General features: G+C 67.6%; 54 protein-coding genes (2 of these 54 only partly in view). 34 read left to right on the plus strand and 20 right to left on the minus strand.

Annotated features, from left to right (window positions below):
* The 5 genes from CKW34_RS12080 to CKW34_RS12100 form a co-directional block, all read right to left on the minus strand.
* Nucleotides 1-1,224, minus strand: the 5' portion of a protein-coding gene (locus CKW34_RS12080; protein ID WP_059383477.1) for an urease subunit alpha. The gene continues 477 nt to the left of window position 1, outside the view; only the first 1,224 of its 1,701 coding nucleotides appear in the window; it begins with the start codon at nt 1,222-1,224; its stop codon lies off the left edge, out of view.
* Between the two features lie 4 nt (nt 1,225-1,228).
* Entirely contained in the window at nt 1,229-1,558 is a 330-nt protein-coding gene (ureB, locus tag CKW34_RS12085) for an urease subunit beta (RefSeq protein WP_059383476.1), read from the minus strand.
* 13 nt (nt 1,559-1,571) lie between these two features.
* Nucleotides 1,572-1,874: an urease subunit gamma gene (locus CKW34_RS12090; RefSeq protein WP_016692255.1), complete on the minus strand. Its 303-nt coding sequence runs from the start codon at nt 1,872-1,874 to the stop codon at nt 1,572-1,574.
* 252 nt (nt 1,875-2,126) lie between these two features.
* Nucleotides 2,127-3,302, minus strand: a complete 1,176-nt coding sequence (locus tag CKW34_RS12095) for a CaiB/BaiF CoA transferase family protein (RefSeq protein WP_059383475.1) — start codon at nt 3,300-3,302, stop codon at nt 2,127-2,129.
* Complete coding sequence (locus CKW34_RS12100) at nt 3,299-5,029, minus strand: acyl-CoA dehydrogenase family protein (RefSeq protein WP_059383474.1); 1,731 nt, start codon at nt 5,027-5,029, stop codon at nt 3,299-3,301. The genes CKW34_RS12095 and CKW34_RS12100 overlap by 4 nt, the downstream gene beginning before the upstream one ends.
* A 283-nt stretch (nt 5,030-5,312) precedes the next feature.
* Between CKW34_RS12100 and CKW34_RS12105 the strand changes: the two genes are divergently transcribed.
* The 12 genes from CKW34_RS12105 (at nt 5,313) to CKW34_RS12160 (ending at nt 17,206) form a co-directional block, all read left to right on the plus strand.
* On the plus strand, nt 5,313-6,191 hold the full coding sequence (locus CKW34_RS12105; protein ID WP_059383473.1) for a LysR family transcriptional regulator: 879 nt from the start codon (nt 5,313-5,315) through the stop codon (nt 6,189-6,191).
* A gap of 231 nt (nt 6,192-6,422) precedes the next feature.
* Nucleotides 6,423-7,799: an MFS transporter gene (locus CKW34_RS12110; RefSeq protein WP_059383472.1), complete on the plus strand. Its 1,377-nt coding sequence runs from the start codon at nt 6,423-6,425 to the stop codon at nt 7,797-7,799.
* Between the two features lie 62 nt (nt 7,800-7,861).
* Nucleotides 7,862-9,313 carry an aldehyde dehydrogenase gene (locus CKW34_RS12115; protein ID WP_059383579.1) on the plus strand — a complete coding sequence of 484 codons (1,452 nt, stop codon included), beginning with the start codon at nt 7,862-7,864 and terminating at the stop codon, nt 9,311-9,313.
* A gap of 87 nt (nt 9,314-9,400) precedes the next feature.
* The gene (locus tag CKW34_RS12120) at nt 9,401-10,330 is read left to right on the plus strand and encodes a VOC family protein (RefSeq protein ID WP_059383471.1); all 930 of its coding nucleotides are present in this window, start codon (nt 9,401-9,403) and stop codon (nt 10,328-10,330) included.
* On the plus strand, nt 10,327-11,121 hold the full coding sequence (locus tag CKW34_RS12125; protein WP_059383470.1) for an alpha/beta fold hydrolase: 795 nt from the start codon (nt 10,327-10,329) through the stop codon (nt 11,119-11,121). The genes CKW34_RS12120 and CKW34_RS12125 overlap by 4 nt, the downstream gene beginning before the upstream one ends.
* Nucleotides 11,122-11,155: 34 nt before the next feature.
* Entirely contained in the window at nt 11,156-11,662 is a 507-nt protein-coding gene (locus tag CKW34_RS12130) for a cupin domain-containing protein (protein ID WP_059383469.1), read from the plus strand.
* A gap of 2 nt (nt 11,663-11,664) precedes the next feature.
* A complete protein-coding gene (locus tag CKW34_RS12135) occupies nt 11,665-12,426 on the plus strand; it encodes a 3-oxoacyl-ACP reductase family protein (RefSeq protein WP_059383468.1) in 762 nt (253 codons plus the stop codon).
* Nucleotides 12,427-12,466: 40 nt separating this feature from the next.
* Nucleotides 12,467-13,249 (plus strand): SDR family oxidoreductase, encoded by a 783-nt coding sequence (locus CKW34_RS12140; RefSeq protein ID WP_059383467.1) that lies wholly within the window; start codon nt 12,467-12,469, stop codon nt 13,247-13,249.
* Entirely contained in the window at nt 13,242-14,903 is a 1,662-nt protein-coding gene (locus tag CKW34_RS12145; protein ID WP_059383466.1) for a thiamine pyrophosphate-binding protein, read from the plus strand. Before CKW34_RS12140 ends, CKW34_RS12145 begins: the two co-directional genes overlap by 8 nt.
* A gap of 95 nt (nt 14,904-14,998) precedes the next feature.
* A complete protein-coding gene (locus CKW34_RS12150; RefSeq protein ID WP_059383578.1) occupies nt 14,999-15,949 on the plus strand; it encodes a PDR/VanB family oxidoreductase in 951 nt (316 codons plus the stop codon).
* Nucleotides 15,950-15,962: 13 nt separating this feature from the next.
* On the plus strand, nt 15,963-16,178 hold the full coding sequence (locus CKW34_RS12155; RefSeq protein ID WP_059383465.1) for a recombinase-like helix-turn-helix domain-containing protein: 216 nt from the start codon (nt 15,963-15,965) through the stop codon (nt 16,176-16,178).
* Nucleotides 16,179-16,180: 2 nt separating this feature from the next.
* Nucleotides 16,181-17,206 carry an aromatic ring-hydroxylating oxygenase subunit alpha gene (locus CKW34_RS12160; protein WP_059383464.1) on the plus strand — a complete coding sequence of 342 codons (1,026 nt, stop codon included), beginning with the start codon at nt 16,181-16,183 and terminating at the stop codon, nt 17,204-17,206.
* A 94-nt stretch (nt 17,207-17,300) separates the two neighbouring features.
* Here the strand turns inward: CKW34_RS12160 and CKW34_RS12165 are convergent, their stop codons facing one another.
* The 3 genes from CKW34_RS12165 to CKW34_RS12175 all read right to left on the minus strand — a co-directional run bounded on the left by CKW34_RS12165 (nt 17,301) and on the right by CKW34_RS12175 (nt 18,865).
* Nucleotides 17,301-17,822 (minus strand): MarR family winged helix-turn-helix transcriptional regulator, encoded by a 522-nt coding sequence (locus CKW34_RS12165; protein WP_059383463.1) that lies wholly within the window; start codon nt 17,820-17,822, stop codon nt 17,301-17,303.
* A gap of 100 nt (nt 17,823-17,922) precedes the next feature.
* Nucleotides 17,923-18,285, minus strand: a complete 363-nt coding sequence (locus CKW34_RS12170; protein WP_059383577.1) for a RidA family protein — start codon at nt 18,283-18,285, stop codon at nt 17,923-17,925.
* A gap of 181 nt (nt 18,286-18,466) precedes the next feature.
* Nucleotides 18,467-18,865, minus strand: a complete 399-nt coding sequence (locus CKW34_RS12175; protein ID WP_080968338.1) for a hypothetical protein — start codon at nt 18,863-18,865, stop codon at nt 18,467-18,469.
* A 285-nt stretch (nt 18,866-19,150) separates the two neighbouring features.
* On the opposite strand from CKW34_RS12175, the gene CKW34_RS12180 reads away from it, so the two are divergent.
* Nucleotides 19,151-19,996 carry an alpha/beta fold hydrolase gene (locus tag CKW34_RS12180; protein WP_059383462.1) on the plus strand — a complete coding sequence of 282 codons (846 nt, stop codon included), beginning with the start codon at nt 19,151-19,153 and terminating at the stop codon, nt 19,994-19,996.
* 4 nt (nt 19,997-20,000) lie between these two features.
* Here the strand turns inward: CKW34_RS12180 and CKW34_RS12185 are convergent, their stop codons facing one another.
* Nucleotides 20,001-20,402, minus strand: coding sequence for a TIGR03668 family PPOX class F420-dependent oxidoreductase (locus CKW34_RS12185; RefSeq protein WP_059383461.1), 402 nt, complete (start codon nt 20,400-20,402; stop codon nt 20,001-20,003).
* 22 nt (nt 20,403-20,424) lie between these two features.
* On the minus strand, nt 20,425-21,393 hold the full coding sequence (gene ligD / locus CKW34_RS12190) for a non-homologous end-joining DNA ligase (RefSeq protein ID WP_059383460.1): 969 nt from the start codon (nt 21,391-21,393) through the stop codon (nt 20,425-20,427).
* A 104-nt stretch (nt 21,394-21,497) separates the two neighbouring features.
* Here ligD and CKW34_RS12195 point away from each other — a divergent pair, with 104 nt between their 5' ends.
* Nucleotides 21,498-22,433: a formylglycine-generating enzyme family protein gene (locus CKW34_RS12195; protein ID WP_059383459.1), complete on the plus strand. Its 936-nt coding sequence runs from the start codon at nt 21,498-21,500 to the stop codon at nt 22,431-22,433.
* Between the two features lie 88 nt (nt 22,434-22,521).
* Entirely contained in the window at nt 22,522-24,849 is a 2,328-nt protein-coding gene (locus CKW34_RS12200; RefSeq protein ID WP_059383458.1) for an arylsulfatase, read from the plus strand.
* Nucleotides 24,850-24,912: 63 nt separating this feature from the next.
* On the opposite strand, the gene CKW34_RS12205 is transcribed toward CKW34_RS12200, so the two are convergent.
* A complete protein-coding gene (locus tag CKW34_RS12205) occupies nt 24,913-25,743 on the minus strand; it encodes an aldo/keto reductase (protein WP_006552054.1) in 831 nt (276 codons plus the stop codon).
* A gap of 675 nt (nt 25,744-26,418) precedes the next feature.
* On the opposite strand from CKW34_RS12205, the gene CKW34_RS12220 reads away from it, so the two are divergent.
* The 3 genes from CKW34_RS12220 to CKW34_RS12230 all read left to right on the plus strand — a co-directional run bounded on the left by CKW34_RS12220 (nt 26,419) and on the right by CKW34_RS12230 (nt 30,043).
* Nucleotides 26,419-27,123, plus strand: coding sequence for a universal stress protein (locus CKW34_RS12220; RefSeq protein ID WP_059383455.1), 705 nt, complete (start codon nt 26,419-26,421; stop codon nt 27,121-27,123).
* A 365-nt stretch (nt 27,124-27,488) separates the two neighbouring features.
* A complete protein-coding gene (nhaA, locus tag CKW34_RS12225) occupies nt 27,489-28,778 on the plus strand; it encodes a Na+/H+ antiporter NhaA (protein WP_174479653.1) in 1,290 nt (429 codons plus the stop codon).
* Nucleotides 28,775-30,043: a glycosyltransferase family 87 protein gene (locus CKW34_RS12230; protein WP_059383454.1), complete on the plus strand. Its 1,269-nt coding sequence runs from the start codon at nt 28,775-28,777 to the stop codon at nt 30,041-30,043. The genes nhaA and CKW34_RS12230 overlap by 4 nt, the downstream gene beginning before the upstream one ends.
* Here CKW34_RS12230 and CKW34_RS12235 read toward each other — a convergent pair.
* Nucleotides 30,016-30,726, minus strand: coding sequence for a FadR/GntR family transcriptional regulator (locus tag CKW34_RS12235; RefSeq protein WP_059383453.1), 711 nt, complete (start codon nt 30,724-30,726; stop codon nt 30,016-30,018). The genes CKW34_RS12230 and CKW34_RS12235 overlap by 28 nt on opposite strands.
* A gap of 26 nt (nt 30,727-30,752) precedes the next feature.
* Complete coding sequence (locus CKW34_RS12240; RefSeq protein ID WP_370670864.1) at nt 30,753-32,471, minus strand: L-lactate permease; 1,719 nt, start codon at nt 32,469-32,471, stop codon at nt 30,753-30,755.
* Nucleotides 32,472-32,691: 220 nt separating this feature from the next.
* On the opposite strand from CKW34_RS12240, the gene CKW34_RS12245 reads away from it, so the two are divergent.
* From CKW34_RS12245 to CKW34_RS12275, 7 genes are all read left to right on the plus strand, one after another.
* Entirely contained in the window at nt 32,692-33,456 is a 765-nt protein-coding gene (locus tag CKW34_RS12245) for a (Fe-S)-binding protein (protein WP_059383574.1), read from the plus strand.
* Nucleotides 33,453-34,955: a LutB/LldF family L-lactate oxidation iron-sulfur protein gene (locus tag CKW34_RS12250; protein ID WP_059383451.1), complete on the plus strand. Its 1,503-nt coding sequence runs from the start codon at nt 33,453-33,455 to the stop codon at nt 34,953-34,955. The genes CKW34_RS12245 and CKW34_RS12250 overlap by 4 nt, the downstream gene beginning before the upstream one ends.
* On the plus strand, nt 34,952-35,575 hold the full coding sequence (locus CKW34_RS12255; RefSeq protein ID WP_059383450.1) for a LutC/YkgG family protein: 624 nt from the start codon (nt 34,952-34,954) through the stop codon (nt 35,573-35,575). Before CKW34_RS12250 ends, CKW34_RS12255 begins: the two co-directional genes overlap by 4 nt.
* Nucleotides 35,572-35,835 carry a WhiB family transcriptional regulator gene (locus tag CKW34_RS12260; RefSeq protein ID WP_059383449.1) on the plus strand — a complete coding sequence of 88 codons (264 nt, stop codon included), beginning with the start codon at nt 35,572-35,574 and terminating at the stop codon, nt 35,833-35,835. Before CKW34_RS12255 ends, CKW34_RS12260 begins: the two co-directional genes overlap by 4 nt.
* 203 nt (nt 35,836-36,038) lie before the next feature.
* Nucleotides 36,039-37,238: a S8 family peptidase gene (locus CKW34_RS12265; protein WP_059383448.1), complete on the plus strand. Its 1,200-nt coding sequence runs from the start codon at nt 36,039-36,041 to the stop codon at nt 37,236-37,238.
* 11 nt (nt 37,239-37,249) lie between these two features.
* Entirely contained in the window at nt 37,250-37,711 is a 462-nt protein-coding gene (locus CKW34_RS12270; protein WP_155418959.1) for a hypothetical protein, read from the plus strand.
* A gap of 47 nt (nt 37,712-37,758) precedes the next feature.
* Complete coding sequence (locus CKW34_RS12275) at nt 37,759-39,765, plus strand: FG-GAP repeat domain-containing protein (RefSeq protein WP_059383446.1); 2,007 nt, start codon at nt 37,759-37,761, stop codon at nt 39,763-39,765.
* Nucleotides 39,766-40,064: 299 nt separating this feature from the next.
* On the opposite strand, the gene CKW34_RS12280 is transcribed toward CKW34_RS12275, so the two are convergent.
* Complete coding sequence (locus tag CKW34_RS12280; RefSeq protein WP_059383445.1) at nt 40,065-41,165, minus strand: VanZ family protein; 1,101 nt, start codon at nt 41,163-41,165, stop codon at nt 40,065-40,067.
* Nucleotides 41,166-41,342: 177 nt separating this feature from the next.
* Here CKW34_RS12280 and CKW34_RS12285 point away from each other — a divergent pair, with 177 nt between their 5' ends.
* Together CKW34_RS12285 and CKW34_RS12290 are read left to right on the plus strand one after the other, a co-directional pair.
* Nucleotides 41,343-42,053, plus strand: a complete 711-nt coding sequence (locus CKW34_RS12285; RefSeq protein WP_064059863.1) for a PadR family transcriptional regulator — start codon at nt 41,343-41,345, stop codon at nt 42,051-42,053.
* A 77-nt stretch (nt 42,054-42,130) separates the two neighbouring features.
* Nucleotides 42,131-43,618 (plus strand): DHA2 family efflux MFS transporter permease subunit, encoded by a 1,488-nt coding sequence (locus CKW34_RS12290; RefSeq protein ID WP_059383443.1) that lies wholly within the window; start codon nt 42,131-42,133, stop codon nt 43,616-43,618.
* Nucleotides 43,619-43,714: 96 nt separating this feature from the next.
* Here CKW34_RS12290 and ppnP read toward each other — a convergent pair whose 3' ends face one another.
* Both ppnP and CKW34_RS12300 read right to left on the minus strand, forming a co-directional pair.
* Nucleotides 43,715-44,038, minus strand: a complete 324-nt coding sequence (gene ppnP / locus CKW34_RS12295; RefSeq protein ID WP_059383442.1) for a pyrimidine/purine nucleoside phosphorylase — start codon at nt 44,036-44,038, stop codon at nt 43,715-43,717.
* A 77-nt stretch (nt 44,039-44,115) separates the two neighbouring features.
* Nucleotides 44,116-44,535, minus strand: a complete 420-nt coding sequence (locus CKW34_RS12300) for a VOC family protein (protein ID WP_059383441.1) — start codon at nt 44,533-44,535, stop codon at nt 44,116-44,118.
* A gap of 89 nt (nt 44,536-44,624) precedes the next feature.
* On the opposite strand from CKW34_RS12300, the gene CKW34_RS12305 reads away from it, so the two are divergent.
* Nucleotides 44,625-45,569: a helix-turn-helix transcriptional regulator gene (locus CKW34_RS12305; protein ID WP_059383440.1), complete on the plus strand. Its 945-nt coding sequence runs from the start codon at nt 44,625-44,627 to the stop codon at nt 45,567-45,569.
* 385 nt (nt 45,570-45,954) lie between these two features.
* Here the strand turns inward: CKW34_RS12305 and CKW34_RS12310 are convergent, their stop codons facing one another.
* Together CKW34_RS12310 and CKW34_RS12315 are read right to left on the minus strand one after the other, a co-directional pair.
* On the minus strand, nt 45,955-46,386 hold the full coding sequence (locus tag CKW34_RS12310; RefSeq protein WP_059383439.1) for an amphi-Trp domain-containing protein: 432 nt from the start codon (nt 46,384-46,386) through the stop codon (nt 45,955-45,957).
* 278 nt (nt 46,387-46,664) lie between these two features.
* On the minus strand, nt 46,665-46,931 hold the full coding sequence (locus CKW34_RS12315; protein WP_143533334.1) for a hypothetical protein: 267 nt from the start codon (nt 46,929-46,931) through the stop codon (nt 46,665-46,667).
* A gap of 214 nt (nt 46,932-47,145) precedes the next feature.
* Here CKW34_RS12315 and CKW34_RS12320 point away from each other — a divergent pair, with 214 nt between their 5' ends.
* The 5 genes from CKW34_RS12320 (at nt 47,146) to CKW34_RS12340 (ending at nt 54,263) form a co-directional block, all read left to right on the plus strand.
* Complete coding sequence (locus tag CKW34_RS12320; RefSeq protein ID WP_229582156.1) at nt 47,146-48,801, plus strand: acyclic terpene utilization AtuA family protein; 1,656 nt, start codon at nt 47,146-47,148, stop codon at nt 48,799-48,801.
* A complete protein-coding gene (locus CKW34_RS12325) occupies nt 48,798-50,396 on the plus strand; it encodes an acyl-CoA carboxylase subunit beta (RefSeq protein WP_059383437.1) in 1,599 nt (532 codons plus the stop codon). The genes CKW34_RS12320 and CKW34_RS12325 overlap by 4 nt, the downstream gene beginning before the upstream one ends.
* Before the next feature lie 7 nt (nt 50,397-50,403).
* Nucleotides 50,404-52,440, plus strand: a complete 2,037-nt coding sequence (locus CKW34_RS12330) for an acetyl/propionyl/methylcrotonyl-CoA carboxylase subunit alpha (protein WP_059383436.1) — start codon at nt 50,404-50,406, stop codon at nt 52,438-52,440.
* Entirely contained in the window at nt 52,437-53,216 is a 780-nt protein-coding gene (locus tag CKW34_RS12335) for an enoyl-CoA hydratase family protein (RefSeq protein ID WP_059383435.1), read from the plus strand. Before CKW34_RS12330 ends, CKW34_RS12335 begins: the two co-directional genes overlap by 4 nt.
* A gap of 69 nt (nt 53,217-53,285) precedes the next feature.
* Complete coding sequence (locus tag CKW34_RS12340; protein WP_059383434.1) at nt 53,286-54,263, plus strand: threonine/serine dehydratase; 978 nt, start codon at nt 53,286-53,288, stop codon at nt 54,261-54,263.
* A 45-nt stretch (nt 54,264-54,308) separates the two neighbouring features.
* Here the strand turns inward: CKW34_RS12340 and CKW34_RS12345 are convergent, their stop codons facing one another.
* Both CKW34_RS12345 and CKW34_RS12350 read right to left on the minus strand, forming a co-directional pair.
* Entirely contained in the window at nt 54,309-54,962 is a 654-nt protein-coding gene (locus CKW34_RS12345) for a response regulator (protein WP_059383433.1), read from the minus strand.
* Nucleotides 54,959-56,101, minus strand: coding sequence for a sensor histidine kinase (locus tag CKW34_RS12350; protein ID WP_059383432.1), 1,143 nt, complete (start codon nt 56,099-56,101; stop codon nt 54,959-54,961). Before CKW34_RS12350 ends, CKW34_RS12345 begins: the two co-directional genes overlap by 4 nt.
* A 121-nt stretch (nt 56,102-56,222) precedes the next feature.
* On the opposite strand from CKW34_RS12350, the gene CKW34_RS12355 reads away from it, so the two are divergent.
* A protein-coding gene (locus tag CKW34_RS12355; RefSeq protein WP_059383431.1) for an ABC transporter ATP-binding protein crosses the window boundary here: on the plus strand, nt 56,223-57,061 show its 5' portion. It continues 139 nt past the right edge of the window; 839 of the gene's 978 nt are visible here — the first part of the coding sequence; its start codon is at nt 56,223-56,225; the stop codon falls past the right edge of the window.

Consider the following 57,061-nt stretch of genomic DNA (forward strand, 5'->3'; position numbering starts at 1 on the left):
GTACTTCGCGACGTAGCGGCGGGCCCGTTCGTTGTCGGCGGGCATGCCGCCGTCGAGCTCCCCGCGCCGGTTCTTCATCACGTGCGCGACCTGCCACGTGCGGGTGATGACCTCACCGATGCGGCCCATCGCCTGGGCGTCGGACGAGGTGATCGACAGGGCACCCATGTCGTGCAGGATGTCCTCGGCCGCGATGGTGGTGGCCCGGATCCGGGACTCGGCGAACGCGAGGTCCTCCGGGACGGCGGGGTTCAGGTGATGGCAGACCATCAGCATGTCGAGGTGCTCGTCGACGGTGTTGATCGTGTGCGGCAACGTCGGGTTGGTCGAGCCCGGGATGATGTGCGGCAATCCGGCGATGCTCAGGATGTCCGGGGCGTGCCCGCCGCCGGCGCCTTCGACGTGGAAGGCGTGGATCGAGCGTCCGTCGATCGCGGCGAGCGTGCTCTCCACGAAGCCCGCCTCGTTGAGCGAGTCCGAGTGCAGCGCGACCTGCAGTCCGTGCTCGTCGGCCGCGCGCAATGCCGCATCGATCGCGGCCGGTGTGGAGCCCCAGTCCTCGTGCACCTTGTATCCGGCGGCCCCGGCGAGGGCCTGTTCGCGCAGTCCTTCGGCGGAGACGGTGTTGCCCTTGCCGAGCAACAGCACGTTCACCGGCAGCGCGTCGAGCGCGCGGTGCATCTGCATCAGATGCCACGGGCCCGGCGTGACGGTGGTGGCCTTCGATCCTTCGGACGGACCGGTTCCACCGCCGGCGATCGTGGTGATGCCGGTGGCGAGTGCCTCGACGATCTGCGACGGCGACAGCAGGTGCACGTGCGAGTCGAAGGCACCCGCGGTGAGGATGCGCCCCTCACCGGAGATGACGTCGGTGGACGGGCCGATCTGCAGCCTCGGGTGCACGCCGTCGGCGATGTCCGGGTTACCGGCGCGGCCGAGGGCGACGATGCGACCGTCGCGGATACCGACGTCGGCACGCACGATGCCCCACCAGTCCAGAACGATCACGTTCGTGATGACGGTGTCGGGAGCACCTTCGGCCCGGGTCGTCACGCCCTGGGCCATCGATTCGCGGATGGACTTGCCGCCACCGAAGACGGCTTCCTCGCCGCCGAAGGTGCGGTCCTCCTCGATCTGGATCCACAGGTCGGTGTCACCCAGGCGTACCTGGTCGCCGACTGTCGGTCCGTACAGTGCCGCGTACTCGGCGCGTGTGATCTCCACGTTCTCAGTCCTCCTGCTTCCGCACCTGGATGCCGGGTACGACGCGTCGTCCGCGCAGGGCGACGGCGCCCAGTTCGCGGCTGCTGCCGGGTTCGAAGCGCTGCGAGGTCCCCGACGGGATGTCCAGGCGGAAGCCCTGCGCGCGTTCGCGGTCGAATTCGAGGGCCGCGTTCGCGTCCGGCAGGTGGATGTGCGAGCCGATCTGGATGGGACGATCACCGGTGTTGAGGAAGACGAGGGTGATGCGCTCGTCGTCGGAGCGGTCCGCGTTGAGGGTGAGGGAGCCCTCGGCGACGCGAATCGCTCCGGGTCCCGAAGTCGGTCCGGATGCCATGTCGGGGCTCCTTTCAGGAAATCGGGTGGTGGATCGTGACGAGCTTGCGTCCGTCCGGGAAAGTGGCCTCGACCTGCACGTCGGTCAGCATCTCGGCGACGCCGTCCATGACCTCGTCGCGGGCGAGGACCTCGCGTCCCTTCACCATGAGGTCGGCGACGTCGGCGCCTTCGCGTGCCCGTTCGATCACCCAGGTGGACAACAGGGCAACGGCTTCGGGATAGTTCAGTCGGACGCCGCGGTCCCGCCGGTCGCGCGCCACCATGCCGGCGACGGCCAGAAGGAGTTTCTCGGTGTCGGCGGGAGTCAGCTGCATATGTCGTTCTTTCGTGCGAGTCGGCGGTCGTGCAATCGATGCCGATCATGCGCGGCTCTTGTTTCGCGGACGTTACCCCCGCGTATCGCGGAGAAATCCGGACGCGTCGACCTCAGAAGTGCTGCCGCACTGCGTGACCCCGGCAACACCGCAGTGGGATGCCGCCATCGCCGTCCCTGGGCGAACAGGCCTACGGCCGTTCCCGATCGATCGGAAACGGCCGTAGGTCAGCGATATTCGAGACGTTCGTCGCTAGGACGGAAGGGGGACCTCCTGATATCCCGCGAGGATCTCGTCGGTGTGTTCCCCGTGCAGCGGCGGCGCCGACCGCAGCGGCGGTCGTACTCCTCCGAAATTGACCGGGAACGCGATCTGTTCGAGAGGTCCGGACGCATGGTCGACGGTGCCGACCATGCCGATCGCGGCGGTGTGCGGGTCGTTGTAGATCTCGTCGAGGTGCCGGATGGGGGAGACCGGCACGCCGTGCTCTTCCAGGACGCGGCACCAGTGCTGCACGGTCCCGGTGGCGAACGCCGCGGTGAGCACCTCGTCGAGTTCGCTGCGATGTGCGATGCGATCACGGTTGCGGAGGAACCGCGGATCGGTCGCGAGTTCCGGCCTTTCCAGTGCCACACACAGCTTCTCCCACAATCCGTCGTTCCCGACCGCGACGACGAAGTAGCCATCACTCGCCGGATATGCCTGGTAGGGAGCGAGATTCGGGTGTGCAGAGCCCAGAGCGTGCGGTCGCTCCTGGGTGGCGAAATAGTTCGTGGCCCAGTTGACGTGCATCGCCAGCTGGCATTCGAACAGCGACGTGGTGACGTACTGGCCGCGACCGGTGCGAGCGCGTTCGACCAGCGCGGCGAGCACCCCGATCACCCCGAACAGTGCCGCACCGAGATCCCCCATCGCGTAGCCGGCCTTCATCGGCGCGCCACCGGGTTCCCCGGTCAGCGACATCAGACCGCCTGCGGCCTGGGCGACCATGTCGTAACCGGCCTGGTCGGCGAGCGGGCCCTCGTCACCGAAGGCCGAGATGTGCAGCACGATCAGGTGCGGGTGCTGTTCGGACAGGGCGCGGTGGTCGAAGATCTTCTGCAGGCCGCTGCCGGGCTTGAAGTTCTCGACCACGACGTCGGTGTCGGCGAGCATCCGGTGCACGATCCGCTGCCCTTCCTCCGACTTCAGGTCGATCGTCACCGACTTCTTGCCGCGGTTGACCGCGAGGTAGTAGGTGGCGTCGTCGCCGACGAAGGGTGGCCCCCACACTCGGGTGGGGTCACCGCCGTCGGGGTGCTCGACTTTGGTGACATCGGCGCCGAGATCGGCGAACGACATGGTCGCGTACGGTCCGGCGAGGATCTTCGACAGGTCGAGGACCTTGATGCCGGCGAGCGGGGCCGGGCCGGTGGGATGCGTGCTCATGAGGGGGCTCCTGTCAGTGCAGTCGGTACCGCATCGGCGGCGGTGCTCGGCGCCGCCGCGGCCGCGACGGAGGGGTCGACGTCGGTGCCGTCGGCGATCGCGGCGAGGTGGTCGAGAGCGACGGCATTCGGCTCACCGGCCAGCCCGTCGAGGTAGGCATGGGCGACGAGCAGCGACCGGTGGCCGAGACCGTGCTCGATGCGGTGCGACGCCAGGTCCACGAGCAGGGTCGCCATCACCGTCCGTGCGAGATCATCGGTGTAGATCGCGCTGCGGGTCTGCGCGTGCGTGTCGTCGCCGGCGAGCAGGTCTTCGCCGCGCGCCTCGAGCGCATCCCATCGATCCCGCAGTGCCGCGGTGATCGGGGCGCACTCCGGATGCGCCGCGTCGAGCAGTGTGCGCTGCGCGTCGGCCAGGACCCGGTGCGCGCCGTTCTTGCGCATCGACCGCAGCACGTCGAGCGCGATGACATTGCTCGAACCCTCCCAGATCGATCCGAGGTGTGAGTCGCGGACGAGGCGGGCGAAAGCCCGGTCCTCGATGTAGCCGCTGCCACCCCGGATCTCCATCGCCTCACCGGTGACGGTACGAGCGCGCTTGCAGATGTAGTGCTTGGCGACGGGCGTGAGGATCCGGACGACACTGCGTGCCTGCTCGTCGCCGTGGTCGGCGCGATCGAGGGTCGCACCGCTGTAGGCGACGAGCGCGAGAGCGGCCTCGGCGTCGAGCAGCAGCGGCAGCAGGGTGGCGCGCATGAGCGGCTGATCGAACAGGGACTTTCCGAAGACCACCCTATCCCTCGTGTGAGCGACGGCGTCGCGCACAGCGCGCCGGATCAGGGCACTCGAGCGCATCGCGTTCGACAGGCGGGAGGTGTTCAGCATCTCCGTCATCTGCCGGAATCCACGGTCGAGGTCGCCGACCTGCAGCGCGTACGCCCCGTGCAGGGTGACCTCGCCGCTGGGCATCGATCGTGTGCCGAGCTTGTCCTTGAGGCGGTCGATCGTGTACGAGTTCCGGCTCCCGTCGGGAAGCCGCTTGGGCAGCATGAACATTCCGACGCCGCGGGTCGAGTTCTCGTCCCCGCCGGGGAACCGGGCGAGGGTGATCACGACGTCGGCGTCCGGGTTGGAGGCGAACCACTTGCGGCCGGTCAATCGCCATGCGGTGCCGTCGAATTCGGCGCGGGTCCCGGTCTTCGCGATATCGGTGCCCGCCTGGGTCTCGGTCATGAACATCGCCCCTGTCAGGGCGGTGGCCGGATCGGTGGAGGTCAGGCCGTCGATCCACGGACCGAACACCTCGGGGTCGCCGAACATCCGCAGGGTGCGTGCGGCGGCATCGGTCATCGACACCGGGCAGGCGAGGCCGAACTCGGCCTGTACGAACAGATACGACGTGAGGTACTTGACGAGATGCGGGGGTGTGTTCGTCCAACCGTGGATCGGACGGTGGGACAGTGCCGAGAGGCCGTATTCGCTGTAGGCGGCACGGCACAGTTCGAGATAGGCGGGGTGGTATTCGATGCGGTCGATCCGTTCGCCGTCGGGGTCGTACTGGTGCAGCACCGGCGGATGGGCGTTCGCGGTGGCCGCGAGCGCGTCGAGACGGCCGGCGGCATCGGCACCCAGATGATCGAGGAGGCGGTCGGTCAGCGGCCGGTCGGAGTCGGAGATCCATCGGTCGAGTACCGCATGCAGGGCCGGGTCGGTGTGGGCGTAGTTCATGGTCGTCCGTTCGTGTCAGGAGGCGTCGGCCGTCGTCCGGGCGGGTGCGGAGCGTGGTTCGTCGGGTTCGGTAATGGCCGGTGAGCGTTTGAGCAGGGCGGTCATGCAGACGAGGGAGAGCAGCACTTACCCGATCCCGAGACCGACGACCGGCCGGATCGAGTCGGTGCGCTCGAGGAGGAACTGGCTCGCCATCGGGATCACTATCACCGGCGCAACCGTGTAAAGTCCAAGACCTAATCGAGCACGATTGTGTAGATCAACCGACAAAATCAAGGTCGGCATGGAACTTCGGCAACTGCAGGCCTTCCTGGCGGTGGCCGAGGAGTTGCATTTCGGACGCGCGGCGGAGCGACTGCACATCGCCCAGTCGCCGCTCAGCCAGACGATCCGCGCCCTCGAACGCGACCTCGGCGCCGAGCTGTTCGCCCGCACCACCCGTTCGGTGCAGCTCACCGCGGCCGGTGAATCGCTGCTCGGGCCCGCACGCGTGATCGCCGCCCAGATCGAGATCGCCCGGACGGTCGTGCGGTCGACGGCCTCGGGTGTCACCGGCGTGGTGAGCGTCGGATTCGGCGGCGCGAGCGGCTACACGGTGATCTCACAGCTGACCCGGCGCCTCGAGGAACGCTGCCCGGGGATCGAGCTGGATCTGCGTCCGCAGACCTACACAGGAGAGGTGCTCGATCTCGTCTCGCAGGGACTGCTCGACATGGGGATCGTCGGCCTTCCGGTGCCCCGGGACGTCGCCACCGTGACGGTGCGCCACGAAGCGCTCATGGTCGCGCTGCCGGCCGATCATCGATTGGCGACGCGGGAGGAACTCGACGCCGCCGACCTGACCGGCGAGCGGTTCGTCGTCTATCCCGCCGCCCACGGGTCGAGCGTGCGGGAGATGACCTTCACGGTGTGCCACTCCGCCGGATTCACCCCCGTGATCGCCCGGGAAGCACCGGACCCCTACAGTCTGCTGGCTCTCGTGGGCGCCGGGGTGGGGGTTGCGGTCGTCGTCGCGTCGACCACCGACATCACCGTGACGGGCGTGCGGTACGTCCCGCTGCGGAACAGTCCGGTGCTGCCGATCGCGCTCGCGTGGCGCCGCGACAACCCGGCCCCGGCGGTCCGGCGGGTGGTGGATGTGCTGCGCGCACACGTGAACTGACCGCTGTCGCAACCTGGTATGTGCCCTCCGGGTCGGTCGGGCGTGTCAAGGTGGGAGGCATCCTCGAAGGGTCCGATGCTCGAACGGAGGAGGTGACCCGACGGTGTCTGCGCCCGCATAGGTCATGCGGGCCGGAAAGTCAACGGTTGACGGATGTCGAGTGCTGCAGGTTACATCTTAGCGGTAAGCCATTGAGGGCTTAAGTAACTGGAACACGAAACCGAGGACCCTATGACACCGGTATCGACCACCATGTCCAGTAGTGCGGAAATGATCAGTGCACGCCTCGAACGACTGCCGATGAGCCGGTGGCACATCAAGGCGCGGGTCGCCGTCGGCGCCGTGACCTTCTTCGACGGCTTCGACCAGCTGATGATCGCGTACTCGCTCCCCGTCCTGATCCCCAAATGGAATCTCACCCCCGCCTCGGTCGCGTGGGTGATCGCCATCGGTGGCATCGGCATGCTCGTCGGCGCCCTCGGCGGCGGTTGGCTCGCCGACCGCATGGGCCGCCTCAACGTCATCATCGTCTCACTCGCGCTCTATGCCGTGATGAGCCTGGGCATGGCATTCACCGACTCGCTGATGCTCTTCCTGGTCTTCCGCTTCGTCCAGGGCATCGGACTCGGAGCCGAGGTCCCCGTCGCCGCGACCTATATCGGCGAGATCACCAAGGCCCACAAACGCGGACGCTTCGTGTTGCTCTACGAGGTGATCTTCCCCATCGGACTCGTCGCCTCCGCGATCGTCTCTGCCTGGGTGGTCCCGCGCTTCGGCTACCAGATCCTGTTCGCCCTCGGCGCCATCCCGATCCTGCTGCTGCCGGCCCTGTTCCGGCTGCCCGAGTCACCCCGCTGGCTCGCAGCCCGCGGCCGCCTCGACGACGCGGACGCCGCGATGCGACGGATCGAGACCGAGATCTCCGGTCGCCACGGTGAACTGCCCGAACCCCGCCCGATCGTCTCCGCCGTCGCCGTCGACACCTCCCGCGGCCGCTTCATCGAGGCGTTCCAAGGTGTGTACCTGCGCCGCACCCTCATGCTCGCCGCGATCTGGGGCAGCGCCTACTTCGTCAACTACGGCATCGCCTCCTGGCTGCCCACCCTCTACCGCACCGTCTTCGAGGTCAGCGTCGACACCGCGCTGCACTACTCGATCTTCACGACCGTCGCCGGTCTCGTCGGCTGCCTGGCCGTCGCGTTCCTCATCGACAATCTCGGCCGTCGCATCTGCATCACGTCGTCGATGGTTCTGTGCGCGGCGCTGCTGTTCCTGCTCGCCGGTACCGGCACCGGTTCGGCCGTGACGGTGCTGCTGTGGTCGGCCGGCGCGGCACTGTTCGTCTTCGCCGTGAACATGGCCCTGTACGTCTACACCGCCGAGCTGTACCCGACCCGGATGCGCGCCATCGGTTGCGCGATCGGCGGCGCCGCTGGCCGCCTCGGCATCATCGTCGGCCCGCTCGTCCTGGGCGGCATCCTCGACGCCGGCGGCACCCTGACCCTGGTCTTCGGGCTGTTCGGACTCGTCGCCCTCATCGGCGCGATCGTCGTGGGCCTGTTCGCGACCGAAACCCGTGAGAAGACCCTCGAGGAGATCTCCCAGTGACCACCGCACTCCACCCCGCCCTCACGGACACCGATCTCGACTTCGTGCCCGTCCCCGACGAGATGCTCGTCGCCGGTACCTGGCGCCGTGCTACCGGCCCGGCCTTCGAGGTCACCGACCCCGCCACCGGCCGCGTCCTGCAGACCGTGCACCAGGCCGTCGCCGCCGACGTCGACGACGCCGTCGCGGCCGGGAAGGCCGCCTCCGAGGGTCCGGCCTGGCGCGGACTGCTTCCGCACCAGCGCGCCCGCTACCTGCACCGCATCGCCGACGGCATCGAGGAGAACTCCGCGCGACTGGCACTGTTGCAGAGCTACAACACCGGCAAGACGCTCGCCGAGACCACCGCCCTCGTCGGCAGTGCGGCGGGAACCTTCCGGTACTTCGCGGCGGTCCTCGAATCCGGCGATGACGACCTGACCGTGCCGCGCGGCAATTACCTGTCGATGAGCGTGCACGAACCGATCGGCGTGATCGGCGCGATCGCGCCCTGGAACTCACCGGTCGCGAGCGACGCGCAGAAGATCGCACCCGCTCTCGCCGCAGGTAACGCCGTCGTCCTCAAACCGGCCGAGTGGACGCCGCTCGTGTCGCTTGCGCTGGGACGGATCATCGACGACAGCGGTCTGCCCGCCGGATTGTTGTCGGTGCTGCCCGGCAAGGGCTCGATCGTCGGCGATGCGATCGTGCAGCATCCGGGCATCGGCAAGGTCACCTTCACCGGTGGCACGCGCACCGGTCGCACGATCGCCCATGCCGCGGCCGAGAAGCTCATGCCCGTATCGCTCGAACTCGGGGGCAAGTCGCCGACGATCGTGCTGGACGACGCCGACATCGAGCAGGCCGTCGCGGGTGTGATGTACGGGATCTTCTCGTCGAGCGGGCAGAGTTGCATCGCCGGTTCGCGCCTGTTCGTCGACCGGTCGCTGTACGAACCGTTCGTCGCGCGGCTCGTCGAACGAACCCGCGCCCTGCGCATCGGCAACGGCCGCGATCCGCGCACTCAGGTCGGCCCGCTCGTGCACCACGCCCATCGCGACTCGGTCGCCTCGTACGTCGACCTGGCCCGCCGCGAAGGCGGACGCGTCCTGTGCGGGGGAGCAGCACCCGACGATCCCACCCTGGCGGACGGTGCCTACTACCTCCCGACGATCGTGGACGGGTTGAGCAACGACGCCCGCGTGTGCCGCGAGGAGATCTTCGGCCCGGTGCTCGTGGTCCTGCCGTTCGACGGGGTGGACGATCTCGTCGCGCAGGCCAACGATTCGGTGTTCGGTCTGGCCGCCGGGATCTGGACCCGCGACTACCGCCGTGCGTGGCGGCTCGCGCGGCGCCTCGACACCGGCACGGTCTGGATCAACACCTACAAGCGGTTCAGCATCTCCACCCCCTTCGGTGGGGTGAAGGAGAGCGGTCTCGGTGTCGAGAAGGGCCGCGACGGCATCGCCGCTTATTCGCGGTGCAAGAGCGTGTATTTCGGTCTCGACGACGGCCCCGACGCCTGGGCGGACTGATCCCCGGCCACCCGGCCGGAATCGCCTCTGTACACCCAAATATCTTAGCGCTAAGATAGTGACTTGTAAGACATTGGAGGGATCGTCATGAACGAACCGATCGCCCGACTGCGGCGTCTACGCTCCGTCGAGCTCCGCACTCACGCCGCCGCCGAATCCACCGACTTCTACTCCCAGGTCTGGGGTTTGCGCGTCGTCGAACAGGGCCGCGAAGGAGCCTGGTTGCGCGGTACCGGCGACCAGCACCACGCCCTGCAGCTCACCCAGGCCGAACGGAACGGGCTGGGCCGCATCAGCTTCGCCGTCTCCACTCCCGCCGAGGTCGATGAGGCCGCACGACGCGTCGCCGCCCGCGGAATCCCCGTCGTCTTCGGCCCCGGACCTCTGGACGACGTCGGTGGGGGATACGGACTGCGGATCGTCGACCCCGAGGGCCGCGTCCTCGAGCTCGTCGCCGACACCCTCGCCGTCCCCGCCCTCGGCCGCGAGGATGCCGTTCCGGTCGGGGTCACCCACGTCGTGCTCAACACCGTCGGCATCGACGCTGCCGTCCGCTTCTACTGCGACGTGCTCGGTATGCGGGTCTCCGACTGGTCCGAACACCAGATGGCGTTCCTGCGCTGCAACTCCGATCACCACAGCATCGCCTTCAACCAGGCGCAGTGGACCTCGGTCAACCACGTCGCCTACGAGATGCCGACCGTGGATCACTTCATGCGCGGCATCGGCCGGCTGCGCCACCACGGCCAGCTGCCCCTGTGGGGGCCGGGCAAGCACGGTCCCGGTGACAACACCTTCTCCTATTTCGCCGATCCCGCCGGCCTGGTGTGCGAGTACACTTCCGGCATCGCGCAGGTCGACGAGGATCGCTGGCTGTGCCGGGTGTGGCGCCGGGTCCCGGAACTGTCCGACCTCTGGGGCACCGCCGGACCGCCGTCCCGTCAGGTGCGTGAGCACATGGCCGGCATTCCCGACCCCGGAGCCTTCGAACGCTACGACCTCGAGCGGGCGTCATGATCCACGTCGCCGACTACGGCACCGGACCGGCCGTGCTGATGCTGCACGGCATCGGCGGCAGCTCCGACAGCTTCGCCCCGCAGTTCTCCGGACTCGGTGACTCCCTGCGCATCCTGGCCTGGGACGCGCCCGGTTACGCCCGCAGCGACGATCCCGACCGCCCGTTCGACCTCGACGACTACGCCGACGCCGCGGCCGACGTCATCCGCGCACACTGCGGCGACGACGGCGCCCACGTCCTCGGCATGTCGTGGGGAGGCGTCGTCGCGACCCGCCTGGCCCTGCGCCACCCGGGCCTCGTGCGCAGCCTGATCCTCGGAGACTCCACCGTAGGCTCGGGTACCGACGCCGACACCGCCTCGGCGATGCGGTCACGGGCCGCCGACCTCGCAGCGAACGGCCCCGCCGACTTCGCTGCCCGGCGCGCACCGCGACTGCTCTCACGCGAGGCACCCGCCGACCTCGTCGACCGCACGACGGACATCATGGCCGGCTCGATCCGGCTACCCGGCTACGGCCACGCCGCCGAGTCGATGGCCGCGACAGACCACACCGGCGCCCTCGCCAACATCGACGTCCCCACTCTCGTGTTGTGTGGGGACGCCGACACCGTCACGGGTGTCCCCGCGAGTCAGGTACTCGCCGGCGGCATCCCCGGCGCGGTCTTCGTGACCCTCCGCGGCGCCGGGCACCTCGCCAACCAGGAACGTCCCGACGCCTTCAACGCGTGGACCGAATCCTTCGTCCACATCACCGAACGCCTGCGCGAACACACTCCCGCGCACGTCTGACCCACTCGCATCTACTCCGGAACGGAGCATCACCATGGCACTCGACTACACCACCTCGGACCTGAAGGAATTCACCGACTCGCTCATCCTCACCCGCGGCACCCGCCACGAGGACTGGGACACCCTCGGATTCCAGGCCAAGGCCGGCGACCGGTTCCGCCGCGCCCAGATCCGCTACGTCGGTTCCGGCGCCACCGGCAACCACGAGAACGACAACCGCACCATCCCGTCGCGCGGCTTCACCTTCTCCAACATGCTGCTGCCCGCCGGTGCCGAAGGCCCCGAGCACACCCACCACGACGCCGAGGAAGCGTTCTTCGTCCTCGAAGGCGAGGTCGAGGTCGGCATCCACCGCGACGGCGCCGTCGAGAAGCGCACACTCGGGTACCGCGACATGATCGTCGTTCCTGCCGGTGTGCCGCGCAGCCTCAAGAACACCGGCACCACCGACGCCCTGTTCTGCGTCATCATCGGCACGCAGAAGCCGCAGGTCCCGACCTACCCGGAGACCTCCGCCGTCTTCGGCATCTCCCGGGACTGAGCGTGGGCACCCTCGACGACCGCACGATCGTCGTCACCGGAGCGGCGCGCGGCCTCGGACTGGCCATCGCGCGCCGCCTCGGCGACGCCGGCGCCGCGGTCTGGATTGCCGACATCAACCCGCACGGTGAGGACGCCGCCGCGAAACTGCGCGCCGACGGCATCGCCGCGCGGTTCGTACACGTCGACCTCGCCGACGCCGACTCCGTCGATGCCTTCGCCGCGCAGGTCACCGCCGACGGACCGATCTACGGACTGGTCAACAACGCCGCGCTCGCCGACGGCGTCGGCGGCAAGGCCGTGCACGAGCTGGCTGTCGAGGACTGGGACCGGGTGCTCAACGTGAACCTGCGGGGCACCTTCCTCGTCAGCCGCGCCCTCGTCCCGTCGATCCTCGATTACGCCGAGCAGCACGGCACCGGCCGGGTCGTCGCCATCGGTTCCGACGCCGCGCTGTACGGATCGCCGCGCCTGACGCACTACATCGCCTCCAAGGGCGGAGTGTCGGCGCTGACCCGCACGATGGCCCGCGACCTCGGCCCGTATGGGGTCACCGTCAACACCGTCTCGCCCGGCCTGACGGAAAGTGAATCGGCACAGTTCGTTCCGCAACACCGGCACGATCTGTACCGGCTGAACCGGGCGTTGACCCGGCCGCAGCAACCCGCCGATCTCGTCGGCGCCGTCGCCTTCCTCATGGGTGACGAGGCGTCGTACATCACCGGGCAGGAACTGGTCGTCGACGGCGGCTTCGTCCTGCACTGACTCTTCGAGTCCTGCACTGATCTCACGGAAGGACCGGGTCGTGGACCTGCTTCTGAACAACCGCACCTGTCTCGTCACCGGCGGCAGCTCCGGCATCGGCCTTGCGACCGTCGCCATGTTGCTCGCGGAAGGTGCCAACGTCGTCACCTGCGCCCGCGACCTCGATCGACTGAACACTGCGCTGGACGCGTTGCCCGGCCGCGACCGGGCGCACGCCGCAGCCTGCGACGTCCGCGACCCCGCCGCGGTGGCTGCTCTCGTCCAGGGCGGATACGAGCGGTTCGGCGGACTCGACGGCCTGGTCAACAACGCCGGCAACTCGCGGATGAAGGCCCGCGCCGAGACCACCCTCGACGACTGGCGCGACGAGTTCGACCTGAAGTTCTCGAGCGTGCTCAACACCGTCGACGCAGCGCTCCCGCTGCTGCGGAAATCGGATGCGGCGTCGATCGTCAACATCTCCGCGGTGCTCGCGCGTCAGCCCGAGACCAAGCTGGTCACTACCAGCGCCGCACGGGCCGGACTGCTCAATCTGAGCAAGTCGCTGTCGCTGGAACTGGCCCGCGACGGGATCCGCGTCAACTCGGTCGCCCTCGGTCTCGTCGACACCGGCCAGTGGCGTCACCGCTACGAGAACTCCGGCTACACCGGAGGTTTCGACGAGTGGGAGGCCGAGATCGCCGCCGACCGCGGTATCGGGCTCGGACGCTTCGGCACCGCCGACGAGGTGGCCTTCCACATCGTCGGCCTGCTCTCACCCCGCTCGTCGTACGTGACGGGCACCAGCATCGACGTGTGCGGCGGTGTCGCGCGCTATGTCTGAAAGGAATGTCATGACCGCACGCTCGGGTAACGGTGGGGATCTGCTGGTCCAGGTGCTGCGCGAGGCCGGTGTCGACACCGTCTTCGGCATCGTCAGCGTGCACAACCAGCCGCTGGTGGAAGCGGTGAGCCGGCAACTGCGGTTCGTGCCCGTGCGACACGAGGCGACCGCCGTCAACGCCGCCGACGGATACGCCCGTGCCACCGGAGGACTCGGCTGTGCCCTCACGAGCACCGGCACGGGGGCCGGCAACGCCGCCGGATCCCTCATCGAATCCCTCAGTGCCGGAACGCCGGTGCTCCATGTGACGGGACAGATCGAGTCGCGCTTCCTCGGCTCGGGACGCGGGTTCATCCACGAGACGAAGGACCAGCTCGGCATGCTCGAGGCGGTCTCGGCGCACGCCGCGACGATCCTCGACACCGGCAGCGCCGGAAAAGTACTGCGCGAAGCCGTCGCCCACGCGTTGTCGACACCGGGCGGACCGGCCAGCATCGAATGGCCGATCGACCTGCAGTACGCCGACGACTACACCCTCGAACCGGCACCGGTCACGCTCGGGACGCCGCGCAACGCGGACCGCACCCAGGTGGAGGCGGCGCTCGCTGCGATCGCGCAGGCCCGGCGACCGGTGATCTGGGCGGGTGGCGGGTCAGCGCGGGCAGGGGACGCGCTGACCGCCCTCGTCGACCGCTGGGGTGTGCCGCTGCTGACCAGTAACTCCGGTCGCGGCGCCGTGCCGGAGAGCCACCCGCTGTGCATCGGCAATTACGGCTCGTCGCCGCTCGGCCGGGCGCTGCTCGCCGACGCCGACCTCGTGGTCTCGCTGGGCACCCACTTCCGTTCCAACGAGACCGGCGACTATTCGATCCCGATGCCCCCGCGGCACGTGCAGGTGGACCTGGATCCGGCCGCGCCCGGCCGTGTGTTCGCCGCGGATCTGCCGGTCGTCGGCGAGGTCGGTGAATTCCTCTCGGCGGTACTGGGACTCGATGGACTCGGCGATGCCGTCGAGGCAGCGTGGACGGAACGCGCCTGCGAGACCCGGCAGCGTGTACGGGAGAACCAGCGCCACGGACTCGGTGACCACGCGGTCTTGTGCGATGCGGTGCGCGCCGTGCTGCCCGACGATGCCGTCATCGCCCGGGACGTGACGATCGCGTCGAGTTCGTGGGGCAACCGACTCCTGCCCGTCTACGACCCGCGCAGCAACATCTTCCCGCGCGGCGGCGGCATCGGGCAGGGCCTCGGCATGGCGATCGGCGCGGCCCTGGCCGACGAGACCCGGCCGACCCTGGCGCTCGTCGGGGACGGGGGACTGGCGGTGCACCTCGGTGAGGTCCTGACGATGGCGCAGGAGAAGCCGTGGCTGGTGCTCCTCGTGTGCAATGACGGCGGTTACGGCGTACTGCGCAACATGCAGACCGGCTCGGGGCAACGGCCCTACGCCGTCGACCTGACCACCCCGGACTTCGCGCTGCTCGCGCGGGCGATCGGGGTCGAGTACCGGCGCATCGGATCGGCGGGGGAGGCGCACCCGGTGCTCGAGGGTGCGGTGTCGCTGCAGGCCCCGGCGATCGTCGAGGTCGACCTGGCCTCGTACGGGGAGATGCCGGCGCCGTTCACGCCACCGGTGACGGTCCCGGGCACGTAGACGAGCTGAAAAAAAGAAATCTCGCTCGACTGTGGCGCGCGTAACATATTAGCGCTAAGATACTAAGCACTGAATCAATTACTCGGAGGGTGATCATGGCTGCTGAGACCGTCGACCTCATGGTCCGTCAGATGCGGGTCGAATCCACCGGAGTCCTCTCGCTCCGACTGGAGCGACCCGACGGAGCGGCCGTGGACCACTGGACCCCCGGCGCCCACCTCGACCTGCACCTCGGCGGTGGTCACATCCGGCAGTACTCCCTGTGCGGCGACCCCGACGACAAGACCGGCTACCGCGTCGCCGTACTGCACGAGAAGGCCGGCCGCGGCGGATCCCGTCGTGTCCACGAAATCATCCGCCCGGGCGACGTCGTCACCGTCAGCGCCCCGCGCAACAACTTCGAGCTGCTGCCCTCGCCGCGCTACGTCTTCCTCGCCGGCGGCATCGGCATCACCCCCATCCTCGCGATGGTCCGCGAAGCCGACCGCGCCGGTGTCGACTGGGAGCTGCACTACGGCGGCCGCTCGAAGGAGACGATGGCCTTCCTCGACGAACTCGCGCCCTACGGCGACCGGGTGCACCTCGTCGCCGAGGACGCCGACGGAATGCTCGACCTGCCATCGATCCTCGGCGATTCCCGGCCCGACACCCTCGTCTACGCCTGCGGGCCCGAAGGGTTGCTCACCGCCGTCGAGTCTTTCGCCGACCGCTGGCCGGCCGAGGCCATCCGGCTCGAACGGTTCAAGGCCAGGGAACGCGAGGCCGACGCTGCTGCCGACGCGTCGTTCACGGTGGTGTGCGAACGCTCCGGAATCTCCGCCACCGTCGCACCCGAGAAGACCGTCCTCGACACCCTCGAGGAAGCCGGTGTGGACGTACCGAACTCGTGCCGCGAAGGAATCTGCGGCACGTGCGAGACCCGCGTCCTGTGTGGGACTCCCGACCACCGCGACTCCCTGCTCTCGGCCGCCGAACAGGAGTCCGGCGCCACCATGATGATCTGTGTCTCCCGCGCCCGCTCCACCGAGCTGGTGCTGGATCTGTAGAAAGGACCTCCCGATGGATCGGTACCTGGTGATCAATCAGGCCCGCACGGCCGACCCCACCCCCTACGAGATCAAACTCGCCAAGGCCATCGAAGCCGTCTTCGGATCCGGCGTCCACGACCTCGACGGACTCGTCCGCGGACTCAACGCCTCCGGTATCCACGCGCCCGACGCGCAGGAATGGACCGCCCAATCGTTCACCGCCGAGATGCGCCGGATCGGAGCCTGACCATGGTCAATCGACTGCACCGCAACCTGACCGCCGACGAGATCTTCGCGACCGGCATGCGCAACCAGTGGCACGCCGTGTGCCCTTCGGACTTCGTGGAACGCGGCAGCATCCGCAAGCTGCGCCGGCTGGGGGAGGACTGGGTCCTCTACCGTGGCTCCGACGACACCGTCCGCATGCTCGCAGACCGCTGCCCGCACCGCGGCGCACCGCTCTCGCAGGGTGTGCACCTCGGCGACCGCATCGCCTGCAAATACCACGGCGTCGAGGTCGACGGCACCGGCACCGTCGCGAAGGTTCCGGGTATGCCCGGCTGCAACCTCGAAGGCAAGAAGCTGGTGACTTCCCTGCCCGTGCGCGAGGTGGGCGGCGCGATCCTCGCGTGGTTCGGCACCGACCCCGACGTCGAACCCGCACCGCTGGATCTTCCGGACCCGCTTGTGGACGAGGATGTCTCGGCCTTCCTCTGCTACGCCGAATGGGAAGCACCGTGGCGGTTCGCCCTCGAGAACCTCCTCGACCCCATGCACGGTGCGTTCCTGCACCACGAATCGCACTCGATGTTCGGCGGCGAGACCTCCGCGCGGTTCCGTATCCGCGAGACCGATCGCGGATTCTTCTTCGAGAAGACCGATCAGCGCGGCGTCAACTTCGACTGGGTCGAGTACTGCCGCACCGGCGTCGACTGGGTGGACCTCGAGATCCCGTATCCGCCCACGGCCGGCCCGGGCGGACCGTTCGGGATCGTCGGCATGGGCACCCCCATCGACGCCGAGACCACAGCGGTGTTCTTCTGGCGTTACCGCCGGGTGCAGGGCTGGGAACGCGACGTGTGGCGGTTCCTGTACCGCACGGTGCTCGAGGAACGTCACTGGGAGGTCCTCGAACAGGACCGCATCATGCTCGAGGGCATGGCCCCCGACGCAGATCAGGCCGAGAACCTCTACCAGCACGACCTCGGGGTGATGCGCCTGCGTCGCCTGTACCGTTCCCGCGCCGACGAACTCGCCAAGGAGATGGCCGGCTGACGAACGGAAGAGCGGCGGAGACTTCGGTCTCCGCCGCTCTCGCGTATGTGGGGTGTGTGATCCGTCGGCATGCAACGGTATCGACGATCAGTGGTCAGCCACCCTGGTGCCGGACGAGCGAGTGCTCGAGCTTGCGCAGCAACTGCACGAGTTCGGCCTGATCGTTCTTCGGCAGCTCGGCGAGCATGCGCGTCTCGTTCTCGAAGTGTGCGACGGCGATCTCGTCGATGAGTTTCTTTCCGGCAGGTGTGAGTTCGGCGTAGACGATGCGCCGATCCTCTGCGTCGCGTTCACGCCGCACCAGTCCGGCCTTCTCGAGGCGGTCGATGCGCAGTGTGATCCCACCTGTGGTGACCAGTGAACTCTCCGCGAGCTGACCCGAGGTCATGCGGTACGGCTTTCCGGCGCGGCGCAGTGCGGCCAGGACGTCGAACGAGGCCATGTTGATGCCGTACTCGTCGAAGACTCGGCCGATCGCACTCTGATACCGCAGATACGTGCGGTGAAGGCGTCCCAGCACCTCGAGGGGAGTGACGTCCAGTCCGGGCCACTCGCGGGCCCACTGGTCGACGATGTCGTCGACGGCGTCACGGTCGGGAACCCTGTCGCGCCCCACGTGCCCCTCCTCGTGCTGTCGGAAATATCCGGGCTCAGTGGTTGAGTGCCAAGACATCCTTCACGATACGGGCAACGCGGGGGCGTGGGGAGTTCGGGTCTCAGCGCGTCGCCGTGGCGATCGCGTCGATCTCGACGGTCGCACCGTAGGGCAGGGCGCTGACCTCGACGAAGGTGCGGGCCGGTCGCGGCTCGGCGAACAGTCGCTCGAACTGGCGGTTCGCCTCCTCGCGCAGCGACAGGTCGGTGACGTAGTAGGTGAGCTTGGCGACGTCCTCCAGTTTGCCGCCGACCACGGCGAGCCGGTCGGTCATGCGGTCGATCGCGGCGTCGAGGGCTTCGTCGCGTCCGTCGACCGCCACGCCTTCGGAGTCGACGGACAGGGCGCCGGAGACGAAGACGAGATCGCCGGCGACGAAGGCGGGGCTGTAGGGATGGTGGGCGCTGACGGTGGTCAAGGACATCGTGATCACTCCTGGTTTCGGGACACGGTGCCACTTATCTTAGCGCTAAGGTAAGTGTGGTGCCAGGGTCGAATCATCCCTCGAAGGATGCGGTATCGGAATCCGTCGCGGACGTCAGCCCAGTGCGCGGACACCCTTACCGATCAGCATCACGCGACCGCCAGTACAGATGCACCGGCAACTACCGAGTCGCGAGGACCGATCGGGCGCGGTCGAGCACGGTGTTCAGTGCGCGTTCGGCGGCGGCGCGATCGGACGGGTCGACGGCATCCCAGATACCGGACGTCAGCTCCTCGATGCGATGTTCGATCCGCGCCACGGCATCTCGTCCGGATGCGCTGAGCCGGTCGTCGCGGACCAGACCGCGAGCGATCAGGGAATCGACGACCTCCGCAGTGTCCGGTGCGTAGGTGGTGTCGTGGAGCAGCGCGGCGAGAGCCCGCGAACCGTCGGATCGTTCGGCGAGGCGCAGTGCGACCCACTGTGTCTCGACCAGGTCCTCGTCGGCAAGGGCTACGGCCAGCAGAGCGTTGAGGGCCTTCTCGGTGCGGCCGATGAGCTGTGGCCCGAAAGCGATCACGGTTCCTCCAGGAGTGTCGGTGTGCGGACAGCACAGCACCTCGAGTCGACTCGAGGTCAACAGTCGGGACCGATGAGATCGGGGAACTGCTCCGGTCTGTCCGAGTAACGCCCGATCCGCGCCCCCGACGCGGACGGGACCGAATCGCGATCGCGAAGGAGCCGATCATGGGACAGGCACACTACATCACAAGGACCACCGAGGACGTGATCGACCGGTTCGACCGGGCGTTCCGCTGTTCGAAGACCGCACCGACCGTCGCCGCACTGGAAGGTTGAGCGGGCCATGACCACCGTCAGTGCCAACGGGGTCGATCTGGGCGTCGAGTCCTTCGGTGACGCGAACGCACCACTCGTCCTGCTCGTCGGGGGGACGACGATGCTCTCGTGGCCCGACGAACTGTGCGAGCGGCTCGCGGCGGGTGGGCGTCGTGTCGTGCGGTACGACCTGCGGGATTGCGGGGAGTCGACGACGAAGGACCCGGACGTGCCCGGCTACACCCTGCGCGACCTCGCCGACGATGCGGCAGCCCTCGTCGACGCGCTCGGCGGCAGGCCGGCGCATCTCGCGGGCATCGGTGTCGGCGGGATGGTCGCCCAGGTCGCTGCGCTCGACCATCCAGCCGCGTTCCGAGCCCTGACCCTGGTGGGGACGCGTTCGGTCGCACCGGGCCCGTGCGACCGCGACCTTCCCGATCACGACGCAGCGACGATGAAGCGCATGTTCGCACTTCCGATGCCCGAGTGGGCCGATCGCACGGCCGTGGCAGAGTTCGCCGCTGCCCGCGCAGCAGTCCTCGGCGACGATCCGGACGCCGCGCGCGCGGTCGCCGAGCGCATCTGGGACCGCACACCGAACGATCAACCGTCGGCCCACTCCGCTGATCAACTCGGAATGGTCTTCTCCAGGCTCGATTGCACGCCCCGCTGGCGGGAACGCTTGCCCGAGGTCGGCATCCCGGCCCTCGTCGTGCACGGTCGCCGGGATCCGTTCTTCCCCGTCGGCAACGGAGAAGCCATCGCACGCGAGATCCCGGGAGCGCGGTTGCTCGTCCTGGACGATGCCGGCACCGCGGTCCCTGTTGCGGCAGTCGACGTGATCGCCGAGGCGATGCTCGCGCTGGATCGTTAGCTGCTCACGCGGACCAGGACCGCCAGCGCAGCCTGTCGATGGTGATCACCGGTCCCGGTGGTCGTTTCGCCTGGTACTGCGGGTATTTGCGGACGAGTGCGTCGATGCCCGCAATTCCCTCGGCAGTGTCCGCGTCGTGGACCGTGGCGATGCCGTCGATGCGGACCCACCACAGCTGCGACCAGTCGTCGCTGTAGTGGTCGACGAGCACGCACACCCGCGGGTTCTCTGCGATGTCGGCGAGGCGACGTAGGCGCCGGGTGGATTTCGGCTTGTCGTCGACGCAGGTGTGGATCACGTCGCCGTCGAGGGCGAACATGATCGGGACGAGATGCGGCTCGCCGGACCCGTCGGCGGTGGCGAGGCGGGCCACTCGGGCATCGGCGACACTGCGACGGACATCCATGTGCCTCACGGTAACCGGACGGTCAGTGGCGGCCGGGCAGATCGACCTCCGGCACCGTCTTGTCGGTGCGTAGTCCTCGCCAGCTCGGATGCCGGAGGCTTCCGCCTGCGTACTCCCGGTACTCGACCTCTCCGACGAGGATGGGTTCCACCCAGTGGGCTCCGTGGGTCTCCCGAGCCGGCGGCGCAACTGCCAACGGGGTCGTCGGTCGCTCCAAGGGACGCAGCTGCGATCGCAACTCACGTCTGGTCGCAGCGGTGAACCCCGTCCCGACCCGGCCGATGAACACCAACCGTTCCTCGTCGTCGTGGGCGCCGAGCAGCAGTGAACCGATGCCGCCGGCAGCCTTGCCGGATCCGGGGAGCCACCCGACGACGACCACCTCGGTGTTCCGACGCAGCGGCGTCTTGATCCAGCCGTCGCTGCGGGTCCCGGGTAGATACGGTGCGTCCGGGTCCTTGGCGACGATCCCTTCGAGGCCGTGTTCGCGCGCGACCGTGAGCATGGTCGGTGCGTCGACATCGGTCCAGTAGGGCGACAGCTGAACCCGCGGTCCGGGGACGACCAGATCGTCGAGGACGGCCCGGCGCTCCAGATAGGACAACTCCGTCGTGGACTGTCCGTCGAGAGCGAGGACGTCGAACAGGTAGATCAGGACCGGTAGCTCGGCACGTAGCTCCTCGGTGGGGCGGTGGACGTGCATGCGGCGCTGCAACCGGGCGAAGGACGGCCGCCCCTCGGCGTCGAGCGTGACGATCTCGCCGTCGACGATGCAGTCCCGGCCGTCCGTCGCAGTGGTGAGCGGGTGGGGGAGTTCGGGGAAGCTCCGGGTGATGTCGTTGCCGGTGCGGCTGGTCAGCCGGCACTGTCCGTCGGTCACCGTGGCGAGGGTGCGCTGGCCGTCCCATTTCATCTCGAACGCCCAGTTCCCGGTCGGCGGCGGACCGAGGGTCGCCAGCATCGGGGACAGTTCCGTCGTTGTGGAGGGCATGTCCCGAGTCTGCGGTACGGGGCCGGGACGGGACCGGAGAATGCGCGGTCTCGTCCGTCGGTGCGTCCCTCGCGTCCCGACCCGGGCCGTGCGAGGCTGACGTCATGACGCGTGCCGCGACGCAGAACATGACCCTCGTCCCCGGAGGCACGTTCTGGATGGGGTCCGAGGACTTCTATCCGGAGGAGCGACCGGTCCACCAGGTGACGGTCGACGGGTTCTGGATGGACACGCACCCGGTGACCGTCGCCGAGTTCCGGCGCTTCGTGAAGGACACCGGATACGTCACCACCGCGGAAGTCGCGCCGGACCCCGCCGATTATCCGGGCGCCGATCCGTCCCTGCTCGTGCCCGGATCGCTCGTGTTCACGCCTCCGCCAGGGCCGGTACCGCTCGACGATTACACGCGCTGGTGGTCGTTCGTCCCGGGTGCCGACTGGCGCCATCCCGAGGGGCCGGGCAGCACCGTCGGCGGGCGGGAACGGCATCCCGTCACCCACGTCTCGTGGTTCGATGCCCGCGCCTACGCCGAGTGGGCCGGCAAGGAGCTGCCGACGGAGGCGGAATGGGAGTTCGCCGCCCGCGGCGGACTCGACCGCACGGCCTTCACATGGGGGGACGAACACGAACCGAAAGGCCGACCCGGCGGGAACGTCTGGCAGGGCGAGTTCCCGTGGCAGAACCTCGAAACGGACGGATTCGCCGGAACCTCACCTGTCGGACACTTCCGGCCGAACGGATACGGGCTCCACGACATGGCGGGCAACGTGTGGGAGTGGACCGCCGACTACTTCACCGCGAACCATGCTTCGAGCGGTAAGAACGTCGCGCCGGCGTCGTCGTGCTGCATCCCGACGAATCCCCGTGTCGACAAGGCCGAACACGATCCGCGCGAAGCGTATCCGCGCCGCGTCATCAAGGGCGGATCGCACCTGTGCGCCCCGAACTACTGTCTGCGTTACCGACCCGCCGCCCGCCAGGGCGACACCGAGGAGACCGCGACGTGCCATATCGGATTCCGCTGCATCATTCGCCCGTGAGAGGGCAGGTTTCACCCTGGTCAGGGGTGTATGCGGCCCGATACCGGTGGTGTACTGGGAACGGATGGGGTGAAAAGAGGCTTCCACCATGAGCCAGGATCTGCGTCCGAATCCGATCCCGGGCGGAGAAACTCTGCCGTTCCCACCGGTGCCGTCAGGAAGCATCGCAGGACGGACCATGCAGGAATCGGTCTACAGCCCACGCGCACAACACCGTCGCCTTCCCGACGACGCCCCGAACATCCTGGTCGTCCTCATCGACGACGCGGGCCCCGGTCTGCCGAGCGCATTCGGCGGCGAGGTGAGCACACCCACGCTCGACCGCCTGCTCGACGAAGGCATCAGCTACAACCGCTTCCACACCACGGCGATGTGCTCGCCCACCCGCGCATCGTTGTTGACCGGACGCAATCATCACCGCGTCGGAAACGGGCAGATCGCCGAACTCGCCAACGACTGGGACGGATATTCCGGGCACATCCCGAAATCGAGCGCCACCGGGGCCGAGGTGCTGCGCCACTACGGTTACACCACAGCGGCTTTCGGCAAGTGGCACAACACTCCTGCGGAGGAGACCACCGCAGCGGGTCCCTTCGACAACTGGCCCACCGGAGTCGGTTTCGACTACTTCTACGGTTTCCTCGCCGGCGAGGCGTCGCAGTACGAGCCGAATCTCGTCCGCAACACCACCGTCGTCCTGCCCCCGAAGACTCCCGAAGAGGGCTACCACCTCAGTGAGGACCTCGCCGACGACGCGATCGGCTGGTTGCGCCGCCACAAGGCGCTCGATCCGTCCCGGCCGTTCTTCATGTACTGGGCCAGCGGATGCCTGCACGGGCCACACCACATCATGAAGCCGTGGGCCGACCGGTATGCGGGCAAGTTCGACGACGGATGGGACGCCTACCGCGAGCGCGTGTTCGAGCGGGCCAAGGAGAAGGGCTGGATCCCACCGGAGGCCGAACTCACCGAGCGGCACCCCACCATGACGGCCTGGGACGACATCCCCGACGACGAGAAGCCCTTCCAACGACGCCTCATGGAGGTCGCGGCAGGATACGCCGAACACTGCGACGTCCAGGTGGGGCGGCTGTTCGACGAACTCGACCGGCTGGGCTACCGCGACAACACCCTGGTCTTCTACATCTGGGGCGACAACGGGTCGTCCGGTGAAGGCCAGAACGGCACCATCAGCGAACTGCTCGCGCAGAACGGGATCCCCACGACCACCGCCCAACACATCGCGGCCCTCGACGAACTGGGCGGACTCGATGTTCTCGGCTCCCCGAAGACCGACAACATGTACCACGCGGGTTGGGCCTGGGCGGGCAGCACGCCCTACAAGGGCATGAAGCTCCTCGCCTCCCATCTCGGGGGAACCCGCAATCCCATGGTGGTGCGCTGGCCCGTGCGCGTCACGCCCGATCTCACCCCACGGACGCAGTTCCTGCACTGCAACGACCTGGTGCCTACCTTCTACGAGCTGCTGGGCATCGCACCGCCGCGGACCGTCGACGGGATTCCGCAGGATCCGATCGACGGCGCCGGTTTCGCCCGGACCTTCGTGGACCGTGACGCGCCGGCGGGCAAACTCACCCAGTACTTCGAGGTCATGGGCAGCCGAGCGATCTACCACGACGGATGGATGGCGTCGGCCTTCGGTCCCCGCGCACCGTGGCTGCCCGGTCTGCCCGGCGGGATCCGCGATTGGAGCCCGGACGACGACACCTGGGAGCTCTACAACCTCGACGAGGACTGGACGCAGAACCACGACCTCGCCGAGCAGTACCCCGAGAAGTTGGCCCAGATGCGGGAGATCTTCGCGATCGAAGCAGCCAGGAACAACGCTCTTCCCATCGGTGGGGGGCTCTGGGTCGCGGCGATCCATCCGGAACAACGCATCACCACGCCGTACACGAGTTGGGATTTCACCGGCGACGTCACCCGCATGCCCGAATTCTGCGCTCCCGCACTGGGAAACAAGAACAACCGGGTCTGCATCGACGTGACCTTCCCGGAGCGGGCGCACGGCGTCCTCTACGCGCTGGGGGCCAACGGTGGTGGCCTGACGTGCTTCGCGGACGACGGTTACCTCTGCTACGAATACAACCTGTTCATCCTGATGCGGACGAAGATGCGCTCGGAGAGCCGCGTCGCGCCCGGACACCACCTCGTCGAGGTGGTCACCAAGTACGCCGAAGCGCGCCCCGGCGGTCCGTTGAACGTCCGGATCTCCGTCGACGGGCAGTCGGTGGGGGAGACCGTCGTACCGGTCAGTGCGCCGTTGCTGTTCACGGCGAACGACTGCCTGGACATCGGCACCTGCCTGGGTTCACCGGTCTCGCTCGACTACTTCGACCGCGCACCGTTCCCGTTCGACGGGAGCATCGACAGGATGACCGTCGAATACACCTGAACGCAGCTCTTCGAGCGCCTTACCGACTCCGGGCGGTGGATCCGCCCGGAGCCGCGAGGTCTGTCAGTTGAACTCGTCCGGATGAGGTCCGGTGCGCAGATCGCGATCGGCACCGGCGATGGTCGACATGTCCTCGTCGGTCAGCTCGAAGTCGAAGACCTCGAAGTTCTCCCGGATCCGGGACGGCGTGACCGACTTCGGGATGACGACGTTGCCGAGCTGCAGATGCCAGCGCAGCACCACCTGGGCCGGCGACTTGCCGGTGCGTCCGGCGATCGACGTGATCGCCTCGTCGTCCAGCACGGCGCCCTGGGCGAGCGGGCTCCACGCCTCGGTGGCGATGCCGTGCTCGGCGTGGAAGGCGCGCAGTTCGCTCTGCTGCAGACCGGGGTGCAGTTCGATCTGGTTGATCGTCGGGACGAGCGAGCTGCCGTCCAGCAGGCGCTGGAGATGGGCGGGCTGGAAGTTCGACACGCCCGCGGCGCGGAGGCGTCCTTCCTCGACGAGGCGTTCGAGCGCACGCCAGGTGTCGGCATAGAGATCGCGGGCCGGAGTCGGCCAGTGGATGAGGTAGAGGTCGAGACGATCGAGGCCGAGCGCGGCAAGACTGGTGTCGAAGGCGCGGAGGGTGGCGTCGTAACCCTGATCGGAGTTCCACACCTTCGTCGTGATGAACAGCTCGTCGCGGGACAGTCCGGAGTCCGCCAGCGCGCGGCCGACGCCGGCCTCGTTGCCGTAGGCCGCGGCGGTGTCGATGTGGCGGTAGCCGGTCTCGAGTGCGGCGCTGACGGCCGCGGTGGTCTCGTCCTCGGGGATCTGGAAGACGCCGAAGCCGAGCTGGGGGATCTCGACGCCGTTGTTCAGGGTGACGGTGGGGATCGTGGACGATGTCACGGGATGGTGCTCCTTCGGGGGTGTTCGCGTAGTTCGGGGTCAGAGTCGGACGGGGTCGACGGCAGCACGGGAGGTGCTGTGGAGGTCGGGTTCTGTGAATGTGTGAGTTGCGTTGGCGTAATCGTCCTTTCGCTGTAGTCGGTGGGACAGGACCGCCGGGATCAGAGCGGACGCGGCCAGGACGGCCCCGACGGCGTTGGGTGCCGTGTACCCGAATCCGGCGGATATCACCATGCCGCCGAGCCAGGCGGCCAGGGCGTTGCCGAGATTGAAGGCACCGATGTTGGCAGCGGACGCCAGGGCCGGGGCGCCGTGCGCATGGTCGAGGACGTGCTTCTGCAGGGACCGCGGGTTGCTGTCGCGCTATCTGTGTCCCACCGATCGCCGCAGCATCTACACTGACGTCACCGACGCCATCCGGCAGTTGCAGGACGATGATCGGACGGATGCCGCCGGGGGCCCGGCACGACGCTGAACGGGGGGGCGATCTCGCGCGACGTCCTCCGCGCGCAGACCTGTCGGAGCAACAGGTGAGATCCCGCGGCCGGGTCGGGTATCGTCTCCCCTGGTGTGCCGGGAAGTCTGGTCGGCGGGAGCAGCTTTCTTCGACGACCCCGGAGGGGACATGAACGCAGCGGTACACCTCTTCTCGGCCCACGCACCTGGGGGTACGCCATGAACTGGGCCGTCTTCGTCGCCTTCCTCGTCGTATGGGTGCTGTCAGGACTCGTGACCGGTCTGTGGATGGCACGTCGAGGCCACGACCCTCGCTGGACGATCATCGCCGTCATCCTCGGACCGCTGTTCGTCCCCATCGCCTTCGAGCGCATCGAGCGTGTTCCCCGGCCCGTCGAAGTGACGACGGTGGCCCGGCAGCACGCCGGAGAGGCCGATGAAGGCGGACTCCGCGTGATGGTCGGCTACGACGGATCCACCGAGGCCAAGCATGCGCTGGACGCGGCGCGACGATTGTTCGGCCCGGCCGGAGGAGTGCTCGAACTCGTTGTCGTGATCTCCTACGACGACGCCGGCGATCCCGACTCCGAGCTCCTCGCCACGGTGCGACGACGACTCGAGCAGGCCGTCGAATCGATGGGTGATATTTCGGTGGGATATGCCGTCCTCGCCGGCCCGGCCGGTCGATGCCTGGGTTGGTTCGCCGAGGAACACCACGCCGACGTTCTCGTCGTGGGACGCCGCGGACGAGGCATGTCCTCCCGAATGCTCGGTAGCGTCGCCGAATACCTCATCGGACACTCTCATGTGCCTGTGCTCGTCGTCGATCCCACCGTCGTCTCGCCGGACGCGGGTGCGAACGAACCCACGGTCGCAGTTCGGGTCGCTCCCGAGGAGAATGTGACGGGCACCGCGTCGACCTGACCCGATACGGTATGGTCGATCTCGGTGCGCCGGGAAGTCTGGTCGGCAGAAGTAATTACGTCGTCGAACCGGAGGACCCGTGTCTGTACCCATCTGTCCCGTCGCCACCCGTCCCGCCCGAGCCCTGCAGCCGGCGCAGTGACCGGCACCCTCGCGGAGCACGTCCACCGCAGCGCCGAAGGTCGCATCGGCCTCCCGGCTGCGTGTCGGCGTCCGACACCGAAATCGCAGGGATGCCCTAGTTTTCGGTATCCGATCCCACTATCGGATTCGGAACATATTGCCGCTCATGCCGATCGTGCGCATCCGGCCCGGCCGGCCGCCGTTCGCGCACCGCGTGCCGTCGAGAATTCCGAGGACCTGTGATGCCGAACATCTTCTCCGGAGTCCCCTTCCTCTCGCGCGGAACATGGCAGGACACACGCCGCGTGACGGAGATCCTCCGCAAGGAGACCGTCGGCGGTGTCCTGCTGCTCATCGGCGCCGTCATCGCATTGATATGGGCGAACACAGGATGGTCGGATTCCTACGATGCCCTGCGGGAGACCCGGATCGGTCCGGCATCGTGGCACCTGGACCTGACCCTGGGCACCTGGGCGGCCGACGGCCTGCTCGCCGTGTTCTTCTTCGTCGTCGGCGTCGAACTCAAACGGGAATTCGTCGAAGGCAGTCTGCGGGATCTGCGGCGTGCCGCCATGCCGGTGACCGCCGCCCTGGGCGGCATGATCGTCCCGGCCGTGATCTTCGCCGTCATCAATCTTCGTGGTGGCGCCGACGCGTTGAACGGATGGGCGGTCCCGACGGCGACCGACATCGCGTTCGCCGTAGCGATTCTCGCCGTCATCGGTAGTCATCTCCCGTCGGCGCTGCGAACGTTCCTGCTCACCCTCGCCGTGGTCGACGACCTGCTCGCCGTGACCGTGATCGCGGTCTTCTACACCGACGAGGTGAACCTGCTCTACCTGGGCGGGGCGCTGATCCCGTTGGCGCTGTTCGGCATCGCGCTCCGACGCGGCTTCGGTTCCTGGTGGCTCCTGGTGCCGTTGGCTGCAGTGACCTGGTGGCTGGTCCACGAATCCGGTGTGCACGCAACCATCGCCGGTGTACTGCTCGGCTTCGCGGTTCCCGTCGCCCGGCAGGTGGGGGACCGCACGATTCCGGTCGCCGAGCACGTCGAACACCGGATCCGGCCGCTGTCCGCCGGTATTGCCGTGCCGGTCTTCGCCTTCTTCGCCGCCGGCGTCACCGTCGGAGGATTCACCGGCCTGGCGAACGCCCTCACCGATCCCATCTCCGCCGGGGTGATCGCCGGTCTGGTCGTCGGCAAGGTCGTCGGGATCTTCGGGGTCAGCTACCTGGTGGCGCGCTTCACCCGAGCACATCTCGACGACGAGCTGAGTTGGGTGGACGTGCTGGGTGTGTCCCTGCTCGGTGGAATCGGCTTCACGGTGTCCCTGCTCATCGGCGACCTCGCCTACGGTGCAGGTACCGTCGCGGCCGATCACGTGAAGGTCGCCGTGCTGTGCGGATCGTTGCTCAGCGCCGCTCTGGCCTCGACTGTTCTCGTCGCCCGTAACCGTGCCTACCGCAGGATCACGGCGGCCGAGCAGGTCGACGAGGACGGCGACGGGATTCCCGACGTCTATCAGCGATGATCGAGAACTCGAATCACGGCCGGGACGGTCGGCCGTGGTGGGTCCAGCCGACCGTGCGGTCACCGCAGGCCCTGCTGAAGTGTGTCTTCTGGCCGATCGCCGTGATGCTCGTCGTCCATCGCACGGCGATCCTCGCCGTCGACGGTGCGCGCACGGACGACTTCACCGGTGTCTACCGCGCAGCCGTCGCCTTCTGGAACCGTGAACCGGTCTACACAGCGACGTACGAACACGTCGACCCGCACTACCTCTACCCGCCGTCGGGTTCGCTGCTGATCGCACCGTTCGCGGCCCTCGAACACGAACTCTCACGATGGGCGTTCATCGGGGTCAACGCGGCGGCCGTCCTCGTCGCCGTGTACCTCGTCGTGCGGATGCTCGGGTACACGGCGCGATCGGCGGCGTTCCCGATCGCGGTGACGGTCGCCTTCGCTTCCGAATCGGTGATCAACACCCTGGTGTTCACCAACATCAACGGTGTGGTCCTACTCGGTCAGATGGCGTTCCTGACATTGTTGCTGGCGCGGCGGGACCTCTGGGCCGGCACGGCAATCGGGGTGACCTTCGCGATCAAGCCGATTCTCGCGCCGTTGCTGTTGCTTCCCGTGCTGCGCCGCCAGAGCAAGGCTCTCCTGACCGCCGCAGCGGTGCCGGTCGGGCTCACCGCATTGGCGTGGCGGTGGGCTGCGGATCCGTGGCAGTTCGTCGAACGCACCGTCCCGTATCTGCTGCAGTCCCGCGACTACTTCAACAGTTCGATCACCGGCAACGGCACCTATTACGGTCTGCCCGAGCCCCTGATCCTCGGGTTGCGCATCGGTTTCGCGGTGCTCGCCGCGGCCACGATGTATCTGCTCCACCGTTACCACCGGCACGACGAGGTGTTCTTCGTCGTCACCGGTGCCGGCGTGCTGATGACCGCGTCGTTCCTGCTCGGTTCGCTCGGGCAGATGTACTACTCGATGCTTCTGTTCCCGTTGCTCATGAGCGTGGTCCTCCCACAGTCCGTGATGCGGAACTGGCCGGCATGGCTGGCGGTGTACGGCTTCCTCAGCGCCGACGAATGGTATTCGGGCAGATGGGTGGAGGCGGGCCGGTACGCCGAGTACATGCGCCCGACACTGGGCTGGTCGCTGCTGCTCATCGTGATATTCGCGGTGCTGGTCGATCGCCGACGATCCGCACGCGTCCCCGAACCGGTCACAGACCCTTCGGTGGACATCGCTCGGACAGGGCGTCAGAACGCGTCGGCGCCGAAACTCTGAGCATAGTAACCGCGGATGTGCTCGACGATGCGCTTGCGGGCGAGCGTGGCATCGCCGGCGCGGACCGCGTCGACGAGACCGCGGTGCTCGTGACGCAGCCGCACGCAGGTCGCGGGCCAATCGGTGTGCGGTGCGCCCGCGAGGACGTAGCTCTCGATGGAGTCGCGCAGACCGGCCACCATCGCCGCGACGACGAGGTTGCCGGCCGCGTCGGCCATCGCGACATGGAACTGGGCGTCGAGAACCAGGAACTCGGGTGCCGCCAACTCCGGATCGTCCATCGCGTCCAGCAGTTCCTCGGCCGGGGTGAGTTCCGGCGCCGGGGTCCGGTTGGCGAGGGTGTCCATCACCTCGGTCTCGAGCACCAGGCGGGTGCGCACGATGTGGGAGACGGGAAAGTTCTGCGCGGCCACCTGCAGGCGCATGAGCATCGACATCCCGCCGGTGGGTCGCGAGACGATCATCGCGCCGACGTTCGGCCCGGAGCCGGTGTGGGTGCTGAGCAGCCCGAGGGCCTCCATCACCCGCAGTGCCTCACGAACCGAAGACCGGCCGACGCCGAGTTGTGCGGCGAGCGTGCGCTCCGGGGGCAGACGCTGGCCCGGGCCGAGTTCTCCCGAGACCAGCATCTGCTCCAGGTGGTTGAGCACCTGCTCCCACGCACGACCCTCGGACGACGACATGACTTCAGAGCCTAGTCGATTCCGGATCAGGGGAGCATCCAGGACAACACCGGCGTGGACTGCAGGTAGACCAGCACACAGAGGATGACGAGCATCGCGACGCTGTAGCCGATCACCTTGCGCAACAACACCGATTCGCTGCCCGGCTGATCGACCGCGGTGGCGGCGATGGTGAGGTTCTGCGGGCTGATCAGCTTGCCGACCACACCACCGGAGGTGTTCGCCGCGACCAGCAGGGTCGGGTCGATGCCGGCGGTCTGCCCGGCGGCCTGCTGCAGGCGGGCGAACAGGGCGTTGGCGGATGTGTCCGAGCCGGTGACGGCGGTGCCGAGCCAGCCGAGGATCGGGGAGAACAGGGCGAAGATCGCGCCGGTGCCGGCGAGCCACGTGCCGATCGCGACGGTCTGGCCGGACTGGTTCATCACGTAGCTCAGGCCCAGGACGGTGGCCACCGTGGCGATGGCGAGCTTCATCCGCACGACGGTGGTGCCGAAGGTGGCCACGGCCTGGCGGACGGTCAGCGGGAACATGCCGCCGCTGTCCCACCGCGCGTAGACGAGGGTGACGATCGCGCCGCTGAGCAGCAGCAGTGTTCCCGGCGACGACAACCACGAGAAGGTGTAGACCGCGCTGCTCGACGCGTCGCCGTTGCTTGTGAGCAGATTGCCGTACAGGCCGGGCCACTCGATCTTGACATCGGTGGCGGCGAGACGCTCCGGCAGATCGACACCGACGGTCCACAGCTTCGCAACACCGAACACGGTGATGACCAGCAGGTACGGGAACAGGGCCATGACGACGCGCGAGGTGGTCAGCGACTCGTCGGCGACGGGACGCTGCGGAGCACGAGCGGCTCCGGGTCCCTCCGTGCCGGCCTGGACCGCGATGGTATCGGTGCGGGTGCGCGAGAGCTGGTCCTCGGGGGTCCGCGGCTTCCAGACCTGCAGCATCAGTACGGCGGCGGTGAGACCGGCGAGCGAGGCGACGACATCGGTGAGTTCGTACGAGAAGTGGCTCGAGCACCAGAACTGGGCGAGCGCGAAGGTCGTGCCGGTGACCAGTGCGATCGGCCAGGCCTGCCGGACACCGCGACGACCGTCGACGAGGAAGAGCAGCAACAACGGCACGAAGAGAGCCAGGATCGGTGTCTGACGGCCGACGACGGCGGCGATCTCGGTGGCGGGGATGTCGGTCAGGGCGCCGGCGGTGGTGATCGGGATGGCCATGGCGCCGAAGGCGACCGGTGCGGTGTTGGCGATCAGGACCGTGACCGCGGCCCGCAGGGCGGGCATGCCGAGGGTGACGAGCATGGCGCCGGTGATAGCGACGGGCGCGCCGAATCCGGCGAGTGCTTCGAGCATGCCGCCGAAGCAGAAGGCGATGAGCATCGCCTGGATCCGCATGTCGCCGTGACCGATCGAGTTGAAGATGCGCCGCAGATCCTCGAACCGGCCGCTGACGACGGTGAGTTCGTAGAACCAGATCGCAGTGATCACGATCCACATCACCGGGAAGAGCCCGAAGGTAATACCCTGCAGGGCGGACAGGCCGGCCAGCGGCGCGGGCATGTCGAAGCCGATGATCGCGACGACGAGCGCGACGACGAGGGCGCCGAGTCCGGAGTACCAGGCCTTGAGTTTGAAGCCGGCGAGCAGGACGAAGAAGGTCAGCAGCGGCGCAAGGCCCACGAGAGCCGATGCGGTGAGGCTGCCTGCGATGGCGTCAGTGGCGGGTGTGAATGTCACCGCCGATATCCGGGTTGCCACACGAAACTCCTGTGGTTGCGCCGCTGTTGGCGGCGGATCTGATTTCGACCGATGTGGTCAGACCACGTGAAAGTACACCATGGTCCGCGTCACAGTCGACCCGTGACGGAATTTGCGGTCACTGTCCGAAAATGTGCGGCGGATCTCCGGAACGTGTGGTTCAATGTGGTCAGACCACACCCCCGATGCGGAGATCTCCATGCGAATCGCCCTGTTCGCGACGTGCCTCGGCGACACGATGTTCCCGAAGGCCGTTTCGGCCACCGCCCTGCTCCTCACCCGGCTCGGGCACGACGTCGTCTTCCCCGAACGCCAGACCTGCTGCGGCCAGATGCACGTCAACACCGGCTACCAACCCGACGCGCTGCCGCTCGTCGAGAACTACGTCGTCGCCTTCGACGACAGCAGCATCGACGCCGTCGTCGCCCCTTCCGGATCGTGCGTCGGATCCGTCCGTCACCAGCACGAAATCGTCGCCTCCCGTTACGGTTCCGCGTCGTTGTGCGGGCGGGTCGACACCGTCAAGGCCAAGACGTACGAGTTGTCCGAATTCCTCGTCGACGTCCTCGGCGTCACCGACGTCGGCGCCTACTTCCCCCACCGGGTGACCTATCACCCCACCTGCCACTCGTTGCGGATGCTGCGGGTGGGGGAGAAACCGCTCCAGCTGTTGCGTGCTGTGCGCGAGATCGACCTCGTCGAACTGCCCGAGGCCGACTCGTGCTGCGGATTCGGAGGCACCTTCGCGATCAAGAACGCCGAGACCTCCACTGCGATGCTCGCCGACAAGCTGAGCAATGTCGCCGCCACCGGCGCCGAATACTGCAGCGCCGGCGACTCGTCGTGCCTGATGCACATCGGCGGCGGTCTCACGCGCCTGCGCACCGGCACCCGCACCATCCACCTCGCCGAGATCCTCGCCTCCGTGGAACCGGCCGTCGCCCCCAAGGGAGTGCCCGCGTGACCGCACTCGGTATGCCCGTCGTCCCGCCACGAGGATCCGGAAATCTGCGCGGTCTCGAGAAGTTTCCCGACGCAGCGCGCCAGGAACTCGCGAACCCGCAGTTGCGGCGCAACATCGGCAAGGCCACTCACACCATCCGTGCCAAGCGACTGAACGTCACCGGGGAACTGCCCGACTGGGAGCAGCTGCGCGACGCCGGAGCTGCCGTCAAGACCGACGTGCTCAACCGCCTCCCGGAGTTGCTCGTCCAACTCGAGGAGGCGGTGACAGCGCGCGGCGGCGTGGTGCACTGGGCGGCAGACGCCGCCGAGGCCAACGCCATCGTCACCGACCTGATCCGGAAGACGGGATCCGACGAGGTCATCAAGGTCAAATCGATGGCCACCCAGGAGATCGGACTCAACGAGCACCTCGAGGAACAAGGGATCGCCGCCTACGAGACCGACCTCGCCGAGCTCATCGTCCAACTCGGCCACGACAAGCCCTCGCACATCCTCGTGCCCGCCATCCACCGCAACCGCGCCGAGATCCGCGAGATCTTCCTGCGTGAGATGCCGGACGTCGACCCCGACCTCGACGACAATCCCCGCCACCTCGCCGCCGCGGCACGAAAGTTCCTGCGTCACAAGTTCATGACGGTGCCGGTTGCGGTGTCGGGCGCGAACTTCGGCATCGCCGAGACCGGCACCCTCGCCGTCGTCGAATCCGAGGGCAACGGCCGCATGTGCCTGACGCTGCCGCAGACACTCATCACCGTCATGGGCATCGAGAAGCTGTTGCCCACCTTCCGCGACCTCGAGGTGTTCCTGCAGCTGCTGCCGCGCTCGTCGACGGGGGAGCGCATGAATCCCTACACGTCGATGTGGACCGGTGTCACCCCCGGCGACGGTCCGCAGGAATTCCACCTCGTACTGCTGGACAACGGCCGCACCGCCGCGCTCGCCGACGAGATCGGACGTGAAGCACTGCACTGCATCCGGTGTTCGGCCTGCCTGAACGTGTGCCCGGTCTACGAGCGCACCGGAGGCCACGCCTACGGCTCGACCTATCCGGGCCCGATCGGCGCCGTCCTCAGCCCGCAGTTGGCCGGGATGGACCAACCCGACGACCCCAACGCCAGCCTGCCGTTCGCATCGAGCCTGTGCGGTGCCTGCTACGACGCCTGCCCCGTCAAGATCGACATCCCCTCGTTGCTGGTGGAACTGCGCCACCAGAAGGTCGAACACGCCCGCTTCGGACCCGAGGCCGCGGCGATGAAGGCCGCGTCGCTGGCCATGTCGTCCTCTCGACGCTGGACGGCCGCGCAGAAGGCCGCCGGACTCGGCCGTGTCCTCGCCGGCAAGAAGGGGAGAATCACCAATCTGCCCGGTCCGCTCGCCGGCTGGACCGACGCTCGCGACATGCCGGCCCCGCCGAAACAGACCTTCCGGCAATGGTGGGCCTCCGACGAAGGACGTGCCGCACTCGCGAAGGCACGCGAGGAAGGACAGCAGCGATGAGCAGCCGCGACGCGATTCTCGGCCGGATCCGTTCGGCGCAGACTCTGGCACCGCCGACACCGGTCGAGGTACCGCGCGACTACCGTCTCGGACGCACCCTGCCGGACGCCGAACGCCGTGAGCTGCTGGTCGACCGGCTGGTCGACTACAAGGCCCACGTGCACGAAAGCACACCGGAGGATCTGCATGTTGTGCTGGCGAAGATCCTCACGGCTCGTGGGGTGCGCCGCGTCGGGATCCCGGAGGGCCTGGATCGGTCGTGGCTGGCGGAATTCGGTGGCGAGGTGGTGGTCGACTCCATCGACCGGCCCGCAGCCGACCTCGGTGATCTCGACGGGGTCGTCACCGCTTCGGCCGTCACCTGCGCCGAGACGGGCACGATCTTCCTCGACGGCAGCCCCGACCAGGGGCGACGCGCGCTCACGCTGGTGCCCGACCTGCACGTGTGCGTCGTGGCGATGAGCGACGTCGAGGTGGGAGTGCCCGAAGCGCTGGCCCGGCTCGTCCCGGAACGGCCTATCACCATGATCAGTGGACCGTCCGCGACGTCGGACATCGAACTCGAACGCGTCGAGGGCGTGCACGGCCCCCGCACCCTGGAGGTGGTGATGATCGGATGACCCTGCTGACCGAGCGTGTCCGGCCGCGACTCGGATGGCAACAGCATGCCAACTGCCGGACCTCCGACGAGTACTTCTTCTTCGCCCCGGAGGGCGAACCACCGAACATCCGCAGGCGGCGCGAGGTCGTCGCGAAACGCATTTGCGCGAGCTGCCGAGTGCTGGCCGAGTGTCGCACCCACGCGATGCTCAGCGGCGAACTGCACGGAGTGTGGGGTGGACTGTCGGAACACGAACGGCTGCAACATCTCAACCACTGACCGCACACGATCTTCGGTGTTTCCGACCTCGCTCGGCTCGGTCCGAGTCACCGAATTCGAGAACGAGTACGCACCGGGGGCGTGACCCGTCCCGTCGAAATGAGGTAGTCCTCTACGCAGGCGCCGGTATCGGCCGGTTCACATACTGATCCCGCGGGGTCCTCCCGCATCTCTTGTCACCCTTCGGATCAGAGGAACTCATCATGATGACGGACGATGCCGACGGCCCCGTCGAGGCCGAGACCACGGGCCGGCAGATCATCACTTTCACCGAGGACAGCACCCACGAGGAACGGGTCGCCGCACTCGAATCGATCAGCGGCGTGACCTCGATCGCGTCCAGCGACGAGACGGGACCGGAAGCGGTCCCCGCCGACGAACTCGAATCCGCCGACGCGACCATCTTCGAACGACTCGGGGTGGCTGTCGCCGCGGTCGACGCGTCGCAGGTCGAATCGCTCGAGGAGGTCGCACGGCAGGATCCGGCGATCGTGGCCGTGGAACCCGAACATGTCGTCCATACCCTGGCGGCACCGCTGGCCATGGAGACACATCTGGCGGACGGCCGCAGGCACACCTGGGGTCCGCAGGCCACCCGTGCGCTCACGTCGCAGTTCGATGGCTCCGGCGTTCGGGTGGCCGTGCTCGACACCGGATTCGACCTGAACCATCCCGACTTCGCGGGCCGGACGATCATCAGCAAATCGTTCATCGCAGGCCAGGCGGTCCAGGACGGGAACGGACACGGCACCCACTGTGTCGGCACGTCCTGCGGACCGAGGAATCTACCGAACGCGCGAGGCTACGGCGTCGCACCGAAGGCGGCGATCTTCGTCGGGAAGGTGCTGAGCAATCAGGGCAGTGGGTCCGACTCCACAATCCTTGCCGGGATCGAGTGGGCGTTGGCCAACGGGTGCCAGGTCGTCTCGATGTCTCTGGGCGCCGACGTTCCTCAACCGGTGATGGCCTACGAGGCCGTCGGACAGCGCGCACTGGCTGCCGGGACGCTGATCATCGCTGCTGCGGGGAACAACGCTCGTCGGCCGGCGGACCCCGGATTCGTCGGAAGTCCCGCGAACTCGCCGTCGATCATGGCGGTCGCGGCACTGGCGTCCGACCTGAGGATGGCGGCGTTCTCGGCCAGGGCCACCGTGGTTCCGGGCGGTGCGATCGACATCGCCGCACCCGGTGTCGACGTGTACTCGTCGTGGCCGATGCCGGACCGCTACAACACGATCAGCGGGACATCCATGGCCACACCGCACGTGGCCGGATTGGCGGCGCTCATCGTGCAGAGCACGGCAAAGACCGGAAAGGAACTCTGGAAGACGCTGGTCGACGGGGCCGAGGTGCTGCCGTTGCCGCAGGTCGATGCGGGCGCGGGGTTGGCCATCGCGCCGTGAGCCGGCGTCCGATGCGCAGGACCTCCGTCGTCCTGGCGGTGTTGTCGGCCGTAGTCCTGGTGTCGGCGGCGGCCTGCTCGCACGACGCCACGAATCCGCAACGAGGGAGCACCTCGGAGGACGGGGAGACATCCATGGTCGAACCACCGCGAGAGCACCTGGTCGTCCTTGTTCCCGAGCGAGCCGACGCGACCCTTGCCGACGTCGAGGCCATGGCTCCGGTGACCCAGTTGCTCCGGCCCAGCCTGCTCCTCGTCCTCGCGGATCCCGATGTGAGGGAGGGCATTCGAAGAATCCCCGGCGTCCTCGGCGTCTACGACACCGCCCCCGACGACGAGTCGTTCGGTCTGTCGCCCGAGGAGCAGTTGTTCGTGGACGCCTGGGTGGCCCGACACGCGCCGAAGACGCGCCCCGGCGAGGGCTCGAACTGGGACACTCCCGGATTCGAACCGCCGGACATCCCCGGCCGGTGACTCGCACCGGACCGGTTTGCACACATTTTCGACATCAGGAGCATGACATGACCGGCGACCTGAACATCACGGAACGCGTCGTACGTGCAGACGACGTACGCGCAGCCGATCCGAGCGACGAGGCACAGGAACGAACGATCCACCGCTACGGGCGGATCTCCATCCTTGCCGCTCCGGGGGAGTCCGCGGAGGAATCCGTCTCGGAGATCGGAGACATGCGGGACCTCGTCGACGACCCCACCGAGGTCGAGACACTGGGCCTCGCGGCGCAACGGTTGCGGCAATCCGCCGTCTACCGGCGGGCGAAGGAGAACCGGCCCCGCGACGGTCGAGAGTGGGACATGGGGGACTGCACGTCGGTCGTGCCCGTCCCGCCCCAGGTGGCAGAGCGCGACAGTCAGCAGGAAGCGGGACCGACGAGTTCCTATCTCGAGGGGTCGGTGGCGGTCGGCATCGTCATCGTCCAGGGACCGACTGCGGCATTGAGCTTCACCGAGGCCGAGGTGGTGAAGGTGGTCGCCGAGGTCCAGAACGGTCTGGGATGGCTCGCCACCGCAAACCCCTTGGCGGGCATCTCCTTCTCGTACGACATCCAGAACGTGAACCTGAGTGTGCAGGCGGACCCGTCCGCTGCCGACCTCGAGGCGCTCTGGCGTGATCCGGCGATGGGCGCGCTGGGCTACAGTGCCGACTGGAACGGCGTGGGTGCCTACGTCGAGGACATCCGCAGCCGTTACGGAACCCGCTGGACGTACTGCGCCTTCTTCACGAAGTATCCGCTCGGTCACTTCGCGTACGCGGGTGCGCCACGGGTCGTCATGGACTACAACAACGACGGCTGGGGCCCGGACAACATCGACCGGGTGTTCGCGCACGAGACCGGACACATCTTCGGCTGCCCGGACGAGTACGCGGACAGCAGGTGCACGTGCGGCGGTGCCTTCGGACGATACGGACTCGCCAACGGCAACTGCGAGAACTGCGCGGCCGAAGGTGGCGTCCCGTGCCTGATGAAGGGCAACACGTTCACCGTCTGCGGCTTCACTCCCGGACACCTCGGATGGGCGCCGCAGCTCGTCGTCAACAACTTCGGGTACAACGCCGGATCGTGGCGCACCGATCGGCATCCGCGGTTCCTCGCCGACACCACGGGCAACCGCCGCGCCGACATCGTCGGATTCGGTGATGCCGGTGTCTACGTGTCGCGCTCCCAGCCCAACGGACGCTTCGAGACACCACGTCTCGTCGTCAAGGACTTCGCCTACCAGGCCGGTGGATGGCGGGTGGAGCGGCATCCGCGGTTCCTGGCGGATACGACTGGGGACCGTCGGGCCGATATCGTCGGTTTCGGTGATGCAGGGGTGTACGTGTCTCGGGCGCAGGCCGATGGGTCGTTCGGTCCGGTGACGAGGGTGGTCGCCGATTTCGGCTACGTTGCCGGTGGATGGCGGGTGGAGCGGCATCCGCGGTTCCTGGCCGACACTACGGGTGACGGCCGGGCGGACATCGTCGGATTCGGTGATGCCGGGGTGTACGTGTCCCGAGCGCAGGCGGACGGGACGTTCGGACCGGTCACGCGCGTCGTCGACGACTTCGGGTACAACGCGGGTGGTTGGCGCGTGGAGCGGCATCTACGGTTCCTAGCGGACACCACCGGGGACGGCCGGGCTGACATCGTCGGATTCGGCGAGGCGGGTGTGTATGTCTCTCTGGCTCGAGCCGATGGGACGTACGGGCCGGTCACGCGCGTCGTCGACAACTTCGCCTACAGCGCCGGAGGATGGCGGATCGAGCGGCATCCGCGGTTCCTGGCGGACACCACCGGTGACGGTCGTGCTGACATCGTCGGATTCGGCAATGCCGGCGTCTACGTGTCGCGGGCACTGGGCAACGGCGGGTTCGACGCGCCCGGATTGATCGTCACCAACTTCGGTTACGACGCCGGTGGGTGGCGGGTCGACCAGCATCCGCGGTTCCTGGCGGACACCACCGGTGACGGTCGCGCCGACATCATCGGGTTCGGCAGCGCCGGCGTGTGGTTGCACAGATCGTGACCGTACTCGAACGAGGGGTTCCGGCCGGTGCGTCGCATCGGCCGGAAACCCTCATCTCAGGTTCATGGTTGCCCCGATTCGAACGTGAGGACCTCGTCGTCGACGGAGAGAACCGTGCGCACCTGGGGATGCGGTGCGCAGCCATCGTTCTGCAGACCTTGCGGGTCGACGGGGAGTCCAGGTCGGTCATGACGGATCCTTTCCTGCGCCGAAAAGTGCTTCGAACGAAGCTTCACGCTCGGGTGCTGCGAAATCATGCGTAGCGGACTACTCGAAGAGCCTCCTTTCGGACGTGACGATCACGTGCGGGTTGTCGAATCGACCTCCACCGCCGGCTGCGGGAGCGCACGACTGTCGACGAGTTCCTGCCTGTTCAGCACACCCGGCAGACCGCGACCGTTGCGGGTGAACAGAGCCGTCACCACCGCGACACCCGCGAAGATCGTGACCAGGATGCTCCACTCCTCGGGGAGAAGATCGAGCAGACCGTATCCGCCGATGCCGGCGAGGAACCGCAGGAGCCGCGAGACCGCCACGGGCATCGAGCCTCCCACGTACCGCAGTCGCACGACGTGATCACCGGGAGACCTGCCCGTGGTGAGGATGACGAGCAACCACACCGCGAGGGTGACGCTGCCGCCGATGATCGTCGACACCGGACCTTCGACGGCGGTCGCGCGATCGTCGGCGAGGTAGATCAGGTAGGCCCGCACCGCGACCGCCACGGCGAAGGTCGTCAACGTGTAGCCGAGCCAGTCGCACAACATCGCGAGCAACCGGCGTGGGACGGTGACCGGGCGCGATGCTCCCGGGTCGACGTCAGCGGAAGGATCCGACAATCCGCGCGGAACCACAAGTGCCAACAGCGAACCCAGCGCCGCGCCGACCGTGTTGGTGAGCAGATCGTCGACGTCGAACACCCGATACGCGCAGTCGTACGCACCCCACATCCCGGTCAGTTGGGCGAGTTCGACGAACAGCGACGTCGCGAACCCGGCCGCGATCGCCACGAGGATTCCGCGGCCCCCGAGCGCGCGGACGAAGAATCCGAGCGGAACGAACAGCAGCACGTTCAGCGCCAGTTGCAGGACCGCCGTGTCGCGGAGGAATGCGGTGGGACTGCCGGTGTTCGACCACGCACCCCACAGGTCGTCGACGAAGGCGAGCGGATCGGTGTTGGTCCCGGCGCACACCAGCGTCTGTGGATCGGGGAGTGGCAGCAGGGTGTAGGCCCACAGTGCCCAGAAGTAGACGAGGGCTGCGACGAACAGCGCCAGCCGTCCGAGCGAGAGGCGGCCGCGGCGTCGATAGCTCAACGCGACGAACGGCACGAACAACACCGCCCCGACGAGTAGGCCGGCGAAGACTGCGATGACTCCGAGTTCGACGCGACTGTCCACGAGGGGAGTCTGCCACCCGGACGGTCCGATTCCGGGGACGCTCGAGCGTGCCGATGTCGACCGACCCGACCTGCTTGTCCGTCCGCTATTCCACGCCGTATATTCGGCGCCGACTATTCGAAGCGAACGAGTCGCAGAATCGCAACGCCTCCCGACGATCGAAGGAAATCGAGACCGGTGTCCGATCAGCCCCGCAGCCCCGTCCTGACGCCTATGGCCGTCGCGGTACTCGGGCTGCTCGAGGAACGGCCGATGCATCCCTACGAGATGCACCAGCTTCTGCTCAAGCGGCGCGAGGACAACCTGATCAAGCTCCGGCCGAGCTCGCTGTACCACACTGTTTCCCGCCTCGCGGAAAGCGGACTGATCCGGCAGGAAGGCACAGAACGCGCAGGCAACAGGCCCGAGCGCACCACTTACAGCATCACCGAGGCCGGCGCCGCGGCCGTGCGGGCCCGCCTCGCCGAGATCATCCGACGGCCCGTCCGTGAATATCCGATCTTTCCCCTCGGTCTCGCCGAATCGCACAACCTTCCGGCCGACGAGGTCGTCGTTCTCCTCGGCGAGCGCATCGACCGGCTCGAGGAAGAACTTGTCGAATTCGACGCGATCCGCATGTGGGCCGCGGACAACGGCGTGCCGCGTCGCTACTGGGTGGCCGTCGACTTTCTCCGGGACAGGACCGCCCACGAAGCGGACTGGCTTCGCGGGCTGATCGAGGAGATCCGCGACGGCTCCCTCGCGTGGCAGAGCTTCGATGCCGCCGATCTACAACTTCCGGACCCGCCCCATGATCTCGGCCGCGACTGGGGTGCGGCGCTGACGGACGAGACTCTCGCCGAACTGCGGAGGAGCGGTGCGGGAAGTAGTGGTCCCGGTCGGCCGTAGTACATCGACCGAACCTGGACACCTTGACCCAATAGATCGCCGGTCGTGCTCGACCGGTGCGAACAGGAACGAAATCGATGAAAACCGAACGTAATCCGTGGTGGGGCCTGTCGGCCCTGGTGGTCGGGTTCTTCATGATCCTGCTGGACTTGACCATCGTCGCGGTGGCCAACCCGGCGATCATGGCCGACCTGCAGGCCGACATCAATCAGGTCGTCTGGGTGACCAGCGCCTATCTGCTCACCTATGCGGTGCCTCTGCTGTTCACCGGTCGTCTCGGCGACCGGTTCGGCCCCAAGCACATCTACCTTGCGGGCCTGGTGGTGTTCACCGCAGCGTCGCTGTGGTGCGCGACCTCCGGCACCATCGAGATGCTCATCGCCGCCCGCGCCGTCCAGGGACTCGGCGCGGCGCTGATGACGCCGCAGACGATGGCGATCATCACCCGCACCTTCGCGCCCGACAAGCGCGGCGCGGCCATGGGTCTGTGGGGCGCGGTCGCCGGTCTGGCCTCGCTGCTCGGGCCCCTCGTCGGTGGTGTGCTGGTCGATTGGCAGGGCTGGAACTGGATCTTCTACATCAACGTCCCGGTCGGCATCATTGCGTTCGTGCTGGCGGCGTGCCTGGTGCCCAGCCTCGAGACCCAACCGCACAAGTTCGACGTCGTCGGCGTGATCCTCAGTGGCGTCGGACTGTTCCTGCTCGTTTTCGGAATCCAGGAAGGTTCCAGCCGCGACTGGGACGTATGGACCTGGACGATGATCGTCGCAGGTATCGCGGTGATGGTGCTGTTCGTCTTCAACCAGGCGCGCAACAAGGGTGAACCCCTCGTGCCGCTGGCCCTGTTCCGCGACCGGAACTTCTCGATGTCGAACATCGCGATCTCGTCGATGGGCGCAGCCATGACCGCCCTGATGGTTCCGGCGTACTTCTATCTCGAGACGGTCCGCGGATTCTCACCCACGCGCGCCGCCCTGATCTTCGCCCCGATGGCGATCGTCACCGGTCTGACGGCACCGCTCGTCGGCAAGTTCTCCGACCGGATGCCGCCGCGGGTGTTGCCCACCGTCGGCTTCACGCTCTTCTCCGCGTCGATCTTCGGGTTTGCGGTGCTCATGACGCCGGACAGCCCCATCGTGCTGTTCCTGCTCATCGCCGGTATCGCCGGCGTGTCCAATTCGTGCATCTGGGCACCGCTGGCCTCCACCGCCACGCACAACCTGCCCATTCACCAGGCGGGTGCTGGTGCCGGCATCTACAACACCACCCGTCAGGTCGGTTCGGTGCTGGGCAGCGCTGCGATCGGTGCCTTGATCTCGTCTTTGATGGCCGCGCAGGGACTCGGTGAGGTGCAGGCCGGTGAAGGCGGCGGAGCCGCGATGGGAACCGCTCTCCCGGAGCAGATCGCCGAGAAGTTCAGCACCGCGCTGAGCCAGTCGATGCTCCTGCCCGCGTCGGTCCTGATCATCGGGATCGTGGCGTCGGCGATGTTCGTCGGCCACGCCTCGTCGCAGCGGAAGGCGCAGGCCGGCACTTCGGCTGATCGGGCAGAGGTCACCGGCTGAGCCGGGTTCGCGTGTAGGGCCCGGTCGCCACGAACGGAAGAACGCTCCCACCGAGCAGGACTCGGTGGGAGCGTTCTCGTTCGCTCGGGAGTGTGGTCAGCCGTAATGGCAGACGTAGCTGACGGCCTCGGTCACCTCGATGTCGAAGGACGAGTCGCCGGGCACCGAGAAGGAGTCGCCTGCACCGTAGGAGGTCCAGTCCTCGCTGCCGGCCAACCGGACGCGGCACGCGCCGCTGTGCAGCTCCATGACCTCGGGAGCAGCAGTGCCGAAGTTCAGGGTCGCGGGCAGGATCACGCCGGCCGACTTGCGGGTTCCATCCGCCAGATGGAAGTTGTGGCTGACGCACTTGCCGTCGAAGTAGACGTTGGCACGCGGGTCGAGCGTCACGTTGGCGTAGGTCGAAGTCGGCTCACTCATGAGCTGGAGCGTAGCGAGGCGGGTGCAGGTCGCCGGTCGCCGGGGTCGGTGTGCTCCCGTCCGTCGCGAGGTGCATCTCAGGCGCCCTTCACCGAGTCGACGATGTCGAGATAGTGCTGGTTGTACATCACCGCGAGCACGTTGCCGAACGGGTCGACGACCGAGGCGGTGACGAACCCGGGACCGCGTTCGGTGATGCCCTCGTGCGTGGTGGCTCCGAGCGACAGGAGCCGCTCGTAGGTGGCCTCGACGTCGTCGACCGCCCAGTAGGTGAGCGTCGCGCCGGTGTCCGAACCGGTCCGGTGCGGCGGCGCGAACCGGCGCTCGATGAATCCGAGCTCGTGCTGGAAGTCGCCGATCCGGAACTCGACGTACGCCGGAGCTCCGTCGACCTCCCGTACGAAATACGGCTCGACACCGAGCAGTTCGGTGTACCAGTCGATGGCGGCACGCAGGTCGTCGACGATGTAGTTGGTGGTGGTGAGTCCTCGCAACATGACGGTCGTTCCTCTCGTTGGTCTTCTGGGAACAACTCTCGCAGTCAAAGTGCTCATCGACTGAGCACTTTCTTCGGGATACTCGAGGCATGCGCGCAGACCGGCTCGTCGCGGCCCTGTTGTTCCTCCAACAGCGTGGGCGGGTGACCGCTGCAGACCTTGCGGAGGAGCTCGAGGTGTCGGTGGCGACGGCGCGCCGCGACCTCGAAGCGTTGTCGGCGGCAGGCATCCCCGTCTATCCGCAGCCGGGACGCGGAGGCGGGTGGTCGCTCGTCGGCGGTGCCCGGACCGACCTCAGCGGACTGTCGGCCACCGAGACCCGGGCGTTGTTCCTCCTCGTCGGGCCGGCGGCGTCCGTGTCGGCGGAGGCCAAGATCGCGCTTCGCAAGCTCGTCCGCGCCCTGCCGCAGACCTTCCGGGCCGACGCCGAAGCGGCCGCCGGTGCGGTGATGAACGACCGGACGGGGTGGAGCGGGCTCGACCGCCCGCGACCCGAGATCGTCGACCTTCTGCAGACGGCGGTGGTGCGTCGACGGAAGGTCCGGTTCACCTACACGAACGCCATGCGGGAGCGATCGGAGCGCGTCGTCGATCCGTGGGGACTCGTCGACAAGGACGGCACCTGGTATCTGATCGCCGGCACCGAGCGAGGGCAGCGCACCTTCCGCGTCGACCGGATCAGCGGGGCCGAACCGACCGATGACGCCGCAGAACGACCCGACGACTTCGCGCTCGAGCAGGCGTGGGACGAGGTGGTCGGCCAGGTCGAGCAGAAGCGCTCGCGCACGTGGGCGACGGTTCTCATCGGAAGCCGATACGTCCCGATCCTGCGGAACCATTTCGGTCGGCACTGCCACGTCGACGACGAACTCGACGACGGACACAGTCGGGTGCGGATCGCCGCGCCGACGCTGCTCGACATCGCCCGGAATCTCGCCGGATGGGGCGCGCTGGTCGAGGTGCTCGATCCGGTCTCGGTGCGGGAAGAACTGGCGCGTATCGGAACCGAGCTCGCCGACCGTTACGCCCGCTGAGCGCAGAGTGCGTTCGGCGGGAAGCTCACAACGCTGAAGTGAGGCTCACAACCCGGAGGGTCGACCACCAGGGTTGTGAGCCTCACTTTTCGGTTGTGAGCCTTCTGCGGGATAGGTCTTGCAACCGGAAACGGGGCCTGCTGGACTCACCTGAGTCAGTCCGGGCCGCGCACAGTGCTGTCCGTCCCCATGCGTCCTATGGGGTGCGTATGCGAGGCCGTAGTGGTACGTGAGCGTGCCAAGCGCTCGGTCCGAGCGGGTGACCGACCGCAGTGACGGGGTCGGGGGTCCGAAAGATCCGACGCTGTCGGACGGCGGGAAGGAATGCGGCGTCGGCCCCGAGGCGCTCGCGAAGGTAGGAGCGGCGCAGGGGGCTGTGCATCGATCAGTCGGCGGCGCGCTTACGTGGCCGACCACGCCGCGCCGTCTTCTTGACCGGGGCTCTCCGTCGCGGCTCGGCCTGCTGTGGCTCGTCCTCGACCTCGCCCTCGTCTTCATCCGGGTCCTCGTCCGAACCTTCGGCGGTGTCCGCTTCCTCGTCCGGCTCCTCGTCTTCGTCCTCGTCCGCATCGGCTTGTGGACTGTCGGATGGGGCGTCCCGCCAACTGAATTCGACCTCGATCTCGACCTGGTCGCCGTCCACCTCGATCTCGAGTTCCCATTCGAGCCGGTCGGCGACGACGAGCGAAATGGAATCACCGCCCGAGTCCAGTTCCACCTCGGATCCCGTCGCCAAGGCACGACCGAGTGCAATCAGCCGGTCGGACGCCTGCTTGCGGGTAAGTTGGGCCTTCTGCTTGATCTCCAGCTTGGGCACGGCAACTCCTGACCTCGATGAAGTATGCATCCACGGTATCCGTCGCGGGGTAGACCGGAGTCGTGAACGAGGAGCCGTGACGAGTTCGACGTTCGTCGTCCGGGCGAGTTACATGCGCGCAACCGATCGCGGCGAAAAGTTGCTCCGGGCGGGATTAGACTCACCGGTGTCGCAGGCCTGCCGATGATGTCGGGCCCGGTGCCTTGCCGGTGCCGGTTCGTGTGGCGGTGGTTCTGTTCGTGTTGCGACGGTCGACGGCGTGGTCGGTGGTTCTTCTGTCAGGAGTTGTCATGGCCCGTTCCGTTCGAGATGAAGAAGGCCGTTCGTCGGTAGATGAGGTGACCCTGCGCGACCTCGAGATGGTGGTTCAGGCACTGACCGGCCGAGGTGCGGACGCAGAGGCCGTCGAGTTCGGGAGCAGTCGAGGAGCTGCAGAGCCGGCCGGGCGGTCCGATGTGCCGGATGGGAGGCGTCGTCGCCGCACGCAGCGGTGATGCCACTCTCGGCCCGCCGGAGTACGGCTGGATGCTGCGCAGAACAGTCATGAGTGCTTGCTCCGAGAGCATCGACATGTGACGCTGACCACATGGTGGAGTCGCCCGAGGTTCTCGACGATCTACGCGCCGGAGGTCATGCCCTCGACGCTCTCTGCCGGCTCGAAGCTCGGCGGACAGGTTGCCCGGTGCGGGAGCGGATCGCGTGAACCGCGTCGTGCGAGTCGGCAACTGCTCCGGCTTCTACGGCGACCGTCTGTCGGCGATGCGCGAGATGCTCGAAAGCGGGGAACTCGACTACCTGACCGGCGACTACCTCGCGGAACTGACGATGCTCATCCTCGGTCGTGACCGTCTGAAGAATCCGGATCTCGGTTACGCCAAGACCTTCCTGCGGCAGGCCGAGGACTGCATGGGGCTCGCCCTCGACAAGGGCGTGCGGATCGTCGCGAACGCGGGAGGTCTCAACCCTGCGGGTCTGGCCGCGGCGCTGCGCACGGTTGCAGATCGGCTGGGTCTGTCGCCGCGCATCGCCCACGTCGAAGGTGACGATCTCCTCACTCGCATCGACGAGTTCGGTTTCGCCGCCGACCCGCGCCCGCTCACCGCGAACGCATATCTTGGTGCGTGGGGCATCGCGCGGTGCCTCGATGCCGGAGCCGACATCGTCGTGACCGGACGCGTTACCGACGCATCGGTGATCGTCGGTCCCGCCGCCGCCCATTTCGGTTGGGCTCCCGACGACTTCGATGCGCTCGCCGGTGCTGTTGTCGCAGGGCACGTCATCGAATGCGGCACCCAGGCGACCGGCGGAAACTATGCGTTCTTCACCGAACTCGATGACCTCGTCCGCCCCGGATTCCCCGTCGCCGAGATCGAGGCCGACGGCGCGGCGACGATCACCAAGCAGCCGGGCAGCGGAGGAGCCGTCACCGTCGGCACGGTCACCGCACAACTGCTGTACGAGGTGACGGGCGGACGCTACGCGAACCCCGACGTCACCGCGCGCATCGACACCGTCATGCTGAGCCGGGAAGCACCCGATCGTGTCCGCATCACCGGGGTGAAGGGCGAACCACCCCCACCGACCCTGAAGGTGTGCCTCAACGCGCTCGCCGGGTTCTACAACGAGGTCGTCTTCGTCCTGACCGGACTGGACATCGATGCGAAGGCCCAGTTGGTGCGAGCTCAGATGGAATCGAACCTGCCGAGACGACCTGCCGAACTCGAGTGGACCCTCGCGCGCACCGACCATGCCGATGCCGACACCGAGGAAACCGCGAGCGCTCTGCTGCGCTGCACTGCGCGCGATCCCGACCCCGACGTCGTCGGACGCGCATTCACCTCCACGGCAGTCGAGTTCGCCCTTGCCGGCTATCCCGGGTTCTTCGTCACCGCCCCGCCCGGCTCGGGCACCGCCTACGGGGTCTACACGGCCGAGTACGTCGCAGCGACGCGCGTGCCGCACATCGCAGTGCTGGCCGACGGCACACGCGTCGACATCCCCACCGCGCCGATCACCCGGGCCCTCGAACCGTTGCCGGACCCGGGCGGGCCCGCGCCTCTGCCGCCCGGGCAGACTCGTCGCGTTCCGCTCGGCACGATCGCCGGTGCCCGAAGCGGTGACAAGGGCGGTGACGCCAACATCGGAGTGTGGGTCCGATCCGACGACGAATGGCAGTGGCTTGCAAACACTCTCACCGTCGAGACGCTGAAGGATCTGCTTCCCGAGGTCGAACCCTTGTCCGTCACGCGTCATCTGCTTCCGAATCTGCGGGCGGTGAACTTCGTGATCGAGGGAATCCTCGGTCGCGGCGTCGCCTCCCGCGCTCGCTTCGACCCGCAGGCCAAGGGGCTCGGTGAATGGTTGCGAGCCCGATACATCGACATCCCCACCGTCCTGCTGGAGAAACACACGTGAGCACCTTGATCTCGACCCTCGATCCCGGCTCCACCGAATACGGCGCGGCCGCCGAGACGATGCGTGCTCGCCTGGCCGAACTCGACATCGAACACGGCAGGGCCCTTGCCGGCGGAGGAGAGAAATACGTTCGGCGACACCACGACCGCGGCAAGTTGCTTGCGCGGGAGAGGATCGAACTGCTCCTCGACCCCGACTCGCCGTTCCTCGAGCTCTCACCGCTCGCGGCCTGGGGCACCGAGTTTCCCGTCGGAGGCAGCGTCGTCACCGGCATCGGTGTGATCGAAGGCGTCGAATGTGTCATCGCGGCTCACGACCCCACCGTCCGCGGCGGCACCAGCAATCCGTGGACACTGCGCAAGACGCTGCGTGCCGACGACATCGCTCTGCAGAACCGGATGCCGCTGATCACCCTCGTCGAATCCGGTGGCGCGGATCTGCCCACGCAGAAGGAAGTGTTCATCCCCGGCGGCCGACTCTTCCGTGATCTGACCCGGTTGTCGGCGGCAGGTATCCCGACGATCGCGTTGGTGTTCGGCAATTCGACCGCCGGAGGCGCGTACATCCCTGGAATGTCCGACCACGTGGTGATGATCGAGAAGCGGTCGAAGGTGTTCCTCGCCGGTCCGCCGCTGGTGAAGATGGCCACCGGTGAGGAATCGGACGACGAGTCACTCGGCGGCGCCGAGATGCACGCCCGTATCTCGGGTCTGGCCGACCACTTCGCGGTCGACGAACAGGACGCGGTGCGCATCGGTCGCAGCATCGTGCGGCGTCTCAACCACCGCAAGGCCGGCCCGGCACCCTGGACGGAGGTACGCGACCCCCGGTACGACGCCGAGGAGCTGCTCGGGATCGTCCCCGAGGATCTTCGGCGGCCCTTCGATCCGCGGGAAGTCATCGCCCGCGTGGTCGACGATTCCGACTTCGACGAGTTCAAACCGCTCTACGGGTCGTCGCTCGTGACCGGATGGGCACAGGTGCACGGCTATCCGATCGGGATTCTCGCCAACGCGCGCGGCGTGCTGTTCAACGAGGAATCGCAGAAGGCAGCGCAGTTCATCCAACTCGCCAACCGTGCCGATACGCCGCTGTTGTTCCTGCACAACACCACCGGATACATGGTGGGACGGGAATACGAGGAACGCGGCATGATCAAACACGGGGCGATGATGATCAACGCGGTCGCCAACTCCACGGTGCCGCACATCTCCATCCTCATCGGCGCGTCCTACGGCGCCGGCCACTACGGCATGTGCGGACGTGCCTTCGATCCGCGGTTCCTGTTCGCGTGGCCCAGCGCCAAGTCTGCGGTCATGGGAGGCGCCCAACTGGCCGGGGTCATCTCTCTCGTGGGCCGTGCGGCCGCGCAGGCACGCGGCCAGGACTTCGACGAGGCCGCCGACGAGGCGATGCGCGCGGCGGTCGAGAACCAGATCGAAGCCGAATCGCTGCCGATGTTCCTGTCCGGTCGTCTCTACGACGACGGCATCATCGACCCCCGCGATACCCGCACCGTGCTGGGACTGTGCCTGTCGGCCGTTGCCACCGCCCCGATCAGAGGCGCCGAATCCTTCGGCGTCTTCCGGATGTGAGGTTCCCGTGACCGAATCGACCATCACCTCGGTGCTCGTGGCGAATCGTGGGGAGATCGCCCGCCGCGTGTTCGCTTCGTGCCGTCGGGCCGGACTCGGCGCGATCGCGGTGTTCTCCGATGCCGACGCGGACAGTCCGCACGTCGACGACGCCGATGCCGCCGTGCGACTTGCGGGAGTCACCCCTGCCGAGACCTACCTCGACGGGAAGAAGATCGTCGCCGCTGCGCTGGCGGCCGGTGCCGACGCGGTCCATCCGGGTTACGGGTTCCTGTCCGAGAACGCCGGATTCGCGCGTACTGTGCTCGACGCGGGGTTGAACTGGATCGGACCGCGCCCGGACTCGATCGAACGGATGGGTTCGAAGGTCGCAGCCAAGAAGATGATGGCCGACGCCGGTGTCCCGGTTCTCGCCGAACTCGACCCCGCCGACATCACCGACGCCGACCTCCCGGTGCTCGTCAAGGCATCCGCAGGCGGCGGAGGACGCGGAATGCGGGTGGTGCGAACGTTGGCCGACCTGCCTGGGCAACTCGATGCTGCCCGCCGGGAGGCCGCGTCGGCGTTCGGCGACCCGACGGTGTTCTGCGAGCGGTACCTCGAGAACGGACGGCACGTCGAGGTCCAGATCCTCGCGGACCGACACGGCACGGTATGGGCAGTGGGCGAACGTGAATGCTCGATCCAACGGCGCCACCAGAAGGTGATCGAGGAGGCACCCTCACCACTCGTCGATGCGATCGAGGGGATGCGCCCGCGCCTGTTCGACGCCGCCAGGCGTGCCGCACAGGCCATCGGATACGAAGGCGCCGGCACCGTCGAGTTCCTCGCGGACGGCTCGGGGCAGTTCCACTTCCTGGAGATGAACACGCGGCTGCAGGTCGAGCACCCCGTCACCGAATGCACGACCGGGCTCGATCTCGTCGATCTCCAGTTCCGCATCGCCGACGGTGACCCCCTCGACCCCGAACCACCCCCGGTACACGGCCATTCCGTGGAGGCCAGGCTCTACGCCGAGGACCCGGCCCGGGACTGGCAACCGCAGTCCGGCACCGTGCACCGGTTCGCGCTGCCGCAAGAGGCACGCGAGTTCGACGTGCTCCGGCACACCGGTGTGCGTGTCGACTCCGGTGTCGTCGCGGGAACGGAGGTCGGCGTCCACTACGACGCGATGCTCGCCAAGGTCATCTCGTACGCGCCGACCCGCGACCGCGCGGTGCGTCTACTGGCGTCGACGCTGACGCGCACCGAGATCCACGGCATCGTCACCAACCGCGATCTCCTCGTCGCGGTGCTGCGACATTCCGCCTTCCGTGCGGGGGAGACCGACACGGCCTTCTTCGACACCCATGGACTTGCGGAACTGTCGGCGCCGATCGCCTCCGCGCAGGCGGAAGCGATCTCCGCAATCGCCGCCGCTCTGGCGGAGTCGGCCGCCAACCGTGCCGCTGCCACGGTGAATGCGGGTCTGCCCTCGGGATGGCGGAATCTGCCGTCGCAGCCGCAGGTCAAACGATTCACAGGCGTTCACGACGACCACGAGGTGCACTACCGGATCACGCGCGACGGTGTCCGCATCGACGGCCGGGATGACCTCGGCGTCGTGGGGTTCACCCCGGATCGCGTCGTTCTGGATGTCGACGGTGTCCGCCGAGTTTTCGCAGTTGCGCGGTACGGCGACGCGGTGCACGTCGACTCGTCGCTAGGACCGGTGCGATTGACCGCAGTACCGCGCTTCGTCGACCCCACCGCCCGGATCGCTACAGGATCACTGCTCGCACCCATGCCGGGATCGGTGACCAGGCTCGGTGCTGCCGTCGGCGACGTGGTGGACGCGGGCAGGCCGCTCGTGTGGATCGAAGCGATGAAGATGGAGCACACCGTCACCGCACCCACCGCCGGCACCCTCACGACACTCGCCGTCGAGGTCGGCGATCAGGTCGCCGTCGGCGCCGTCCTCGCTGTCGTCACGCCACACGACGAGGCCGCACCGGACGAGAGCCCCGACAACGAAGGGGGCCACCACCTCGAGGAGTTGTCATGACCGAACCCGATCCGGTGGTGGTGCGTCACGCCGTCGACCACGGCACTGCGACACTGACCCTCGACTCACCGCACAACCGCAACGCCCTGTCCGTCCCGCTGCTGACGCAACTGAGCCGCGGACTCGACGACGCGGCTTCCGACCCCGACGTCCGCGCGGTCGTCCTCACTCATATCGGTGGAACATTCTGTGCTGGAGCGGATCTGAGTAATTCATCCGGGTCCGCGCAGGAGACGGTTGCCGCACGCACCCGTGACATGGCTGCCTTGCTCCGGCAGATCCTGGAACTCCCCAAACCGGTCCTGGCCCGCATCGACGGGCACGTCCGCGCCGGCGGCATGGGTCTGATCGGGGCCTGCGACATCGTCGTCGCCGGGCCCGCCTCTACATTCGCGCTCACCGAGGCACGGCTCGGTCTGGCCGCCTCCATCATCTCCTTGACCGTGCTCCCGCGGTTGTCGTCGCGCGCGGCTGCACGCTATTTCCTGACCGGCGAACGGTTCGGCCCCGAGGAGGCGTGCTCCGAGGGGCTCGTCACCCTGTCGGTAGCCGATACCGGAGCGGTGCTAGTGGAGTTGCTCGCGGAGATCCGTGCATGCTCACCGCAAGGCCTGGCCGAATCGAAACGTCTCGTCACGCAGCGCATCCTCGAGGACTTCGATCGCTACGGAGACGACCTGGCAGCACGTTCGGCACAGATGTTCGGTTCCGAGGAAGCCACGGAAGGGATGACGGCGTTTCTGCAGAAGCGGCGCCCGTGGTGGGATATTCGGTGACGGCGTGTCACTCGAGGATCCCGTGTTCCGTCCATCGGAACCAGGGTGCGAGTCGGTAGTCGAGGCACGATGGGAGACGGTGTGGACCAGGTGACGTTCGCCGATGTGCAGGAAGCGGACGATCGAATCGGCAACAGTGTCCGCCGCGCTACGGTGGCGCGTATCGGCATGGACACGAATGTCGAAGGTGCCTCCTACGATCTGTATTTCGCACTGGAGTTCATGCAGCACACCGGATCGTTCAAGGCCCGCGGCGCACAGAACTTCCTGCGGGCGCATCGGGAGCAGGGATCCCTGCCCGACGCCGGCGTCACGATCGCGTCCGGCGGTAATGCGGGACTGGCGTGTGCATGGGCAGCGCAGGAACACCGGGTTCCCGCTACCGTGTTCCTCCCCGAGACGGCCCCGCAGATCAAGGTGGATCGGTTGCGCAGTTACGGGGCGGATGTGCGACTCGTCGGAGTGGAATACGCCGAGGCACAGTTCGCCTGTAGCGAGTTCGCCGCGAGCAGCGGAGCTCTCATCTCCCATGCCTACGACCACCCGCTGATCGCCGCCGGTGCCGGAACGGTGATGACGGACATCCTCTCCCAGGTTCCCGACCTGAACACAGTGGTGGTCGCGGTCGGTGGTGGGGGACTGTTCTCAGGGGTCGCTGCAGTTGCACACCACCACGGTGTGCAGACCGTTGCTGTCGAACCGGAGAACTGTCGAGCGCTCAACGCCGCACTCGGGACGGGAAGTCCGGTCGATGTTCCCGTCGACTCGGTGGCGGCGGATTCACTCGGTGCCCGCCGCGTGTCCGCTATGGCGCTCGCAACCGCGCAGAACGCCCTGGTGCGGTCGGTTACCGTGTCCGATCAGGCGATCGTGCAGGCACGGCAATCACTGTGGGACGAGTACCGCCTGGTTGTCGAGCATGCAGCCTCGACTGCCCTGGCCGGCGCCCGCGGTGCAGGAGACCATCTCCCTGCGCCCGGGGAGAAGGTCTGCGTCATTCTGTGCGGAGCGAACACCGATCCTGCCGACCTCGTACCGGGCAGATGAGCGCTCTTCGTGGGGAATCGCTTGCTGTCAGGAGTACCGACGCTGTCACGGTTGTAGGCCCAAGCGGATCGCGAACACGACCAGCTGTGCCCGGTCACGAGCGCCGAGTTTGAGCATCGCGCGCGAGACGTGCGTGCGCACGGTGTCGGGGCTGACGACCAGCTCGTCGGCGATCTCCTTGTTCGAGCGTCCCGTCGCGACCCAGGCGACGACCTCGCGTTCCCGCGCCGTGAGGTCCCCGATACGAGGGTGCGGTTGCGCGGTGTCCTGCGTGTGGACGAAGTGCTCGATCACGCGCCGGGTGACCGACGGCGCGAGCAGCGATCCGCCGTCGGCGACGACGCGCACAGCATCGAGCAGAGCCGTCGGCTCCGCGTCCTTGAGCAGGAATCCGCTCGCGCCGGCATGCAATGCCTCGAAGACGTATTCGTCCAGTTCGAAGGTCGTGAGCATCACGACGCGGACATCTCGCAGCGCAGGGTCGGCGGTGATCCGGCGCAAGACCTCGAGGCCGTCGGGTGCCGGCATGCGGATGTCGCACAGAACGACGTCGGGGCGGGTGTGCGCCACGACTGCGAGCGCCTCGATGCCGCCGGCCGCCTCACCGACGACCTCGATATCCGGTTCGGAGGCGAACAACGTCCGCAGTCCTACCCGGACGAGGGCCTGATCGTCGACGAGCACCACCCGCACGGTCACAGCGAGTCCTCCACACGCTCGGACGCACCGACGGGGAGCACTGCCCGCACGACGAATCCGCGTTCGGGTCCGGGCTCGGCGATGAGCGTTCCACCGAGGGCCGCCGCCCGATCCTCCATCGCGCGAAGCCCGAGTCCGCCGGTGGAGGCGCTCGTGGTGCGGCCACGTCCGTCGTCGGCGACCCGCACGGTCACGGCCCGTCCTTCGTCAGCTATTTCGACGATCACCGTGTCTGCCTGCGCATGCCGCAGAACGTTGGTCATCGCCTCCGCCACGATCGAATACGCGACATGATCGACGTCGGTGGGCAGCGGGTGTGCCGGCACCTGCACGTCGACGACGAGTCCGGCAGCCCGGATCCGGTCGACGAGGACCGGAAGGTCGGCGAGACCGCGCTGCGGCCGGCGTTCGGCGGTGTCTCCGGTGAGGGTCGTGAGTTCTGCACGCAGTTCACCGAGCGCATCGCGACTCGTGTCGCGGATGGCGACCAGCGCGTCCCGCACCGCGTCGGGATCGCGGTCGAGCACGTGCAGTGCGACGCCGGCCTGCATCGCGATCACCGCAAGTCCGTGCCCGACCCCGTCGTGCAGGTCGCGGGCGATCCGTAGTTGTTCCTCGGTCGCAGCGCGGCGGACCCGTTCGGCGTTCGCATCCCGCCGTGCCGACCGCCAGAGACCCACCGCAGCGGCAGCGACGGCGATGGCCGCGGTGCCGAGCGTCTGCCACATCGCGACCCACGCGGGATACCCGGTGACGACGACCCGTGCCGTCATCCCGACGGCCAGCACGAGACCTGCAACAAGGCCCGGGACAGCGAGCTCGCGGACCGGCCTCGCACTCGACGCACCGAACGCCGCCAGGGCGGGTAGGAGGTAGATCGGCCCGTCGGCGCCGCCGGTCGCGAAGTACACCCCCAGGAGTGCAGGTACCGCGACCAGGGCTGTTCGCGGCCATCGCGTTGCGGTCAGCGCGACTCCGACGCACGCCGCTGCGAGTACACCCGCGCCGATCATCGCGGGCAGCGGTCGCATGCTGTTCGCCCCGAGCGTCGCCACCGTGGCCAGGGCAGCGAGAGTGACCGCGAACCCCACGCGGAGCATCACCGGCTCGGCGACCGCACGGCTGTGATCGATTTCCACATCATCCGACGCTAGCCGCGCCGGCCTGTCGACTCGGCACGCATTCCGTACGCAATTCTGCGTAGCTCGATCACGCCCGTCGGCGGACGACCACGGTGCCTTTCCGGACCACGATCGGAGCATGACCGAAGACACCCGAATCACCACCACCGACCCACCCGGCCGAGTGCCCTCCACCGGGACCGACACCGTCGTGGAGACCTCGGCCCTGACCAAACGCTACGGCGATCGCGCAGCCGTCGATGCCGTCGATGCCGTCGACATGACGGTCCGACGCGGCGAGATCTACGGATTCCTCGGCCCCAACGGTGCGGGGAAGACCACGACGCTCCGCATGATCCTCGGCCTGATCCGCCCGACCTCCGGAACCGTCCGCGTCCTCGGCAGGCCGGCCGGATCCCGCGAAGCATCAGCGTCCACGGGCGCACTCATCGAAGGACCCGGTTTCTTCCCGTACCTGTCGGGACGCGCGAACCTCCGCACCCTCGCACGCCATCGCGGGCTGAGCGACCGATCCGTCGAGGAGGTGCTGGCTCGGGTCGGCCTCGTCGATCGAGGCGGTGACGCGTACAAGTCGTACTCGCTCGGGATGAAGCAACGTCTCGGAGTTGCTGCGGCCCTGCTCGGCGACCCGGAGCTGATCGTGCTCGACGAACCCACCAACGGACTCGACCCGAGCGGCATGGCCGATATGCGAGCCCTCATCGTCGAACTCGCCCGGTCCGGGCACACAGTGATTCTGTCGAGTCACCTGCTCGGCGAGGTCCAGGAGATCTGCGACCGTGTCGGCGTGATCGCGAACGGGCGCCTGGTTCGCGAATCGACCGTCTCCACCCTCCTCGGCGATGCGGTGCTGAAGGTTCGAGGCACGCCCGTGCACCGGGTGGTCTCGATCGCGTCGGATCTCGCCGGTGAGAATGGGTTCGAGATCGACGGTGACTCGGTGCTGCTGGATCTGCC

Source organism: Rhodococcus rhodochrous, from assembly GCF_900187265.1.
Classification (GTDB): Bacteria; Actinomycetota; Actinomycetes; order Mycobacteriales; family Mycobacteriaceae; genus Rhodococcus; species Rhodococcus rhodochrous.

What these genes read in the sequence shown, in the direction of transcription:
- CKW34_RS12180 (WP_059383462.1), top strand. Translation starts at nt 19,151, where the DNA reads ATGACCACCGTCAGTGCCAACGGGGTCGATCTGGGCGTCGAGTCCTTC.
- CKW34_RS12260 (WP_059383449.1), top strand. Translation starts at nt 35,572, where the DNA reads ATGACCCTGCTGACCGAGCGTGTCCGGCCGCGACTCGGATGGCAACAG.
- CKW34_RS12265 (WP_059383448.1), top strand. Translation starts at nt 36,039, where the DNA reads ATGATGACGGACGATGCCGACGGCCCCGTCGAGGCCGAGACCACGGGC.
- CKW34_RS12120 (WP_059383471.1), top strand. Translation starts at nt 9,401, where the DNA reads ATGAACGAACCGATCGCCCGACTGCGGCGTCTACGCTCCGTCGAGCTC.
- ligD (WP_059383460.1), bottom strand. Translation starts at nt 21,393, where the DNA reads ATGCCCTCCACAACGACGGAACTGTCCCCGATGCTGGCGACCCTCGGT.
- CKW34_RS12340 (WP_059383434.1), top strand. Translation starts at nt 53,286, where the DNA reads ATGGGAGACGGTGTGGACCAGGTGACGTTCGCCGATGTGCAGGAAGCG.
- CKW34_RS12170 (WP_059383577.1), bottom strand. Translation starts at nt 18,285, where the DNA reads ATGTCCTTGACCACCGTCAGCGCCCACCATCCCTACAGCCCCGCCTTC.
- CKW34_RS12200 (WP_059383458.1), top strand. Translation starts at nt 22,522, where the DNA reads ATGAGCCAGGATCTGCGTCCGAATCCGATCCCGGGCGGAGAAACTCTG.
- CKW34_RS12095 (WP_059383475.1), bottom strand. Translation starts at nt 3,302, where the DNA reads ATGAGCACGCATCCCACCGGCCCGGCCCCGCTCGCCGGCATCAAGGTC.
- CKW34_RS12335 (WP_059383435.1), top strand. Translation starts at nt 52,437, where the DNA reads ATGACCGAACCCGATCCGGTGGTGGTGCGTCACGCCGTCGACCACGGC.
- CKW34_RS12320 (WP_229582156.1), top strand. Translation starts at nt 47,146, where the DNA reads ATGCGCGAGATGCTCGAAAGCGGGGAACTCGACTACCTGACCGGCGAC.
- CKW34_RS12255 (WP_059383450.1), top strand. Translation starts at nt 34,952, where the DNA reads ATGAGCAGCCGCGACGCGATTCTCGGCCGGATCCGTTCGGCGCAGACT.
- CKW34_RS12130 (WP_059383469.1), top strand. Translation starts at nt 11,156, where the DNA reads ATGGCACTCGACTACACCACCTCGGACCTGAAGGAATTCACCGACTCG.
- CKW34_RS12155 (WP_059383465.1), top strand. Translation starts at nt 15,963, where the DNA reads ATGGATCGGTACCTGGTGATCAATCAGGCCCGCACGGCCGACCCCACC.
- CKW34_RS12290 (WP_059383443.1), top strand. Translation starts at nt 42,131, where the DNA reads ATGAAAACCGAACGTAATCCGTGGTGGGGCCTGTCGGCCCTGGTGGTC.
- CKW34_RS12305 (WP_059383440.1), top strand. Translation starts at nt 44,625, where the DNA reads ATGCGCGCAGACCGGCTCGTCGCGGCCCTGTTGTTCCTCCAACAGCGT.
- CKW34_RS12115 (WP_059383579.1), top strand. Translation starts at nt 7,862, where the DNA reads ATGCTCGTCGCCGGTACCTGGCGCCGTGCTACCGGCCCGGCCTTCGAG.
- CKW34_RS12110 (WP_059383472.1), top strand. Translation starts at nt 6,423, where the DNA reads ATGACACCGGTATCGACCACCATGTCCAGTAGTGCGGAAATGATCAGT.
- nhaA (WP_174479653.1), top strand. Translation starts at nt 27,489, where the DNA reads ATGCCGAACATCTTCTCCGGAGTCCCCTTCCTCTCGCGCGGAACATGG.
- CKW34_RS12270 (WP_155418959.1), top strand. Translation starts at nt 37,250, where the DNA reads ATGCGCAGGACCTCCGTCGTCCTGGCGGTGTTGTCGGCCGTAGTCCTG.
- CKW34_RS12245 (WP_059383574.1), top strand. Translation starts at nt 32,692, where the DNA reads ATGCGAATCGCCCTGTTCGCGACGTGCCTCGGCGACACGATGTTCCCG.
- CKW34_RS12220 (WP_059383455.1), top strand. Translation starts at nt 26,419, where the DNA reads ATGAACTGGGCCGTCTTCGTCGCCTTCCTCGTCGTATGGGTGCTGTCA.
- CKW34_RS12300 (WP_059383441.1), bottom strand. Translation starts at nt 44,535, where the DNA reads ATGTTGCGAGGACTCACCACCACCAACTACATCGTCGACGACCTGCGT.
- CKW34_RS12195 (WP_059383459.1), top strand. Translation starts at nt 21,498, where the DNA reads ATGACGCGTGCCGCGACGCAGAACATGACCCTCGTCCCCGGAGGCACG.
- CKW34_RS12235 (WP_059383453.1), bottom strand. Translation starts at nt 30,726, where the DNA reads ATGTCGTCGTCCGAGGGTCGTGCGTGGGAGCAGGTGCTCAACCACCTG.
- CKW34_RS12150 (WP_059383578.1), top strand. Translation starts at nt 14,999, where the DNA reads ATGGCTGCTGAGACCGTCGACCTCATGGTCCGTCAGATGCGGGTCGAA.
- ppnP (WP_059383442.1), bottom strand. Translation starts at nt 44,038, where the DNA reads ATGAGTGAGCCGACTTCGACCTACGCCAACGTGACGCTCGACCCGCGT.
- CKW34_RS12090 (WP_016692255.1), bottom strand. Translation starts at nt 1,874, where the DNA reads ATGCAGCTGACTCCCGCCGACACCGAGAAACTCCTTCTGGCCGTCGCC.
- CKW34_RS12275 (WP_059383446.1), top strand. Translation starts at nt 37,759, where the DNA reads ATGACCGGCGACCTGAACATCACGGAACGCGTCGTACGTGCAGACGAC.
- CKW34_RS12185 (WP_059383461.1), bottom strand. Translation starts at nt 20,402, where the DNA reads ATGGATGTCCGTCGCAGTGTCGCCGATGCCCGAGTGGCCCGCCTCGCC.
- CKW34_RS12105 (WP_059383473.1), top strand. Translation starts at nt 5,313, where the DNA reads ATGGAACTTCGGCAACTGCAGGCCTTCCTGGCGGTGGCCGAGGAGTTG.
- ureB (WP_059383476.1), bottom strand. Translation starts at nt 1,558, where the DNA reads ATGGCATCCGGACCGACTTCGGGACCCGGAGCGATTCGCGTCGCCGAG.
- CKW34_RS12315 (WP_143533334.1), bottom strand. Translation starts at nt 46,931, where the DNA reads ATGACTGTTCTGCGCAGCATCCAGCCGTACTCCGGCGGGCCGAGAGTG.
- CKW34_RS12145 (WP_059383466.1), top strand. Translation starts at nt 13,242, where the DNA reads ATGTCTGAAAGGAATGTCATGACCGCACGCTCGGGTAACGGTGGGGAT.
- CKW34_RS12100 (WP_059383474.1), bottom strand. Translation starts at nt 5,029, where the DNA reads ATGAACTACGCCCACACCGACCCGGCCCTGCATGCGGTACTCGACCGA.
- CKW34_RS12230 (WP_059383454.1), top strand. Translation starts at nt 28,775, where the DNA reads ATGATCGAGAACTCGAATCACGGCCGGGACGGTCGGCCGTGGTGGGTC.
- CKW34_RS12125 (WP_059383470.1), top strand. Translation starts at nt 10,327, where the DNA reads ATGATCCACGTCGCCGACTACGGCACCGGACCGGCCGTGCTGATGCTG.
- CKW34_RS12160 (WP_059383464.1), top strand. Translation starts at nt 16,181, where the DNA reads ATGGTCAATCGACTGCACCGCAACCTGACCGCCGACGAGATCTTCGCG.